This window comes from Snodgrassella sp. M0351, assembly GCF_016100575.1.
Classification (GTDB): domain Bacteria; phylum Pseudomonadota; class Gammaproteobacteria; order Burkholderiales; family Neisseriaceae; genus Snodgrassella; species Snodgrassella alvi.
On the sequence record NZ_JACFSG010000006.1, the window covers coordinates 1 to 43,269 of the forward strand.

Genomic DNA, 43,269 nt, shown 5'->3' on the forward strand with positions numbered 1-43,269 from the left:
AGGCGAACTATACGCCTCCACAAATCCCCTGTCAACTCCTGCCTGCATTTATTTTTGACTTTCTCTTCATTCAACTGTTTTTCCTAAATTTATTTTTGATCCATTATTTTTGATTACATCAAATTTGTATTCTTTAGCTGTGTATGTACTTTCTAATTTTCTTGCGAATTGATTATTTGCAAAATCTGTTGCTGTTTTTCTGCACTCAATGTGGTTAAGTGTAAGGTTTGCTCTGCCAATGCTTTATATAGTGTTTGTTCTGATTGTTTTAATGATTGCCAGTGGCGGGCAATGGTATTGCTGTCACCACGTTTAATGGGGCCGGTTAAGGCTTTGTCTGGAGACATCATCTGTAATTGATTGAGATTTTGCTGCATTAGCTGATTTACCAGAGCTTCTGCCAATTCTTGTGGCAAAGACAGGGAAGTCAATATATTTCTTGCGAATGCATTTAAGGTTACTAAAAAATTTGCACTTATGGAGAGAGCGGCGTGATAACGGCTTTTCTGAGCAGAATCAATATTAAAGCAGGATAAGTTTGCTGCCTGTGCCAATTTATATAATAAAGGTAATGCTTCTGCATCGCCTTCTATTGCACATAGATGCCCCGGTAAAGTATTGATGGCCGTTTCTATCGAAGCAAAGGCAAATACCGGATGTAATGAACCTACTAATAATTTTTGTTGATTGTGTGGTATTAATATATTGCTATTTAATGCACCACTAAAATGAAGTATCAATGTGTCAGCCTTTAGCCAGTCAATTTGATGTATTTTCCTACTAATTTCTTTAATGAACTGATCGCTAACACCTATGACTATAATATCCGCTAGTGGTAATGTTTCTAGCTGTTTGTGTACTTGGATGTGCGGTATGTAATTTTTAAGATACTCTGCAGCTGAAAAATTACGATTCCAGACTGCCTGAATATTAATCAGTTTACTTTGATGCCAGATTATGGCTAATGTTGAGGCAACCTTACCTGCACCAACAATGTTTACGCTTGGTCTGTGTGCTTTTTTCAGGCAAATGGAGCTAGTTGTCATTATTAATTTTTCTAACTAAAAGACTATTATTTTACCTGAGGCTTCGTGTTGCAATTGAAGCCTTTTAACCAAAACGGTACACTTCAATACTTACTCTATATTCTAACCATAATTTACTTGGGCAAACACGTTAATGAATGCTGCTTTTAATGTGAAATCTGCGCGTCTGGACACGCTGTCAGTACAATTACTGACAGATGATCTGACTTTGATTAACCAGGAACTAAAGCAACGGGCAGAACGTTTTGGTAATTTACGCAATATGCCTTTTACTCTGGATCTGCAAAATCTTTCCAATCAGGCAAATGTGAATTTAGCGAAGCTGATTGCGCTGTTTGCACGATATAATTTGCGCATTATTGCTATCCGCCATACCGATTTATCCTGGTCCAATCTGGCTAAACAGCATAATATTGCTTTCAGCATTCTTCCAGAGGAACAGGCCAGTGCACGCGTCAAAGCTGTAACTGAGGCGCAAATACCACAAATTACTGAAAAAGAAAAATTTACTTCATCTGTTGCTGCCTTACCAACTCTGGTAATAGATCGCACTATTCGAACCGGTCAGCAGGTTTATGCAGAAAAATCTGATTTAATTGTTCTGGGACTGGTAAGTGAAGGGGCGGAAATTATTGCGGATGGCAATATTCATATCTATGGCCCTTTACGCGGCCGGGCTTTGGCTGGTGCTGCCGGAAATAAGGATACTCGCATTTTTGCACAGTCTATGCAGGCCGAACTGGTGTCGGTAGCAGGAATTTATCGCATTTTTGATCAACAATTACCAGCACATCTGTATCGTCACCCTGTACAGATTTTCCTGCAGAATGACCGGCTGGTGCTTAGTGCGATTCAGGCACATTAATTTTATGACTGATTTTTGAATGTATTGACAGATTCATTTATATAACAAAAAGGATTTTGATTGTGGCAAAGATTATTGTGGTGACGTCAGGTAAAGGTGGTGTTGGTAAGACCACAACCAGTGCCAGTATTTCAACAGGTCTGGCTTTAGCAGGCCATAAAACTGCGGTAATTGATTTTGATGTTGGCTTACGTAATCTGGATTTAATTATGGGTTGCGAACGCCGTGTGGTTTATGATCTGATTAATGTTATTCAGGATGAAGCTACTCTGAATCAAGCATTAATTAAAGATAAACATTGTGAAAATCTTTATGTATTACCTGCCTCTCAGACCCGGGATAAAGATGCGCTTACCCGCGACGGTGTAGAAAAGGTTTTAAAAGATCTGACTGAGAAGATGGGCTTTGAATATGTAGTCTGCGATTCACCAGCTGGTATTGAACAAGGTGCATTAATGGCCTTATATTTTGCCGATGAAGCCATTGTCACTACTAATCCGGAAATTTCCAGTGTACGTGACTCTGACCGTATTCTGGGTATTTTATCCAGCAAATCTCGCCGTGCCGAAACTAATGGAATACCGGTAAAAGAGCATTTACTGATTACCCGTTATTCACCTGAACGTGTAGAAAAAGGTGAAATGCTGTCCGTACAGGATATTCAGGATATTTTGCGTATTCCATTAATTGGTGTTATTCCTGAATCACAAAATGTATTACAGGCATCTAATTCTGGTACGCCGGTTGTTTTGCAGGAAAATTCAGTTGTTGCTGAAGCTTATAAAGATGTTGTCGCTCGTTTGCTGGGTGAGGATCGTCCAATCCGTTTTCTGGATACTGAGAAAAAAGGTTTTCTCAAGCGACTGTTTGGAGGATAAGACATGTCTATAATAGATTTTCTTTTTGGTAAGAAGCAACAATCCGCAAAAACGGCTCGCGATCGTTTACAAATTATTATTGCGCAGGAGCGAGCCACTCATACACCGGATTATTTACCTACACTACAAAAAGAGTTACTGGAAGTGTTATCAAAATATGTTCATGTTTCTTTAAATGATATTCATATTTCTCAGGAAAAGAAAAACGGTATGGATGTATTGGCATTGAATATTACTTTACCTGAAACAGGAAAGAAAAAGGCCAGTTAATGACGCTGACTGAATTGCGCTATATTGTGGCTGTAGCTCAGGAAAAACATTTTGGACGTGCTGCCCAGCGATGTTTTGTAAGTCAGCCTACTTTATCCATTGCAATTAAGAAGCTGGAAGAGGAGCTTGGGCTGGCATTATTTGATCGCAGCAGTAATGAGGTAATGACAACTGATGCTGGCCAGCGAATTGTGGTACAGGCTCGCCGTGTTCTTGAAGAAGCTGATCGTATTAAGCTAATGGCAAATCAGGAACAGAGTGAGCTGGAAGGAATATTTAAACTTGGTCTGATTTTTACCATTGCACCATATCTGCTGCCAAAGCTGATTTTATCTTTGCGAGAGATGGCTCCGGAAATGCCATTACAGCTGGATGAAAACTATACGGATGTATTAAAAGAATCACTTAAGCGTGGTGATCTGGATGCTATTGTGGTAGCAGAGCCATTTGATGAAACCGGGTTGGAAACCATTCCGCTTTATGATGAGCCTTTTTTTGTTATTGTTCCAAAAGGCCATGCTTTCGAGCAATTGGACGAAGTTACACCAAAGCAACTGGGTGAAGAACGGGTATTATTGCTCACCGAAGGCAACTGTATGCGTGATAATGTACTGGCTAGCTGTCAGGAATTGGCTTCGCGTCAGAAAATTCAGGGACTGTCTAATAGTATTCAGGGAAGTTCTATCAATACGATCAGACATATGGTGGCTAGTGGTCTGGGTATTAGTGTCATGCCAGCTACAGCTTTAACAGAGAATGATCATCTGTTGTTCAGTATTATTCCTTTTACCAGCCCGACACCAGAACGGCGCGTGGTTCTGGCCTCCAGACGAAATTTTGTCCGTCCTAAAGCCTTGCGCATGATTAAGTCTGCTATTCTGGCTTCGCAGTTAACTGGGGTAAAATTTATTCATGATGCTGATTAAGTTTTAGAGCAATCAAAAAACGCCTGTACTCTATAACAGGCGTTTTTTGATGCACAAAATTTTCTGATTTAAGTTATATATGATTACAGATTATTTAATCATATGAAAATTGATTAAATAATCTGTAATCTATAAATGAATTTAAATTCAAACAGATTCGAAACAGGATTTTCTATGATTGCATTAATACAACGTGTGAAAGAAGCCAGCGTCTGTGTAAACTCTGAAATAGTCGGACAAATAGATCAGGGATTACTGGTGTTATTAGGTGTGGAAGAAGGAGATGATTTACAAAAAGCTGAACGTCTCTGTGACAAAGTACTTGGTTATCGGATTTTTAGTGATCAAGATAATAAAATGAATTTGAACGTTAAGCAGGCTAATGGTCAGTTACTGGTTGTTTCACAATTTACGCTTGCTGCTGATACTAAAAAAGGGATGCGCCCTAGTTTTACAAAAGGTGCAGCACCAGAAAAAGCCAATGATTTGTATAATTATTTTGTTGAATTATGCCAGAAACAAATTGTGACTAAAACTGGTATCTTTGCCGCAAATATGCAGGTTTCCCTGATTAATGACGGACCGGTAACATTCTGGCTGCAAGTTTGAGTACTTGTATTTATTCAATAGCAAACAAATTAATTTTTAGTATCGGCTGAGTTCCTGCTTTAATACGCGGATATTGGCTTGCCGGTCTGTTATATTTTGTTGCCAGCGCTGAATTTGTGCTGTTGCTCCTTGCTTTTGTGCCTGACGCAACTTTTGCTGGGCTATTGTCAATGCATTCTGTTCACTGACAATATCACGCTGAACCAGTTGTTTTGGTGTCAGTTTGGGTATAGTGATTATTTTAGCCGGTACTGTAGCCATATTATTTTTATTTCTAATCATAGTTACAGTTTCAGGTTTCGGGGGCTGTTGTCGCAGTGAAATACCTATTTTGGGAGAAGCCGGTGTTTTCATTAAGTCACTGTCTCGTCCAAATTCAGCGCTGTACCAAAGACGCTGCAATTGCTCCAAACCCGGAGCATTCTGATTTTCCAGAGAATATTTTTTTAGATTATCATCATCTGCGGGTGGATACTTTGCAATCTGACACTGAACATCTAAAGGTTTGGTTGTATAGCTGACATGATTATTTGCCAGCGGACAAGCATACCAGACCACAGATTTAGGCTCACTGGCTGTGGATACAGCTGCTGTTGTGTCTTCAGCCCAAACCACATTCATATCACTGAAAAACAATAAACAGATAATGAAATAAAAGCTAAATCTGAACTTGTTTTGCATAACAATTACTCGTTACGTCCACAATTAAATACATACACAATGTAGTTTTATAGCACAATTTACTGATTTGGATAATTAACCAGTGACTAAAATCTTTACAAAATATAATTGTAAGACAAATTATCTGGTGTACGTGTATTTTTTATATTATTGTAATATATATACAAAATTTACGTTATTTAATTTATTCTCCCGATGTTTCTGATAATTTCAAAGATTGTACTTAACCACATAAATAAAAATCATAAAATTAATTCATGCTTCTTAAATTTACTTTTAATTAATAATTAACATAATGATAATATACTAAATAATTAGGAAAACAAAATGTTACTTAAATCTAAAAAAGTTTTCTTCCCAGTAATTATTGTATTAATATTATTAGGATTCAGTTTTTATTATGTATATGAAGACCTCTTTGTCGATGAAAGCAAAATAGGTACGGTTGTCGATGAATTCAATGGTGTTAAGGTTTACTACAATGGAAAAATCAGCCATGTAAGTGAAAGAAATATAGCACCAGATGGCTATAATTTAGGATTAAAGTATCAATGTGTCGAATTTATTAAGCGCTACTATTATGAACGCTTTAATCATAAAATGCCTGACAGTTACGGGCATGCCAAACAATTTTTTGATGATTCGATACCAGATGGAAATCTTAATCCTAAACGTAATTTACTTCAGTTCCATAACGGCTCTTCCACAAAACCTCAAGTTGACGATATTATTGTCTTAGGCTGGTCTCAATATGGTCACGTAGCCATAATCAGCAAAGTTACTGACAATGATATTGAGATCGTTCAGCAAAATCCTGGTCCTACTGCCAGTAGTCGTGCCACTTTTCCGTTAATTTATAAAGATGGATTATGGAAAATAGATTCTTTTCGTGTTTTAGGTTATTTACGTAAACGTTAAAAGCAAATTACATGATGAATCACAGAAATAATAGTTATTTTAATGCTGGGCACAAAAACAGTTTGTTAAATGATCATTTACTAATCCCATTGATTGCATAAACGCATAGCATGTAGTCGGACCTACAAAGCTAAAACCACGCTTTTTTAAAGCTTTGGACATAGCGCGACTAATTTCTGTCTGTGTTGGCACCTCTGATAAATGTTTATAGTGATTTATAATCGGTTGATCATTAACAAATGACCAGATAAAACTGGCAAAATCTTCCCCATGTTGCTGCATGGATAGATATGCATGGGCATTATTAATAATTGCTTTGAGTTTGGCCGGATGGCGAATAAGCCCGGAATTCTGTAATAGTGGTTCAATATCGGTAATTGTAATAATTTGATGCGGATTAAAATCATAGAAACAACGCCGGTATTCATCGCGTTTTTTTAATACGGTAATCCATGATAAGCCCGCCTGCTGGCCTTCCAGACAAATCTTTTCAAACAGTTTTTGCCCGTCTCTCTGTATTTTTCCCCATTCAAAATCATGATAGTGTTCATACAATGGGTCGGCGTTGACCCATTCACACCGTTGTTTCAACTGTTTTTGCATAATATTTGAATCCGCTTAATGTTATAAATTTTGCATAGTTATCTGATAATTTTTAATATAACCATGTCTGAATCAGGGTGATAATACCTAAAAGACAGAACAGAATGCAGGCTCCTATACGGATACGGTTTAAGGGTAAACGCTGCATCAGCCAGTTTCCGAAAAATATTACCGGAACATTAGCTAATAACAAACCTACTGTACTACCCAGAACTACTGGAAACAAATCACGGTATTGAGCTGCCAGCAAAATAGTAGCAATTTGGGTTTTATCACCCACTTCTGCCAGAAAAAATAATACTGCGGTGGCCACGAACGGACCGTAACGCATAAAACGAGTATCTACGCCATCATCTTTATCCGGCTTTAACAGCCATAAACCCACTATCAGAAAACTGAAACCTACAACCCAGCCCATTAACTGCGGTGTAAAAAAACGTGCTACTTCTACGCCAAACCATGCAGAAACAATATGATTAAGTAAGGTGGCACAAAGCATACCGGCAATGATGGAATATTTGCGCGAAAATCGGGTTGCTAGAAATAAAGTCAGTAATTGAGTTTTGTCACCAATTTCAGCAAGCGCAACTGGAATGACAGAAGAAAGAAAAGCATGAATCATTTTCAGAATACCGTTGGCGGGCAAAAGACAAAAGACACAATAAAACCCCCGCCGTAATGGTTTTATGTATCTCAAGTCTCGTTAGTCTGCCAACAGGCAAGGACGTTACGACCATACAGTAAAAACTGTAAATATGTTGACCGTAACCACAGGCTTGAAGAAACCACCTGTGCAACTACTCCCTTAAGGCAGGGCATCATAACCCATTCTATACAAACGCAACAAGTGAAATTCTTTAAAAATTCATTGAATTTGATTTCAGACAACAAAACAGGCTGCCATGCTTTATGGCAGCCTGCAATAATAGATTAATCAGATTAATAAAAACCCAGAACTTTCCACCAAACACCACCGATAAACACAAATATAATCAGTTCGACTACACTCATGATGAAACCGACTTTCCACCATTCGCCTAAAGTAACATAGCCTGAACCGAATATCACAGGTGAAGTACCAGTAGCATAATGCGTTAGTGTCATCATGATGCTGGAAGCTGCAGCCATCATCAGTGCAAACAGCATCGGAGGTGCGCCAAGCGCCAGACCGGCAGAATAGAAGGCAGCAAACATGGCTGTAATGTGAGCAGTAGTACTTGCAAACATATAGTGCGCATACATATAAGCCAGTAATAATAAGGCACAGGCACCCATCCAGCCCATACCCAGTCCACCTATGCTGCTTTCCAGCACACCAGAGAACCATTTAATCAATCCGAGTTTATTCAGGAAAGTAGCCATCATGACTAATGCAGCAAACCAGGTAATGGTATCCCATGCACTTTTTTCTTTCAGAATATCATCCCAGCTTAATACACCGGTTAACAATAACATTGACAAACCAATGAATGCAGTAGTGGTCGCGTCTATAATGTATGCATCACCAAACAGCATGGCCGGCACACCTGCCCATAAAATCAGCAATACTGCAAAAATACCCAGCATGATTTTTTCATCACGGGTCATCGGCCCCTGCTCTTTCAGACGCTCTTGAGCAAAAGCAACGGCATTGGGTGTTTGCTTGATTTCAGGCGGATACAACCAGTAAATAATCAGCGGCATCAGGAACATCGCTATCAGACCCGGTATTAACATTGCCAAAGCCCATGTACCCCATGTCAGATTAATATTTTTATTGGTTACATCGGCAATTAGCCTCACAATTAACGGGTTAGGAGCGGTAGCAGTAATAAACATGATTGAGCTGATGGGATTGGCATGATAATTTACCAGAGCCAGAAATTTACCCATACGTTTTTCTGTGCCCTTTTCAGGATCAGAATCATAGCTGGATGCAATAGACTTCATGATTGGGTGAATAATGCCACCGCCACGAGCAGTATTACTCGGTGTAACCGGAGCCAGTATTAATTCCACTACGGCCAGACTATAGGCAACACCTAGCGTACGTTTACCCCATAGCCTAATGAACAGATAGCCCACACGTGCACCAAGACCGGTTTTTAATAAACCGCGCGAAATCATAATTGCCACACCAATCAGCCAGATCAGCGGATTACCAAAACTGCTTAAGGCATCACCCATAGCCTTACTGGGATCATTATTGGTTACACCGGTTAAGGCAACCAGCATAATGGCAATAATAGATAGTGCACCAATTGGCATTGCTTTGCCGATAATGGCAGCAATAACTCCGACAAACATGGCCAGTAAATGCCATGCCTGAGGTGAAACCCCCTCTGGAACCGGTATGAACCAGATAATCAGAGCGATTATCAGCGCAATAGCCGCGGGAATGGGTTTAAACCCAATTTTTACAGGCATACAACATACTCCTAAATCATAAAGATACAGACTACAGCCAGACAGAAATCACTAACCTGAATGTGATTGTATACTTTTATAGCAAAATACCGTCTGATATAAAGCAAAAAAGTATCAGACGGTATTAACGAAAGTCAGATGATTATACTGTTTAAGCCTGAATGAATATAACATACAGCTGTGTAAGTAAACGCTATTGATGTTAAAGCAGATTTTTCGGATGCGATTAAATAGATAAATTTTGCAAAACTATGCTTGAAATCGTGCCGGGCATACCCATTTACGATTCATTAGCAATAGTATGGCGGTGGTAATTAACCACCCTGTTTGCAGCCGTAATGCGGCGCAAAGTACGAAATTAAATAATTAGGAGATTATTAATTATGGCAAAAGTAATCGGTATTGACTTAGGTACCACCAACTCCTGTGTTGCCATTTCCGAAGGTGGCCAGACTAAAGTAATTGAAAATGCAGAAGGTGCACGTACTACGCCTTCAATTGTTGCTTATCTGGACGATAACGAAATTCTGGTAGGTGCACCAGCCAAACGTCAGGCTGTTACTAATCCGAAAAATACTATTTATGCTGTAAAACGTCTGATCGGTCGCAAATTTGATGATGCTGAAGTACAGCGCGATATTAAATCTATGCCTTTTCAGATTGTTAAAGCAAATAATAACGACGCATGGGTAGAAGCACATGGTGAAAAATTATCACCTCCGCAAGTATCTGCCGAAGTATTGCGTAAAATGAAAAAAGCAGCTGAAGATTATCTGGGGGAAAAAGTAACTGAAGCTGTTATTACCGTGCCGGCTTATTTTAATGACAGCCAGCGTCAGGCTACTAAAGACGCCGGTCGTATTGCCGGTCTGGATGTAAAACGTATTATCAATGAACCAACTGCCGCAGCTCTGGCTTTCGGTATGGATAAAGGCGAAAAAGGCGACCGTAAGATTGCCGTATACGATCTTGGCGGTGGTACATTTGATATTTCTATTATTGAAATCGCTGAAGTTGATGGCGACAAACAGTTTGAAGTACTGGCCACTAATGGTGATACATTCCTGGGCGGTGAAGACTTCGACCAGCGTTTGATTAACTACATCATTGATGAATTCAAAAAAGATCAGGGTATCGATCTGAAAAATGATGTAATGGCTCTGCAACGTCTGAAGGAAGCTGCTGAAAAAGCGAAAATCGAACTTTCCAGTGGCCAGCAGACAGAAATCAATCTGCCTTACATCACTATGGATGCTTCCGGCCCGAAACATCTGGCGATGAAAATTACCCGTGCCAAATTTGAAAGTCTGGTAGAAGATCTGATTACCCGCTCTATCGAACCTTGCCGCACTGCAATTAAAGATGCCGGTCTGAGCGTAAATGATATTAATGATGTTATTTTGGTAGGCGGTCAAAGCCGTATGCCAAAAGTACAGGAAGCTGTTAAAGATTTCTTCGGTAAAGAACCGCGCCGTGATGTTAATCCTGATGAAGCTGTTGCTGTAGGTGCTGCTATTCAGGGTGCCGTACTGGCCGGTGACCGTAACGATGTGCTGTTACTTGATGTAACACCTTTGTCTCTGGGTATTGAAACCATGGGCGGTGTGATGACTAAACTCATCAACAAAAACACTACCATTCCGACTAAAGCAACTCAGACATTCTCTACAGCTGAAGATAATCAAAGTGCGGTAACCATCCATGTATTACAGGGTGAACGTGAACGTGCTTCTGCTAATAAGAGTCTGGGACAATTTAATCTGGGTGATATTCCTCCTGCACCCCGTGGTGTGCCTCAGGTAGAAGTTACTTTTGATATCGACGCCAACGGTATTTTGCATGTATCTGCAAAAGACAAAGGTACCGGCAAAGAAGCTAATATCACCATTCAGGCTTCTTCCGGTCTGAGCGAAGAAGAAATCGAACGCATGGTAAAAGATGCAGAAGCTAATGCTGAGGAAGATCGCAAACTATCCGAACTGGTAAGCAGTCGCAATCAGGCTGAAGCTTTGATTCATTCAGTACAGAAATCTTTGACTGAATATGGCGACAAACTGGATGCTGCTGAAAAAGAAAAAATTGAAGCAGCCATCAAGGAAGCTGAAGAAGCTGTTAAAGGCGAAGATAAAGCTGCCATTGATGCTAAAGCCGAGGCTTTAGGTACAGCCAGCCAGAAACTGGGTGAAATGATGTATGCTCAGGCACAGGCTGAAGGTCAGCAGGCCGGTACTCAGACTGAACAGTCACAAAGCAAAGGCAGCGATGACGTTGTAGACGCTGAATTTGAAGAAGTAAAAGATAAAGAGAAAAAAGACTAATTTTTTCCTGATACTATTTAACCCCGCTTCCAAGCGGGGTTTTATTTTATCTGGCCATTGCTCTGCAGACTAAAAAATACCATTTATATCTGTTTATATCTGTCATTTCTGCCGCAAAATTTCTGATTTTATTATTATTACCAGTTTATAATCATTTATACAGATAAAAATATCAATAAGCAGAAATTGTGAATATTTAATGTCCTGTAAAAAAACAGACATATTGGCAAACTGACCGTTACAATAATCGTAGCGATTATTTACAATAAAGAAATACAACTGGAGCGAAAGATGGATTTTTATATTTTACTGATTTTACTTGGTGTCTGTTGTGCCATATTAACTGCCGGATTTTGCGGACGTTCACAACGCTGGGGACCATGGACTATGCTGGTTGGCATTAGCTGCCTGCTAATTCTGATTATGGTGATGATATATAAACTATCGCGCGTTGTCTGAATTCTGATTCCTGTCTGTCGGCTTCATTCTGATTCCGGCAGATGAATAACTATTTAAGAATCAGTTGGAAATCAATGATGGTGATTACAACCAAATAAAATTGATGTATAACATTATCTTCTCTAGCTAAGACTGTTTTCTTCAAAGAAAATTTGAAAAATAGGTATCCACATGCAAAACAAATTAAGCAAAATAACCTGTATCGAAGATTTGCGTAAAGTTGCCAAACGCAAAGTACCTAAGATGTTTTATGATTATGCTGATACTGGTTCGTGGACTGAATCTACCTATCATGCCAATAGTAATGATTTTCAGGAAATTAAATTACGCCAGCGTGTATTGACCGATATGACCGGCCGTACACTGGAAACAACAATGGCAGGTCAGACAGTAAAAATGCCGGTGGCACTGGCACCTACCGGATTAACCGGTATGCAGCATGCCGACGGAGAAATTCTGGCCGCACGTGCGGCCGAAAAATTCGGTGTGCCGTTTACGCTGTCTACTATGTCTATATGTTCTATTGAAGACGTGGCAGAAAATACCAGCGCTCCGTTCTGGTTTCAATTATATGTTATGCGTGACCGCGAATTCATGCGCGATCTGATTCGCCGTGCTCAGGAAGCCAAATGCTCAGCATTGGTGGTTACTGCTGACTTACAGGTTCTGGGACAAAGACATAAAGATATTAAAAACGGGCTGTCTACGCCGCCTAAACCCACACTGCGCAACTGGATGAATCTGGCTACTAAGCCGGAATGGTGTCTGGCTATGCTGAATACACAGCGTCGCACTTTCCGTAATATTGTCGGTCATACCAAAGGTGTTGCCGACATGACATCATTGTCTTCATGGACATCTGAACAGTTTGATCCGCGCCTCAGCTGGAAAGACATTGAAGAAATCAAGAATTTATGGGGCGGAAAATTGATTATTAAAGGCATTCTTGATGCCGAAGATGCAGAAATGGCTGTGAAATCCGGCGCAGATGCAATTATAGTGTCTAATCATGGTGGTCGCCAGCTGGATGGTGCTCCTTCGACCATCCATGCATTACCCAATATTATTTCTGCTGTAGGCAATAATATTGAAGTCTGGCTGGATAGTGGTATCCGCAGCGGACAGGATGTTCTCAAAGCTATTGCTATGGGAGCCAAGGGTACGCTAATTGGCCGCGCATTCCTGTATGGTCTGGGTGCATATGGTGAGGATGGTGTAACACGTGCGCTGGAAATTATTTATAACGAAATGGATATCAGCATGGCCTTTACCGGTCACACTGATATCAAAACCGTTAATAAAGATATTCTGATACCGGGCACTTATCCGGTAGCCGGTTAAATCTGCCTGATTCTAAGGATATTTAAAAGCTATTTGTCTCAGACAAATAGCTTTTTTATCGATACCGCTCATCTTATTCAGCATTTGGTATAACTAACTGGCTTTTTAACTGACATGAACAGGTGACAAAGCCACTTCAGCCGGCTATGCTTGCCTTTTTATTGCTTATTAGACTGTTATGAACATCACTGAGAAAATTGCTTCGGAGCTGAATGTTGCTTCCGCACGAATTCAGGCAGCGATTGACCTGCTGGATGATGGCGCTACGGTACCTTTTGTGGCACGCTACCGTAAAGAAGCCACAGGCGGACTGGATGATACTCAGCTGCGGACACTGGCTGAACGATTACAATATCTGCGTGAATTACAGGAACGCAAACAAACTGTATTATCCAGCATCGAAGAACAGGGCAAACTGACTGATGAGCTGCGCCAGAGCATAGAAGACGCTGATAATAAAACTGCACTCGAAGATATCTATCTTCCTTATAAACCCAAACGCCGTACCAAGGCACAAATTGCACGCGAGTACGGGCTGGCACCATTAGCTGAATCACTGCTTACTCAGCCAGATCTGGATCCGGAAACTGCCGCACAAAATTATCTAAACGACAATGTTGCTGACAGTAAAGCCGCTCTGGACGGAGCGCGCGCGATTCTGATGGAACAATTTGCCGAAGAAGCCGGTCTGATAGGACGTTTGCGCGAGAAATTGTGGCGTGAAGGTGAAATCCATGCCACGGTAATCGAAGGTCAGGAAAGTGCCGGTGAGAAATTCAAAGATTACTTTAATCACCGTGAACCGATTCACAGCATGCCCAGCCATCGTGCTCTGGCCATACTGCGCGGTCGTAATGAAGGTATATTGTCGCTCAGTCTGAAATACCAGCCTGATGATACACCTGCCGGCGAACAGAGTATTTATGAGCAACTGATTGCACAACAGTTTGGTATCGCAGATATCGGACGTGCTGCTGACCGCTGGTTACGTGACACAGTGCGCTTAAGCTGGCGTGCCAAAATTTTTCTTTCATTAGAACTTGAAGCCCTCAACCGACTTAAAGAAAATGCTGATCAGGCTGCCATCAGTGTATTTGCCCAAAATCTGAAAGATTTGCTGCTTGCTGCTCCGGCCGGCCGTCTTACCACTATCGGGCTGGATCCCGGTATCCGTACCGGAGTAAAAGTAGCGGTAGTGGATGATACCGGTAAGCTACTGGAAACAGCTACTATCTATCCGCACCAGCCGCGTAACGACTGGAAAGGTGCTCTGACTGCACTGATGCATCTGGTAAAACAATATAAAGTCCGGCTGATTGCTATTGGTAACGGTACGGCCAGTCGTGAAACCGACAAGCTGGCCGGTGAACTGATTCGTGCCCTGCCTGATTATCATTTGCAAAAAATCGTTGTTTCTGAAGCCGGTGCCTCTGTTTACTCCGCTTCTGCTTTAGCAGCCAAAGAATTTCCTGAGCTGGATGTCAGTCTGCGCGGTGCTGTTTCTATCGCCCGCCGCCTGCAAGACCCGCTGGCAGAACTGGTGAAAATCGACCCTAAATCAATTGGTGTTGGTCAATATCAGCATGATGTTAACCAGAGCCAGCTAGCCAAAAGTCTGGATGCAGTTGTGGAAGATTGTGTAAACGCTGTCGGAGTGGATGTGAATACCGCATCAGTCGCCCTTTTGGCGCGTATTTCCGGTCTTAATAGTACACTGGCACAGAATATTGTCAGTTATCGTGACCAGAATGGGGCTTTTGCCAATCGCAAAACTCTGCTTAAAGTACCGCGTCTGGGCAGTAAAACTTTTGAACAGGCAGCCGGCTTTCTGCGTATTCAGGGCGGTGATGAACCTCTGGATGCCAGTGCAGTCCATCCAGAAAGCTATCCTATCGTTGCCAGAATGCTCAAAACGGCTCAGCTGCGTGCTGACCAGCTGATTGGCAACCGCAGTGTGCTCAAAACACTTAAACCCGCAGATTACATCGATGCTAATGTCGGTTTACCTACGATTAACGACATTCTGGCTGAATTGGAAAAGCCCGGTCGTGACCCGCGCGGTGAATTCCAGACCGCAACATTTGCTGATGGTATCGAAGACATCAGCGACCTTAAACCCGGCATGGTTCTCGAAGGTGTAGTCAGTAATGTGGCCGCATTTGGCGCTTTTGTCGATATTGGCGTGCATCAGGACGGACTGGTACATGTTTCTGCCTTAGCTGACCGCTATATTGCTGATCCGCGTGATATTGTTAAAACCGGCGATGTAGTTAAAGTGAAGGTTATCGATGTTGATATTGCGCGCAAACGTATTGCTCTGTCCATGCGTCTGAACGACGATGCTCAGCCTGCATCCCGCCAACACGAACGACCACGCCGGCAAAATGGTAAAACACAAAATGTATCCGGCACAGATAATGCAATGGCGGCAGCATTTGCCCGGTTAAAACAGCAATAGACAAAAGACCGCTATAAAGGGGCATCTCTGCCCCTTTTTTCATTAAACAGCCTGCATATAATATTTTAGCGACAATCTTTGCCAGACAACGGCACACTTACCTGTGAATGATCCTGAAAAGTATAAACATACACAAAATTAAATCCCCCCAACAGCATACGCCGTGTCAGAGGCTGACGGCACGCCTGCTCTAAATCCTTTTTCACTGATGCCGGATTGAAATTAGCCTGATTTCGCTTACTGTCCAGCATGGTATACGAATAATAAATAGTCTGATTGTGCCGTACAGCTGCTGTAAACAGATTCTGTTTGTGTTGCTGTGGCAGTTTCTTCTGTAAAGCCAGCAATTGCTGATCTACAGACGTAGTCAATACCGGATCAATGACCAGAGGCATATGCCGAGGTTTACTGGCGGCTTCTGCAGAAGCTGCACTAGATTCATCCGGCTGCCGGTTACAGGCTGCCAATAAGCACAAACAGAATAGCGCAATTATTTTTTTCATGGCTGACACTTTCAGAGCAGATACAGACAGGAGTTATCCGGTAATACCGGAAAATTTTGTCCTCTCCCCTTAATTTACTCCAGATAATCAATAATAGTGTAACACGCGCTGATTAATTTTCTACTTGCTTAATAACTTTATTTAAATCATCCATTTTCAGATTCTTGCGTAAATATTCTTCACTTTCAGGTAAAGCAATTTGAACCGATTGCTTGCACTCATACGCCAGCTCAGCATTACTTGCAGAAAAATCAATAACATGACCACCAAGTTTACGTGTAGTATCAATAAAATGCAGATGAAAACCGGCTACAGATAATTCTTTGAAAAATTCTGGCGTCCAGAAACCGATTAATGCGCCAGTGACCTTCTCTACCGTATCTACTACTTGCTGTTCAAAAACTTTAACAACAGACGGATAAGGTTTATGCTGAGCAAACGGGCGACGAATCTTCAGCTCATCAAACTGTCCGCTGATTTTTACTGCCACAAATACATTATCCAGAGGCAGATAGTGCGCCAGATGCGCATACAGATTGCTTTTACAGACATCAGTTATATCCACGACTTTATCAGGCTGAAATGTTGTAACCTGTACGAACGGCAACAGCTCATTATCGCCCATCACCTTAACCGCCTTATCACCGTCGGCCTCCAGAAAATCATGGTCAACAATTACCTCACCGGCCAGCGCATGAGAACAGCCTAAACCAAAATCACCATATTTTTTTGCTTCTCCCACACTAAATACTCCATCAAACAACCCTGCCATCAATGCATTAATGGTTGAAAACTGGACAATTGCTTTTTTCATTTTCTGCTCCGAGAATAGATAATAAATTTTATTTACATATTAATATACTCTAAAATAAAAATTTATTGAATAAACAATGTTTATATGGTTATTGCTGGTCAATTTAATACCAATAAATAACCGGACATCAGCAGAATCAATTAATTATTTTGATAATGTATTTAAATTCAGAACAGCAAGGTTTGAATCAGGTTTTGTATTGCAGTTACACTGATAACAGCACCCAACCTTTGGCAGATATCCTGCTGAAATCAGATTGTCCGGTGCAGGTAAGACTGTTATGGTATAAGCGCTCTCTTTATTTCTGCATCTGCAAGGCAGGTGGTCACAATCAATCAGACTGATTCGAAAACTCACCATGAAATCTTTTGTTTATTATTTTCTGGCTGCTGTTGCTGAAATCAGCGGCTGTTTTTCTTTCTGGGCCTGGCAACGCATGGGCAAATCAGTACTCTGGCTATTACCCGGCACACTGTCACTGTTGTTGTTTGCATGGTTGCTGACGCTGGTGGAAAGCAATATTGCCGGACGGGCATATGCCGTTTACGGCGGTATTTATATCTGCTGTTCGTTGCTGTGGTCTTGGCTGGTAGAAGGATCTGTACCGGATAAATGGGATATCAGTGGTGCACTGGTATGCCTGCTTGGTGCTGCAATCATTTTACTTGCTCCGCGTGGCTAAACAAAATTTTTTTATATGATTATGGTATTTACCAATGCGAAAAGTGACAAGCCGGCAAGCTGCGTCTAAACTTACTATTTATCACTTAATAATAAATATTTGATTTTAAGAAATAATTTAAATCAAATAAAACTTATTATAGTAATTTTATTTTTAAAATTGATACAATTCAGTTATTATGAATCTAATTAAAGGAGATTCTCATGCTCTTTACTGTTGGATATGAAGGTTTAAATATCTCACAATTTCTTTCAATGTTGAGACATTATGGAATAAAAAAAATTATTGATATAAGAGAGTTTCCTATTTCTAGAAAACCAGGTTTTTCTAAAACTGCTTTACGTAATAAATTAAATGATTTTGATATTGGATATATTCATATAGTTAGTTTGGGTTGTCCTAAACCTATCCGAATTGCTTATAAGTCGAATTCAGATTGGAAAGAATACAGTAGAGAGTTTAAAAAATATGTGAAAACTCAAGATGAAGCATTAGCACATGTTTATAGTCTGATGACAGAATGTAAATGTGCACTTTTGTGCTTTGAGGCTAACCCACAACGCTGCCATCGTTCTTTAGTTACTGCTGAAATGATACGTCGTTATGGTATTAAATCTTTTCATGCCGATATAATAGCTGCTAAAAAAGAGAATCCTGTACTTCCTGTTCTAGAGCTTGCATAGCGCTTTGTACTGGTGGATATATTACACTGATAATTAACCATTTAGTAGGAAAACGATGAATTGTACCCATTAAAAAAAATGCATTTTTTTGAATCATATCCTTTTCAAATTTATTTCTAAATCTCTGCTCCCAATCTGGATATTTGGCACAATTCCAATATAAAGCACCAGCTTCCCAATCAGTAATTTTACTTTTTTTAATTTTTTCTTCGTTCTTATATATATAAGAATATTCATAGTAGAATTTGTACGGTAATTTTTTTAAATCACTAACAATATTCGTTTCATTTTCAAAAGTAAGATTAAACTGATATATATTCATTTGAAGCTTATTTAACTCTTCTACTGACCATTCTGGATCTGTCTCGGATTCAATAATTAATTTATTAATTTTTTTTGGTTTCAATATAGCCAGTGTTATGCCTTTTTCTCGTCTAGCCTCTTCTAACTCTTCAAATGAATCATAAGTGGGAACTTTACTTAAAAGTTCAGCTCTCTCGCCCCAATGCTTTGAATCAATAACTTTTAATAATCTGGGGCTATCATTACTAAGATATACACTATAACTTTCTTTTCTTTTATCTCTTTTAGCCTTATAAGTTCTAATATTTATCCACTCCCATTTTTTAAATCGTTTAGCAACGTCAAGCCGCCTAAATGGAACTGGAAATAAACGTATCATTTCCCCTTTATCATCAATACCAGCTACACATGAGGTTTCAATATATTTTTTTGAAGGTGAAGGATAAGTCTTGGCTAAAATTAACACTTTTTTTATTTCCATATTTATTCATTTATCTCCTTTATTTAAAAAGTATAAAATACCAGAAAAGTTAACACTCGACTACCTTATCTAGAAGTTTATTAAATATAGAATTTATTATTTATATACATAATTAATATAATTATTTTGATCTGGAATACTTTCTAATTTTATCATTTTAAATTCACTTAATGACAAGCCGGCAGGCTGAGTCTAAACTTATCGTTTATTGCTGAACAAACTATAGCTGTAGATTATTATGCTACTGAAGAGTTTACTTTCATTATCGTTAGGCACATTTGCACTGGGTATGGCAGAATTCAGCATGATGGGTATTCTGCCGGATGTAGCGGTTTCACTGAATATCAGTATCGCCCAGGCCGGACATTTTATTGCTGCTTATGCAATCGGTGTCTGCTGCGGTGCATGGCTGTTGGTATTAAGTTACCGTCTGCCACCCAAAACCATTTTATTGTCATTATCGGCATTGATTGCCATTGGTAATATACTGGCTGCATTATCTCCGGGCTATATAACCTTACTGGTAGCACGTTTTATTTCCGGCCTGCCGCATGGCGCATACTTCGGTATCGGCTCCATTGTTGCTACCAAACTTGCACCGCCGGGACGCTCTGCGCAGGCTGTAGCACTGATGATTGCCGGAATGACAGTAGCCAATCTGATTGGTGTACCAGTAGGTACATGGCTGAGTTTGCATTTAAGCTGGCGTCTGGTATTTACTCTGGTGGCTTTAGTGGCCATCATACTGGTATTCACCTTACGGCGTTTTATCCCGCAAATGGATCGTTTACCCGATACCGGTATTCTGGGACAATTCCGTTTTCTGAAATCTGCTGCACCATGGCTGATACTGGCTGCCACCATGTTTGGTAACGGCGGGATTTTCTGCTGGTTCAGCTATATTAGCCCCTTACTCACACAGGTATCCGGTTTCAGTGGTAATCAGGTCAGCTTACTGATGGTACTGGCCGGCGCCGGTATGGTCGCCGGTAACTGGTGCGGTGGACGTCTGGCCGACCGTTATACACCGGGTCAGGTTGCAGCCGGCTTACAGGGACTGGCAGCCGCAGCACTATTACTGATTTTCCTGTTTGCATCGAATAGCTGGTTATCAGCCATACTAATGTGTGTATGTACATTCTGTCTGTTTGCCGTATCCGCACCACAGCAATTATTATTACTGCGTCACTCTCCGGGCGGGGCATTGCTTGGAGCCGCCAGTGTACAGATGGCATTTAATCTGGGTAATGCCATTGGTTCTTATAATGGCGGGCTGGCCATCAGCCATCACTGGGGGTATCAATATCCGGCATTACTCGGCGTGCCACTGACATTAATTGGTTGTGCCTGCCTGTTGTGGTTTCACCGTCGTTATGAAAATCAGGGACAGGATATCTGAACTATAAGGAAATAATAATGGATGAATCTATACCACCGGAAATCAGGCAACGTCTGCAACTTGCCAAAAAAAATGGTAATAAAACCGAACAACTGCGTTTATGGCAGGAATACAGTAGTCAGCAAGGCTTTTCCAGTGAATGGGTAATGGCCGCACGGCTGGGAGAAGCAGGTTATACAGATGAACAGGCTCATATGGTAGCCTGTCTGTTTGGCCGATGCTAGTAAGTACGGGTTATATTATAAATACTTATGGCTGAAATTATTGTTGAAACACACCCGCTGAAACCTTTTTTACCTGCAAATGCGCGGCTGCTGATGCTCGGGTCATTCCCTCCGCCTGCCGGACGATGGAAAATGAATTTTTATTACCCGAATCTGCAAAATGATATGTGGCGTATTTTCGGGCTGGTATTTTTTCAGGACAAACATTACTTTTTTACTGATAACAATAAAGCATTCAACGAAAAACTCATCCGTACTTTTTTATCAGAACGCGGTATAGCCATTAATGACGCAGCCTATCAGATCAGACGTTTACAAAATAATGCAGCCGACAAATTCCTCGAAGTTGTTACGCCGGTAAACTTGTCGGCAGTACTGACTCAGATTCCGCACTGTCAGCATATTATGACTACCGGAGACAAAGCTACCAGCACATTATTACAACTATTACCAGCAGATACGCCAGTACCGACTATCGGCCATCCCAGTCACACTATACTGGATAGCCGGCATTTAACTTTATCTAGACTGCCTTCTTCATCGCGTGCTTATCCGCTTGCACTGGAACGCAAGGCAGCAATTTATCGTGATTATTTTGCTAACATTGGGTTATTGAATTAATTTTAACTATTCAGTGGGGGAATTTTTATGCATATTCTGATTTTTGGTGCCAGTGGCGGCGTTGGCAGGGCATTGGTTGAGCAGGCATTAGACAGCGGAGATGAAGTAACTGCTGCGCTTCGTTCGCCGGAAAAATTTGATTTACAGCATCCTAAATTACATATTCGCCACTGTGATGCATTTAATGCTGCTGATGTAGCGGCACTATTTACCGGTAACAGCCAGTATGATGCTGTCGCTTCTGCTCTGAATACCAATCAGGGAGTTAAACCGGGTGATGATTTGCAGCGCATGCTTGACAACATCGTTACACAATTACAGAAACATGGCATTAAACGTATTGTGTATTGCGCCTCTGCCGGCGTGGATAATGAACTTGAAGGAGAGCGCGGTCAGGCTGCAATGGAATTTTTACGTTATCCGCTGGCAGACCATCGGGCGGCAATCGGAATCATTCAGGCAGTCGGTCTGTCTGCAACCATTGTGCGCCCGCTTGGCTTAACTAATGATGCGCTTTCGGCTCATTATCTTGAAGCAGCACAGGGTGTACCAGCAGGAAGTGGTCGTATTGCCCGCGCAGATGTGGCACATTTTATGCTGAAAGCACTGCACAATGATGCTTATATCGGACAATCTGTCGCATTATCCGGCGTCTGAATAAATAATTGCTATAAGATATATCTGACCGTCTGTTTGCTGTAGCAGGCAGACGATTTATTATTTGCGGATTTTTCGATAAAACGACGCTTCACCCTCCGGACGGGTTTTAAAGCGTTTATGCAACCAGTAATATTGTGCCGGCTGTTCACGTATTCTTGCTTCAATAAAATCGTTCATGCGCTGAGTATCGGCAACCACATCTTCACTGGGGAAATGTTCCCACTGCGGATAAAAGCGCAGAGTTACTGTACCATCAGCCTCGCGGGTTGGAATAGCAGGAATCACTTTTGCCTTAGTCAGACCAGCAATCCGGCTCAGACCGGCGATTGTAGCAGTTGGAATTCCGAAAAAATTCACAAAAATTGATTCACGCCGGCCAAAATCCTGATCGGGCAGATAAAGAAACGGAGCGGTACTGGTTTTGATTTTCTTGATAATTGCACGCAGCCCTTCCGTACGCCCAATCAGAAAAACATTATGATAACGATGACGTCCTTTAAGTATCTGCTCATCCATCTGTTTGTTTTTCTGATGTGAGTAAACACTAATCAGAGGTACATCCTGGTTAAGAGCATAGACAGCTGCTTCAAAAGCCGTAAAATGCGGATAAAGTAAAATTACCTTTTCACCCGCGACGAGAGCTTCATCAAGATAATGTTTATCCTGATAACGCACCAGCTTTTTCAGCCGGCCTGCATCTCCATACCAGTACAAACCATATTCCAGTAATAACATGGCCATATGGTAGAAATGTTCACGCAGTATTTTGCGCCGCTGCTGTTCTGTCCATTCAGGAAAACAGTGACGCAAATTAATCAGACCAATACGTCGTCTTGGTGCTACCGCATAATAACTTACCCAGCCTACACAGCGTGCCAGCGCATGAATCATACATAATGGCAGTAATTGCAGCACATACAAAAAAGCAAACGCCAATTTCATCATCATTACTATTGTTACCTAACTGATTATCGCCAGCTCTATCATTAACTGCACTCTATTGTACACAAGCTGCGGTCACTTTACATTCACTGTTGTATATAACTTATTGCAATAACACCAGAGCAAGTAGTGACAGGCAAAATACTCCGGATAAAAATAAATACGGCCTGCTAAGACACAGACCGTATGAACCAGATTACAGACAAACTAATGTGCCCCGCCGCCACCGCCACTGCCAAACGGCGGTCTGGCAAACCACACCAGTACAATCAGAATCAGGAATGTCATCCCATACAGCCAGAACAGATCATTGGCACCCATAATATGAGCCTGCTGCCCTATAGTCTGCTCAATCGAACCCAGCGGCTGAGTATCACTTAAACCGAGCTGGTTCATCCCCTGAATTGATTCATTCATCGTACTGTTATAAGGATGAATGTTTTCTACCAGTTGTGTATGATGCAAAGCCTCACGTTTATCCCATAACACATTGACCATTGAAGTACCAATACCGCCGGCCAGAATACGCACAAAATTGGAAATACTTGAAGCACTGGCAATCTGTGAGCCGGACATATTAGACAAAGTAATCTGGGTTAGCGGCATAAAGAACATAGCCATACCAATCCCCTGCACAAACTGCGGCCAGAATACATCCATAAAACTCATACCGGCATTAAAATTGGTACGCCAGAAGAAACAGATGGCATATACAGTAAAGCTGATGGTTACCAGCACCCGCATATCCAGCCTGTTACCAAACTTACCAATCAATGGCGACAACAATACCGGGAAAATACCGATAGGCGCCGTTGCCAGCCCTGCCCAGGTAGCGGTATAGCCCAACTGCATCTGTAACAGCATCGGCAATAAGACAATTGCACCCATATAGGTCATATAGGCGGTACTGAGCGTAATCACACCTACCGTAAAATTACGGTCTTTAAACAGGCGTAAATCCACAATCGGATATTTTGCATACCATTCCCAGATAACAAAATAGCTCAGACATACTGTGGCAATAACCGCTAAAATAATGATTTCATTGGATGAGAACCAATCCAGCTCATGACCACGGTCAAGCATCATCTGTAAGGCACCCACACCCACAACCATCAGGGACAGCCCCATCCGGTCGATTGGCTGGTTTTCGGTTTCAGTTTCGCGTTTTTTCAGCATCTGCCATGAAATACCCGCGGCCAGCAACCCGATTGGTACATTAATAAAGAAAATCCAGCCCCAATGCCAGTTGTCACTGATAATCCCGCCAAGAATCGGGCCGAAAATCGGTGCCACAATAATCACCATTGACCACATAGCCAGCGCCATCGGGCGCTTTTCCGGCGGATAAGCTGCCATCAGCAGACTTTGTGACAGCGGAATCATCGGACCGGCTACGGCCCCCTGCAATACACGGAAAAACACCAGCAATGCCAGACTGGGGGCAATACCACATAAAAATGAGGCCAGCACAAAGGACAGTGTAGCCACGACAAATACTTTTACTTCACCAAAACGGCGTGCCAGCCAGCCAGTTAGCGGTACAGAAATAGCATTTGCCACAGCAAACGCCGTAATTACCCACGTACCCTGACTGTTGGCTGCACCCAAATTACCGGTAATAGTCGGTAATGCCACATTGGCGATAGTTGAATCCAGCACCTGCATAAAAACGGCCAGTGACAGAGCCACCGTAACCAGAGCAAGTGCCGGACCTTTTAAAGGAGAATGCGTCATTCAAGCAGCCTTATCGCAGAAATATTTTTTATCTGCAGCATATCCGGATAGCTGTACTCACAAGTACAGTCAATACTATTCACAAAGACGATACTTCCGGAATAACAAAAAAAATCAGGCAAAATCATTACCATGAATAATGGCTGCTGGCGGCAGAATATGCCCTTCTGCTTTGGCAGCCGTCGGATTATGGTTCAGTATTAACTCAATCAGGGTGCATATTGAGCAAAAATTTCCTCAATCATATTATTGATTGGAGTCCAGTCAATTGCAGCCATATTTCCATTAGTGGGAATCGCATTAGCCGCAGTTAAATCCTGACCATTCTGGTTGCGCGTATTCACTTCAACATCCATTGACAAACCTACCCGCAGCGGATGTGCAGCCAGCTCTTTCGGATCCAGAGCAATCCGCACCGGCACACGCTGTACCACCTTAATCCAGTTACCGGTTGCATTTTGTGCCGGCAACAGTGAGAACGCAGCTCCCGTACCTGCTGACAGACCGGCTACCTTACCGTGATAAGTCACCTTACTGCCATATACATCTGCACTGATTTCCACCGGCTGACCAATACGGATTTTAGCCAGCTGACTTTCCTTAAAGTTTGCATCCACCCACACATTATTCAATGGTACAACCGCCATCAGTGCAGCACCGGTGGCTACCTTCTGCCCTACCTGTACATTACGCTTGGCAACCTGTCCGTCAACCGGAGCCTTAATCTGAGTACGTTGCAAATCCAGCCATGCACTCTTCAGATGACTGACAGCAGTCATCACTGCCGGCTGCTGACGCAGCGGAACATTGTGACCCAATACTGCTTTGGCCGCGCTTTCCTGTCCCTGCATAGCTTTCAGATTAGCCTGTGCTTCCTGTACTGCATCACGCGCATGACTCAGCTCCTCAGCAGAGATGGCATCTGTACCGGCTAGACTCTGGCGGCGCTGTAAGTCAGCCTGCAAACGTTTTAACTGTGCCTGTTGCGCTGCAACCTGTGCACTGGCCTGACGTGATTGAGCAGTCTGCTGCTGATTCTGGCGAATTGCATTAATCAGCTCATCATGTGCCCGTTCAAACGCCAGCTGCATATCACTGTTATCCAGCTCTACCAGCACCTGACCGGCTTTCACAGTTTGCGTATCATCCACATTTACCTTTTGTACCGTACCGGTAATTTGCGGGGTTATCTGTACCAGATGGCCATTCACATACGCATCATCGGTAGATTCTTTATGCTGCCAAACCAGCAGATACATCAGCAGACAACCCAGTGCAATCAGCAGAAAAATCACGGTCAGCAACACGAGTTTACGTTTGCGGCCGGCCGGTACCCGTTCTGACTGCGGCTGAACCGCCGGTTGTGAGGTGGTTACCGCCTCGTTAGTTTGCTTTTGTTCACTCATACGAAAATAGCTCAATAAAATTTAAAAATAACAATAAATTAACGAGTAGCCTCAGCATCTGACATCTGGAAACCGCCGCCCAGAGAAGCATGCAGACTATTCCAGCTTTGCTGCTGCCAGGCAATGGTTTTAACTAAATCAGCCCGTGCACTCAGAGCTGCGTCTTCACGCTGTAGTCTGGTAATAGCATTGTCCAGACCGGCTGCCTGACGCTTGCTGCTGGCAGCCGCATTTTTCTGTGCCACCTGCCATGCCTGCTGCTGTAATGGCAGTGCCACAGTACTGTGCTGATAATCACTAATTGCATCAGCTGCCTGCTGCAAGGCAGTCAATACGGTTTTATCATATTGAGCTACCTGTTCATTATAAGCAGAGCGTTTACCGGATAATGCCGCCTGTAAACTGCCTGAAGTAAATAACGGCAGAGTAATGGCCGGAACAACACCCAGCATCCGTGAAGAAGAGTGCACCAGATCAAACGCATCAACATGCGCAAGACCTGCCAGACCCTTAATTTCAATATTAGGATAAAAAGCAGCCTCAGCCGCCTTTACACCAAAATAATTTGACTGTAACAACGCCCGCTGTGCAGCAATATCAGGCCGCTGCCCTAAAATATCCGCCCGCAAACCATCAATCGCAACTGCCGGCACCTTACCCAATGGCTGCGGTACTGCTTCCGGCAACTGGGTCGGTGATAATCCGACCAGTGCCGCAATACCATGACGGGTACGTTCAATATCCGCCTGTGTCTGACGTAAAGCACTTTGTAAATTCAGCACAGTCTGCGTAAAAGCATACTCATCACTTGCCGGCTGCAAACCTGCGCGAATCCGGTTTGCAACCAGCTTCTGCAACTGCTGATTCACTGCAATACGCTGTTTCAGAATATCCGACTGTTCCTGTAACTGCTGCCATTGCGTATATTGCGACACAATACTCTGACTCAGTACCAGCCGGGCCTGTTCCTGCTGATAAGAAGCTGCAAGACGGGAACCCAGCGCTGCCTTAATCAGATTACGCTGCCTGCCCCAGAAATCAAAAGTATAATTAACCGCTACCGCAGCCATTTCATTACTGAAAACATGATTCGGGTTATCCCCGTCCCGGTTTGAGTCAGGCTTCGGATTCAGATAGGCGGCCACGCCATTAGCCTGAACCCCGACCTGAACACCAGCCTCGCCTCTGGCACCACGCCATTGAGCCTCAGCTTCTGCAATACGCGCAGCTGCAATACGTAAATCCGGCGCATTGGACAAGCCGGTTTCCATTAATCTGTTTAACAATGGCTGATTCAGCCCCAGCCACCAGTTTTGTTTCACTGCTACAGTCTGCCCTGCCGGCAATTGCAGCTGACCGGCATCCTGTGGATTTTCCAACTCAGGCTGTTTGCCAAAATTGGCACAAGCAGATAACAGCAGCAAAGCAACAGGGCTAACAAGAGCCAGCTGACGTAATCGGGGCGCAGATACAGTTAATTTCATGCAAATCTCAGCAAAAAGTTAAGCAGCGGTTAATAATTTAGTTAACAGCTGCTGTAATTGTTCATATTCCGGTTCACTCAGGGCTGACCATACCCTCCGGTGAACCTCATTGGTTTCCGGACTAACCGTTTGAATCAGATCTTCACCGGCTTTAGTTAGCTTCAGCGTAATCTTGCGCCGGTCATAAGGATGAGTAGAGCGCGTAGCCCAGCCATTAAGCACCAGTTCATCCGATAAACGCGTTGCACTGGTACGAGTCAGATTCAGAATACTGCTCAGTTCTGATGGTAAAATCTCATGATTCGGGCGTGAATACACTGCCAGCAATGCATGCCACAGACTTTCTGATAAATGGTGCTTGTGTAAACGCTCATTCAGCTCACCGTGAATCGACGTATGTACCAGACGGATTAACCGGCTGAGCATCACCAACTGAACATTCATGCTTGGCATTTTCACTGCCAGCACCTCTAAAGTAGCTTCCAGTTCGGTAGCAGGAAGAGAAAAACCCATCTTAGAACACCTCAAAATCCAAAAAATAAACCATTTTAATAACCATACCACTTATTATAAATGAAGCTTATTATTTAGCTGAAAATATTCCATCCCTAAAATAGTCACTACCTTAGCAAATTTTTTGAAAAGCCCTCTTATCTATCTGTATATCTGCATATTGCCGGTAACAGTAAATACCCTATACCGTTATCGTTTTTTCCAGCCCTCATCTATCACCTGTCAAATACAATTACCGGAAACAGACTCTACAGACCAGAATAGCAAATTGCTTTAGCGCATCATCCGTCGTTGCAGAAATGAAACAACCCGGACAGCATTCAGCAATACCGGTTAACCAGTTTTCAACTCAAAAAAACCATCACTTAAACTTGTTAATAATTGGCTGCAAAGACCATAAACATAATTATTTTTCTATACAAACCATAAAGTAACAACTCAAAACCATACTTATGTGTTAAGAGCATAATTATATTTAATAACAGATTAAATATAGAGACATTTTGAATTTTTTTACGCCTTATTAACCAGATACCGGTTTTACCGGCTTCTCCACAACAACCTTTGACACCAGCCTTAAACAAAATTGCATCTTCCACTCTGTACAAAACTGCAATTTTCTTAGCAAATACATTACCAATAACGACATAAGCAGCATATTCAGCTTATTCCGCAGACAACCTACCGATACAACATCATCACAATATATACATATCCTGACTAACTCCTGCATCAGTAAAAAAACAGGCTGCTTCAAAAGCAGCCTGTTTCCACATAACCAGAATTAAATACCTGCGGCTTCACGCAACAGTTGCGCTTTATCCGTACGTTCCCAGGTAAATTCAGGCTCTTCACGCCCGAAATGACCATATGCCGCTGTTTTCGCATAAATTGGTCGCTGCAAATCCAACATTTTAATAATACCTTTCGGACGCAAATCAAAATGTTTCTGCACAATTTCAATCAGCTTGTTTTCATCGATTTTGCCGGTACCGAAAGTGTCAATCGCAATTGAAGTAGGCTGTGCAATACCGATAGCATAGGAAATCTGAATCTGACACTGACTGGCCAGACCGGCAGCAACAATATTCTTAGCCACATAGCGGCAGGCATAAGCAGCAGAGCGGTCCACCTTGGTAGGATCTTTACCGGAAAAAGCACCGCCGCCATGAGGGGCCGCCCCGCCATAAGTATCCACGATAATTTTGCGACCAGTAAGACCACAGTCGCCTTGCGGACCACCAATGACAAAACGCCCGGTCGGATTAATCAGATATTGCGTCTCTTCAGTCAGCATATCAGCAGGTAACACCGGCTTAATAATATATTCCTTAACAGCTGCAACCAGCTCATCACGCTCGATATCCGGCTCATGTTGCGTAGACAGCACCACAGTATCAATACGTTTTACCTTTCCGGTTTCACTGTCATACACACAGGTAAGCTGTGCCTTGGCATCAGGACGCAGCCACGGCAGTTCACCACTTTTACGCACTTCACTCTGACGCTGCATCAGACGGTGTGCATAATAAATTGCAAACGGCATCAGCGTAGGCGTTTCATCACAGGCATAACCGAACATCAGTCCCTGATCGCCTGCACCCATGTCCAGGTCAAGCCCTTCCCCTTCATTAACCCCCTGAGCAATATCAGGAGACTGCTCGTCATAACACACCATCACCGCACAGCCACTGGCATCAAACCCCAGTTCTGATGAGTTATAACCGATACGTTTAATTGTATCGCGTGCAACCTGTATATAATTAATATGCGCACGTGTAGAAACTTCACCGGCCAGAACACACAAACCGGTATTTACCAGAGTTTCAGCTGCAACACGTGCAGTAGGATCCTGAGTCAGGATAGCGTCTAAAATAGAATCGGAAATCTGGTCGGCAACTTTATCCGGATGACCTTCGGATACCGACTCGGAAGTAAACAGAAATTCACTCATAATTGGCGGATACTTTCTGATGCTAATCAAGCATTATGATGGGCAGTTATAAATGCTTTTGTTACAATGTCGCCCAAATTTTCGAGTTTGAGATACAGAACGGATGCAAAAGCTGGTTTATTTCATATTTTTCCTGTTGGCATTAATCCCTTTACCTGTTTTACAGGGTTTAGGTTCCGTACTGGGGCGCCTTGGCTTTTACTTCGCCACCAGTGAACGTAAACGCACAACTAAAAATCTGCATTTTAGCAAACTTGCTGCCAACGACCAAGAATCAGAAAAACTGGTTAAATCCATTTTTGCAGAAACAGCCAAAAGCGGGCTTGAGTTATCCATAGCCTGGACCCGCTCAAGCAAGCATATCGTCTCATTATTTAAAGAAGTACACGGCTGGGAACACATAGAAGCCGCTATTGAACGCAACGAAGGTTTGCTTTTAATTACACCACATCTGGGCAATTATGATCTTGCCGGCCGTTTTCTGAGCGAAAAACTGCCTTTTCCGCTTACCGCCATGTACCGCCCGCCTAAAATAAGCTGGCTGGAAAGCGTTATGAATAGCGGACGTGTACGTGATAACGGCTATACCGCTCCTGCCAATATGCTGGGGGTAAAACAAATTGTACGGGCATTAAAAAATAAGCAGGCTACCATTGTACTGCCCGATCAGGTACCCGGCGAAGGAGAAGGTGTATGGGCAACCTTTTTTGGTCAGCCTGCCTACACCATGACCCTGGCCTCTCGTTTGGCCATCATGCCTGAAGTAACCCCCCTGTTCTTTTGCGGCGAACGCCTGCCGCACGGCCGAGGCTTTGCTCTTCATATCGCACCGCTTGAAGGCACACTCAACGGCAACCGCGAACATGATGCACAGATTATTAATAATAATGTTGAAAAATGGGTAACACGTTTCCCAAACCAGTACCTGTTTGGTTATAACCGGTATAAATGGCGTAAAAACAGACCTGCTATCTAAAAACCATCGAAAAATTAGCAAACTATATCTTATACAAACAATATAGAAATCACAGAAGAATTATCCTTAAATTATAATTATTCAGAAATTACTTAATATATTTATTCAAAAAATTTTCAATTATATATGCTATATATTAAGCTTAATTATACTCTGGGTACGTAATATATCCCATAATTACGCAGATTAATCGAAAGTCACTAGCATAAAATATTTCAGGATTTTTAATATCTTGCTTACCGATAAAAAAGACTTGAGCTCTCTCTTTATTTCCTGCATTTAAGGCTTCTTGTGAATCTTTTTGTGCATTTTCGAGTTCTTTCCGAAATATAGTTTTTTTAGCTTTAGACCATTTATCCCATTCAACATATAGTTTATAAAAGCGTGAAGGTTTGCGCACTCCGTTCTCGTTTTTTTTCCACTCTCCTGAAAGTGGTATAATAATTTGCTTCTGATCAAAATTAATCTTATTCCATAACAATTGTGAATAAAAAACATGATTTTCTTGGTAGTACTGAATTGGTGTTTTGAGCTTTTTGAAAACAGTCATATAAGTATCTGCATTGATACCTGATATATCTAAGGACATATTACGATCATACGGATAACTAATAAATGCTCGGCAAATCTGTCGTATTGTATTAACCTGACGTCGAGATGATTTTTTTTGCTCATCATCTTTATCATTAATCGTTGAGGATGTAGATCTTGTTGAACTTGATCGAATTCCTTGAGCTCGGATTTCAGAGCTAACAATTGGACGCTCGTCAATTAACTTTAAACCATTTGGCATTAGTTCTGGCACAGCATCAAGTATATTTCGGATACTTTTTTTCTGTCCTTGTGCAATATATTTATTTTCAGCATCCGCATCACATCCGGGTTTATGTTCTGTACTCGGCATACGATTAAATGAAGGTCTTTTTTTGTTTTCTTTTCGCCAAGATGATGGATACACATCAATTCCACATCCCCAGCACATATAATTTTTAGTATCTATTTTATCACTGTGCTGAAGTTGATAAATATCAACAATTTCTTTTGTTTTTTTATCACGCGCTAAGTCCATAAATTTTTTCTCTCTCTTAATAGTACATTATTTATATCTTAAATAAATGTTCAATTCACTTCTATTATTTATAAATTAATAAAACTTAAAATTAATTAATTATATAATTTTGATAATATATGAATTGAAGGATTTATGTACTTAAATCATAAGGTCAGGATTCAATAACAGCGGTACAAAAGATGTTATTCAGAGCGTATTCTATAATAGATTACTTAATTAGAACCTTGATATCAATTAAATAAATGCATATGAATTATGACTGAAATCAGATTAAATAAAATTGTATAGATTACTTATCTAGCAAATATAAATTTTTAATTATTATAAATTAAACATATATAAACATCAAAAGTATAAATAAATTGTTTGGCAAAATATTAAGCAATTACCTAATTATAAATTTGTTTTATTTTTATTAAATTATATACCTTGAAATTTTTTTCTTTTATATTTGCCTGCAAAACTTTACTTATTTTCAGAATTTACAATATATCTTTATTGACCTGTTCACAAAAAAAAGAGCCCATAAAGGCTCTTTTTGAATATATAAACTGTTTTGGTAGTGGCAATACAGATTAACGTTTTGAGAACTGTTTTGCACGGCGTGCTTTGCGCAGACCGAATTTTTTACGTTCAACTTCACGTGCATCACGAGTAACCAGACCAGCAGCAGACAGAGTTGGTTTCAGAGCTGCATCGTAGTCAATCAGTGCACGGGTAATGCCATGACGAATCGCACCAGACTGACCGGTTTCACCGCCGCCTACAACATTTACTTTAATATCGAAAGCTTCCAGATTTTCAGTCAGTACCAGAGGCTGACGAACAATCATGCGGCCGGTTTCACGACCGAAAAATTCATCCAGCGGACGACCATTTACAATAATCTGACCGCTACCCTTTTGCAGGAAAACACGAGCCACTGAACTTTTGCGGCGACCCGTGCCGTAGTAATATTTACCGTTCATTGCGTGTCCTTAGATATCCAAAACTTTAGGTTGTTGAGCAGCATGGCCATGTTCTGCAGTAGCATATACTTTCAGTTTTTTAATCATGGCATAGCCCAGCGGGCCTTTAGGTAACATACCTTTAACGGCTTTTTCCAGCGCACGGCCAGGAAACAGGTTTTGCATTTCAGCAAAAGTGCGCTCATAAATACCACCAGGAAAACCTGAGTGGCGATAGTATTTTTTGTCAGTCTGTTTCTGACCAGTCACACGCAGTTTGTCAGCGTTAATTACAATAATGTAATCACCAGTATCAACATGTGGCGTGTATTCTGGCTTATGTTTGCCACGCAGACGGCGGGCGATTTCAGCAGCCAGACGACCCAGAACTTTGTCTTGAGCATCAACCACATACCAATCGCGCTTCACCTCATGGGGCTTAGCTGAAAAGGTTTTCATAAAAGCTAATCCAGATAAATATACGAAAGCTTCTAATATTAAAGATTAATCAATTGATTGTCAATTGCTGTACAGGGTTTGTATGACAATTTCCCTGTACTGAGCAGGATACAGTTGCATTGATGATTACATCTGTAGTCATATTCAGCCGATACGTCTGAAAGGCGGTAAACACGCCAGTAACTGTTTACCATATCGCGCAGTCAGAATACGATTATCCAGAATAGTAACCCGGCCGTAATCTGTTTCAGTCCGAATCAGCCGCCCTACAGCCTGAATCAGCTTGATACTGGCTTCCGGCACAGTAATCTCCATAAACGGGTTACCGCCGCGTGCCTCTATCCACTGATTGCGGGTTTTCTCAATTGGATTATCCGGCATGGCAAACGGCAACTTAGCAATAATGACCTGCACACACATCTCACCGGGTAAATCCAGACCTTCAGCGAAACTGTCTAGACCGAAAATAATACTTGGACGACCGGCAGCAATTGCCTCATGATGGCGCTCTAATAATATCTGTTTAGGTATTTCTCCCTGCACCAGCAATAAGGGTAAATGACTGTCCGGCAATTTCAGTGCAACCTCCTGCATTTGCCGCCGAGAAGAAAATAATACCAGTGTCCCAATAGGTTCGTTTTCACTAATCAGCTTCGGCAGCCATTTAACAATTTCGCTGGTATGCGCTGCCGCATCTTTCGGGCTGGCTGCTAGTGCCGGTATATACAGCTCACCCTGTTCTGCAAAATGAAACGGACTGTCCAGTGCCAGCATAGTAGTATCAGGCAGCCAGCTCAGGCCTGTTTGCTTTAACAGTAAATCAAATGTACCCAGTGAGCGCAACGTAGCCGAAGTCAGCAATGCTCCTGCTGCCCGCCGCCACAAACCACTGGCCAGCTTACTGGCACTGGTAATGGGAGAGGCATGAAAGTTGTAGTCAACCTTATCTTTAGCTATCCGAGTAATCCATTTAGCCAGTGGTGCTTCGCCTTCAACTTTTTCCGTGGACATTAAATCCCATACATCCACGACCTGTTCAGCTCGCGCCAGCAGCATGCCCAAATCCGTACTGAGTTGATCAAGCAGGCTGCTATCCTTATTCTTATCCCGTCTGGAGGCAGATAATGCCTCATTCATACCGTTTAAATGTTTCAGCAGCATTCGTGCGGCGATAGCGGTATTATTTACCAGCATATTCAAACTCGATGGTATTTCACCATCCGGCCACAGCCAGCTGCTTTCTTCGATACCGTCCTGTACTGCCAGACTGGGTTCATCAGCCAGACAAATCAGCCATTCCTGCAAACTTTCCTGCAAACCCGATGCAGCTTCAACAGCCAGCACTGCAAGTTCACTTTTATCCAGCACACCAGCTACTTTATCTACAATATTACCAATCCGGTCTAAAAACCATAATGTCTGATTCAAACTATGTTCAGCCGCAAATTGCTGTAAAGCTTTATGCGGCAAATGGTGCGCTTCATCGATACAATAAAAACTGTTGGCCGGTGCCGGCAAAATTACACCACCGCCCATGCCGATATCAGCCAGCAGTAAATCATGATTGGCTACCACAACATTCACCGTTTCCAGCGTCTCCCGCGCCAGAAAAAAAGGACACTCGGCGCGGTTCGGGCACCCGGATTTCAAACAGCCATGGCGATCATTAGTTACTTTCTGCCATAAACCGTCGTCAATTTGTTCCGGCCATGTATCCCGGTCTCCATTAAAAGTACGGGCAGCAAACTGATCTGCCATATTACGCAATACAGCCAATTCGTCCTTTTTAGGCTTCTGCTCCCAGAGTACCATTTGTGGTTCAAAACCCTGCAAACTGTCCTGTGCGTTTAATTGGGTTAATTGATACAGTTTATAGGGACATAAATAACGTCCGCGGCCTTTAGCCAGAGCAAAACTAAGACTCAGTCCGCTGTGCCTGACTACAAACGGTAAATCACGCCCGACCAGTTGTTCCTGCAAGGCGACAGTCGCACTGCTTACTACCAGTATTTTGCCGCGCGTCTGCGCCATAATACCGCCGGCAAGTAAATATGCCAGACTTTTACCTACTCCTGTCGGCCCCTCTACTACAACGATAGACTCACCATTGCGCTCCGGTGCATCCTCACCATCCTGCTGTTGCTGAGTGCGTGAAAATGCATTAGCAACGGCTGCAATCATTTCCCGCTGTGCCTGCCGGGGCCGGAAATTAGGCAAACTTCTGGCAATACTTTGGTAATGATCACGTATGGCGTTTTTTTCTAAATCAGTAAGCATAACAATTCAAACAATAGGCAAATAGCATAAACCCATATTCTTTTAAGTAGTAAAGTTATTTAAAATCAGTATATTTACAAACTAATTCCAATTATATACTTAAATTCCATATTAAATTTTTAGCAGGCACATTATGAACAAAATTATCTATTTCGTTTTATTCTGTCTCGTGACAACAGGTCTTATTGCCTGCTCTAAAACTCAGCAAGATTCCACAGCAGCCAGTACGACCAAAAAAGAGCTGGTTTTTGGTGCCTCTGCTATGCCTTACAGCACAGTATTTGAACAAGGCATTAAACCTATTCTGGAAAAACAGGGCTACACCATTAAAACCATGAATTTTTCCACGCTGGAAGTGAATAATCAATCTGTTAATAATGGTCAGGTTGATTTTAATCTGGATCAGCATACTGCCTATCTTAATGTCTTTAACCGTGAAAAAGGTACACATCTGTATCCTCTGGTGCATATCCCTACCATACCGGCTGCCATTTACTCAGACAAATACACATCCTTTCAGCAGGCGCCCAATGGCGCTACTGTGCTGATTCCCAGTGATCCGGCCAATACTTCACGTGCATTGCGCATTCTGACCGATAATCATTTCATTCAGCTCAAATCCGGTACTAACCCGATACTGGCAACATCCAGAGACATTGTCAGCAATCCAAAACAATTGAAAATTAAAGAAATGGATTCAGTCATGATTCCGCGCACACTGGGTGAAGTAGATTTCGGTTTCGCCTCCGGTGGAATTGCTTACCAGTCTAAACTTGATCCGAAAAAAGCCGTACTTCGTGAAAAAGTAATTCCGGAAATGGAAATGGTGGTTACCATTAATGAAAAAAATAAAGATACCCAGTGGGCAAAAGACTTAAAAGCAGCCTATCAATCACCAGAATTTAAACAATTTATGCAGAAATACAATCAAAATCAGATGTGGGCACTGCCACAAGGTGAATAAACCTATCTCATCCTGAAAATTGCCGGTAATACTATCACGCATTACCGGCAATTCATCTATAAATTCATCACGTAACAGTAAAAATTTAAAAACGTATAAGCAGATCACTAATTATTAATCAAAACACTGAAAATAAATCCCGCACTGTAATATTTATTAACGTGAGTTTTGCAGTATGGCTCAATAAAGCGGTACAGCAGCCTAACATGTTTAATAAAAATAACAAAACAAAATTTTTAAATACATTTTATAATATAGAAATTACATAACTTAATTTATAAAAGCATGACTCTTTACAGTATCAAACCTGCTTTTCAAAAATTATTACGCCCGCTCATGTTCTGGCTGTATCGAAAAGGCGTTACAGCAAACCACATTACCCTTTCTGCAATTGGTCTTTCTGTATTAATCGGTGTCATACTGGCTATTTTTCCGCATCCGGGATTATTCTGGCTGCTACCGATTACATTATTTATCAGAATGGCACTCAATGCACTGGATGGCATGCTCGCTCGTGAATGTAACCAGCAAAGCCGGCTTGGTGCTGTCTTAAATGAATTGGGTGATGTCTTATCTGATATTGCCTTATATGTGCCGTTCATTCTGTTACCGGGCAGTAATACAACTGTGGTACTGGTAATGCTCTTTTGTGCAGTACTTACGGAATTCTGCGGCATTCTTGCTCAAACAATTAATGGCATCCGCAGCTATGCGGGTCCCATGGGTAAAAGTGATCGTGCCTTGATTTTCGGTACATGGTCTTTATTACTGGCTATCTGGCCAGAATTAACATCATGGAACAATCTGCTGTGGTGTATATCAATTGTCTTACTGGTCTGGACTTGTGTTAACCGTTGTCGCAGTGCCCTGACCGGAGAACACTGATATGTTGTTGCAAAAATCCTTACTGGTCATTTTCAGCCTTTTATTACTGGCTACAGTTATCAATGGCTTATTAGTGTACCTGAAACCGGATAAAGACTGGCATGAACTCACACTGCGTATTCGAACGTGGTGGATTATTATTATACTGTTTTCTCTGGCATTAATCAGTCCATCCTGGTTAGGGATATGTTTTTTTGCTCTGGTCAGCTTCATGGCGTTAAAAGAATATTTAACGCTGGTACCGGCACGCCATGCAGACCGTATGCCTATCCTGTGGATGTTTATCACTATTCCGATTAATTACTGGTTTATCGGCAGTAACTGGTACGGTTTTTTTATTATATTTATTCCGGTATATATGTTCCTGTTTTTACCGGCACGAATGGTTATTGCTGGTGATACCAAACATTTTCTGCGTACAGTGTCTCAATTGCAGTGGGGCTTGATGACAACTGTATTTGCTTTCAGCCATGTTGCCAGTTTGCTGGTACTGCCGAATGATCATCAGCAAACTGGTGCACTATTGGTACTGTTCCTTGTGGGTTTAACAGAATTCAATGATATTACTCAATACTTGTGGGGTAAATCTCTGGGTAAAATCAAAATAACACCTAAAGTCAGCCCGAACAAAACTCTGGCCGGACTACTTGGCGGCATAGCCAGCACGACAATTGCTGCCATGCTGCTGGGTCCTATACTGACACCACTGAGCTGGGAAATGTCTTTAATTGCAGGTCTGATCATCAGTATAAGCGGATTCTGTGGTGATATTGTCATGTCTGCAATCAAGCGGGATATTGGTATTAAAGACAGCGGCACGATATTACCCGGCCACGGAGGTATTCTTGATCGTCTGGACTCATTGATTTTTACTGCACCGGTATTTTTTCATTTCGTTCGCTATTTTTACTACTAAATCATGCTTAAATCATTACTCAAACCCATATTTGCATTATGTATAGAATGGCCGTTTATGCGTTTCTGGCTGGGTTTGCGTATTCATCAACATCACAATCTGCCTAAACAAGGTCCGGCAATCATTGTTGCTAATCATAATAGCCACATGGATGTATTTGCACTGATGGGTCTATACTCACCTTTACAGCAAAATCAGATTCATCCGGTAGCTGCAGCAGATTACTTTCTGAGTAATAAATGGCTGGCCTGGTTTGCAATTAATATTCTCAACATTATTCCGGTTACCCGTCAGAATGGCGGTCAGAACAATCCGCTTCAGGGTTGTGAAGAAGCCTTACGTCAAAACAAAATCCTTATCCTATTTCCAGAAGGCTCTCGTGGCGAACCCGGAAAAATGCAACCGCTCAAATCAGGTATCTGGTATTTAAGCGCTGCTATGCCAACTGTACCCATCATTCCGGTATGGCTACAGGGAACTGAACAGATTATGGCTAAAGGTAATCGTATTCCGCTGCCCCTATTCATAGACATTAATATTGGCAGTGCCATGTATTACCAGCCGGATAAGGATCAGTTTAAAGCAGATTTATTAAATAATTTACTCGCATTGCGTCCGCAATATATGAAAAGAGATTCTGATGACTGAACAACGCCAAGCAAAAGAAAGTACATTTTATACCAGTGATAAACAAGAATTATTTTATCGACACTGGCCTGCAATTACCTCCGGCACGATACGTAAAGTTATTGTATTGTTTCACCGCGGACATGAACATTCTGGTCGTTTGCAGCACATTGTGGATGAGCTGAACATGCCGGATACGGATTTTTATGCATGGGATGCCCGCGGGCATGGCCATTCTCCCGGCCCTCGCGGTTACAGCCCGTCTCTGGCCCGTTCTGTACAGGATGTGGATGAATTTATGCATTTTGTTGCCGCAGACAGCCAAACTCCCCTTTCGAATATCATAGTGATTGCCCAGAGTGTGGGAGCGGTACTGGCAGCAACATGGGCACATGATTATGCCCCGAAAATTCGCGGGCTTGTATTAGCCTCTCCTGCTTTTAAAGTAAAACTGTACGTGCCGTTTGCCCGGCCATTGCTTAGTTTTGGACAATATGTGAAAGGTCTGTTCTTTGTTAATTCCTATGTCAAAGGCAAGTATCTGACCCATGATCCTGAACGTGTTAACAGTTTTAATAACGATCAGCTGATTACTCGTGCAATTGCAGTAAATATTTTACTGGATTTATACCGTACAGCCGACCGCGTCATTGAAGATGCCGCTGCTATTACTTTACCTACACAACTGCTGATATCCGGTCAGGATTATGTAGTGCACAGGCAACCACAACTGGATTTCTATCAGCGTATTCGCAATCCGCTCAAAGAAATGCACATTCTGCCCGGTTTTTATCACGACACATTGGGCGAACTTAACCGAGAAGAAGCTTTTACAAAAATTCGCAGCTTTATCGATACCTTATATCAGCAGCCAGTAGCCGCTTTTAATTATCAGCATGAAGATCGCTGGAGCCCGAGTGCAGATAACTGGCGTGAATTAAGCGGCGGACCGGTTCCGCTTTCTTTCAGTGCCTTTAGTTATCGTGCCTTACATAAAGGTATGACAACCCTTGGTAAACTTTCTAATGGCATTAAACTGGGTTGTGAAACTGGCTTTGATTCCGGCAGTACACTGGATTATGTTTATCAGAATCAACCTCAGGGTCAAAACTGGCTAGGAAAACAATTTGACAAAGCCTATCTCAATAGCATTGGCTGGCGAGGTATCCGGCAACGCAAAATTAATCTGGAATATATGATTAAACAAGCTGTATCAAAACTACAGGAAGAAAATCTTCCGGTTCGGGTTGTTGATATTGCTGCCGGTCATGGCAGGTATGTCATTGAAGCATTATCCAATATAAATGCAGTTGAAGAAATTTTATTACGCGACTACAGTGAACTTAATGTCAGCAAAGGTCAGCAGATGATTGCTGATTATGGTTTAAGCAATAAAGCGCGATTTGAAATTGGTGATGCCTTCAATCAGGAACAACTCGCAGCACTTACACCTCAGCCAACCCTGAGTATTGTTTCCGGACTGTATGAACTTTTTCCGGATAACTCTCTGTTACGCAATTCACTAAATGGTTTAGCAGCTGCTATCCCTGCCGGTGGTATCCTGATTTACACAAATCAACCTTGGCACCCGCAATTGAAAACCATTGCATGGTCTTTAACCAGCCATCGTCAGGGTCAGCCGTGGATTATGCGTAATCGTTCTCAAGGTGAAATGGATGCTCTGGTAAGTGCAGCCGGTTTTGATAAATGTGCACAAATTATTGATGAATGGGGGATTTTCAGCGTATCCATGGCAATTCGCCGTGCATCATGAAGTTGCGTAGTCAATTAAACTGTTTGGCAGTAGGCTGGTTAATCATTCTGGCGCCGTTTTTCTTGGTAACGTATGAACTGGTTAATCAGTTTACTGCCACACGAGCTGATATTAATAGTGTGGTATATAGCTGGGAACAATACATTCCGTTTATTCCGCTCACCATTATTCCTTACTGTAGTCTGGCTTTGCTCTATAGCATATCTTTATTTTTGTGTCGTTCTATATCTGAACAGACTCGTCAGGCCTGGCGGTTAGTATTAGCTTCTACAATAGCCTGTATCAGTTTTTTACTATTTCCTCTTCGTTTTAGCTTTATCCGTCCCAAAGTTGAAGGTTTTACCGCCTGGTGGTTTAATCAGCTGGAGCAGTTTAATTTATCTTATAATCAGTCTTCAATACTTTATATCATCCTAAGCTGGCTGCTGTGGCAACACTTTTTACAACATACTCCTAAACGTCTGCGCTGGCTGATTCATTGCTGGTTTCTGTTAATTGGTATTTCTGTACTGACGACATGGCAGCATCATCTTATTGATGTAATCATCGGCGTAGCTATTGGTATGTTTATTGACTGGCTAATACCGGTTAAAAAAATACCAAAAACCCATATTCATATACCGTGTACACAGTCAAAAAAGCTGACTAAGTATTATGCAACAGCAGCGCTTGTGTGCTTATGTTTTGGAATTTATTCTACTCCGTGGTTATTATGGCTGGCATTATCTTTATTTATTGTCAGTTGTTCATATCATTTTGGTGTTAATACAATATATAAATCACATCATGGCAAATATTCAGCGGCTACTTATATTCTGTTATTTCCCTGGCGATGTCTGATGACTATTTCCAGATGGCTGTATACCCGTAAAATTCCTGCTATCAGCCCAATCAATGAGCACATTTTTATGGGTAGTTATCCTTGCAGCAGTGTTAAACAAAAAGCCATTCTGGATTTAACATTCGAATTTCCACGCGCCCAATCTACATACAATCGCGTGTATACATGTATACCGATGCTGGATCTGGTTTGTCCCAGTATGTTGCAATTGCAACAAGCTGTCAGTGAATTAGAAAAATTACGTACACAGCACAATAGTGTTTTAATCCATTGCTCATTGGGACTATCACGTAGTGCCATTGTAGTAGTAGCATGGCTACTGGCTTTTGATAATTTTAAAACTGTAGAACAGGCCTGTACATTTGTGCAGCAACAACGCCCGCAAATTGTACTAGGCTCCAAACATATGGAACTTCTTGAGCAATGGCATATCAGCATAACCCAGAATCCAATGAACATGAACTTAGTAAAGTGTTAGTCAGCCACACATTAGCAAGCTGGCGCTTTTTGTTATTGATGGCATTAATACCTTTATTATGGGCAATATTTTGCGCATCTGCCGGCTTAATACGTTCACTGATCACAGCTGGTGCCGGTATAGTTATTTATCAATGCTGGCGGCTATGGCTGGATAATCATTATTTCTCTGAACTCACTCAGGAAAATAACCGGCAGGCTGGTATTATTCTTACTTCTATTTGGCAAAAACAAAAACTGCAAGATTTTACTTTGGAACAAAGATATCAGGGAGCACTGAAGCAACTCAAATATTCCTTAATAAGCTGTGCTCTGCTCTGGCTAATCTGGATTGTTACTTTATTGTTTAAATGAAATATCTGTAGATTTAATGATAAAAATAAGATTAATCTATGTTAAATTAAAATGGTATAGAAATTTTCTATATATAAACAGTTAAGCGAATAAGCGATACATCTGTTACATTCTTTATTCAAAGCTGTAGTCACTTAAATTTTCAATATAGATTATACTAATCATCTTTTTTGTATCAATAAAAAACTAATCAGATGAGTCTGCACATAGCTCTGTATCAACCCCAAATTCCTGCTAATACCGGCAATATCGCCCGTACTTGTGCCGGCACACATACCAGCCTGCATTTAATCCATCCTTTAGGTTTCTCTACCGATGACAAGATGCTTAAGCGTGCTGGCCTGGATTACTGGCCTCATGTAGATATTCATTATCATGACAGTCTGGAAGCATTCATCAGCATGACCGAAACTCAGACTAATGCACAAGTCTACCTGATAGAAACCTACGGCACACGCAACTACACTCAGTTCGACTATAGCGACCCCAATCAGCAAATCTACTTTCTCTTCGGTC

Annotated in this window: 43 protein-coding genes; 25 read left to right on the top strand and 18 right to left on the bottom strand. The window is 41.9% G+C overall.

The features are described 5' to 3' along the window. Positions 1-152 precede the first annotated feature (152 nt). Complete coding sequence (locus tag H3V01_RS10505; RefSeq protein ID WP_198186755.1) at positions 153-1,046, bottom strand: Rossmann-like and DUF2520 domain-containing protein; 894 nt, start codon at positions 1,044-1,046, stop codon at positions 153-155. Between the two features lie 133 nt (positions 1,047-1,179). Here H3V01_RS10505 and minC point away from each other — a divergent pair, with 133 nt between their 5' ends. The 5 genes from minC to dtd all read left to right on the top strand — a co-directional run bounded on the left by minC (position 1,180) and on the right by dtd (position 4,594). After that, positions 1,180-1,911, top strand: coding sequence for a septum site-determining protein MinC (minC, locus tag H3V01_RS10510; protein WP_078474460.1), 732 nt, complete (start codon positions 1,180-1,182; stop codon positions 1,909-1,911). A gap of 62 nt (positions 1,912-1,973) precedes the next feature. Next, the gene (minD, locus tag H3V01_RS10515) at positions 1,974-2,789 is read left to right on the top strand and encodes a septum site-determining protein MinD (RefSeq protein ID WP_198186756.1); all 816 of its coding nucleotides are present in this window, start codon (positions 1,974-1,976) and stop codon (positions 2,787-2,789) included. 3 nt (positions 2,790-2,792) lie between these two features. Next, positions 2,793-3,059, top strand: coding sequence for a cell division topological specificity factor MinE (gene minE / locus H3V01_RS10520; protein ID WP_025329959.1), 267 nt, complete (start codon positions 2,793-2,795; stop codon positions 3,057-3,059). Beyond that, positions 3,059-3,985: a hydrogen peroxide-inducible genes activator gene (locus tag H3V01_RS10525; protein ID WP_025329958.1), complete on the top strand. Its 927-nt coding sequence runs from the start codon at positions 3,059-3,061 to the stop codon at positions 3,983-3,985. Before minE ends, H3V01_RS10525 begins: the two co-directional genes overlap by 1 nt. A gap of 174 nt (positions 3,986-4,159) precedes the next feature. Beyond that, entirely contained in the window at positions 4,160-4,594 is a 435-nt protein-coding gene (gene dtd / locus H3V01_RS10530; protein WP_025329957.1) for a D-aminoacyl-tRNA deacylase, read from the top strand. 36 nt (positions 4,595-4,630) lie between these two features. Here the strand turns inward: dtd and H3V01_RS10535 are convergent, their stop codons facing one another. Beyond that, positions 4,631-5,209, bottom strand: coding sequence for a hypothetical protein (locus H3V01_RS10535; RefSeq protein WP_198186757.1), 579 nt, complete (start codon positions 5,207-5,209; stop codon positions 4,631-4,633). Positions 5,210-5,602: 393 nt separating this feature from the next. On the opposite strand from H3V01_RS10535, the gene H3V01_RS10540 reads away from it, so the two are divergent. Further along, entirely contained in the window at positions 5,603-6,193 is a 591-nt protein-coding gene (locus tag H3V01_RS10540) for a CHAP domain-containing protein (protein ID WP_198186758.1), read from the top strand. 39 nt (positions 6,194-6,232) lie between these two features. On the opposite strand, the gene H3V01_RS10545 is transcribed toward H3V01_RS10540, so the two are convergent. From H3V01_RS10545 to H3V01_RS10555, 3 genes are all read right to left on the bottom strand, one after another. Next, positions 6,233-6,796, bottom strand: a complete 564-nt coding sequence (locus H3V01_RS10545; RefSeq protein ID WP_084562171.1) for a DNA-3-methyladenine glycosylase I — start codon at positions 6,794-6,796, stop codon at positions 6,233-6,235. A gap of 52 nt (positions 6,797-6,848) precedes the next feature. After that, the gene (locus tag H3V01_RS10550) at positions 6,849-7,415 is read right to left on the bottom strand and encodes a TMEM165/GDT1 family protein (protein ID WP_198186777.1); all 567 of its coding nucleotides are present in this window, start codon (positions 7,413-7,415) and stop codon (positions 6,849-6,851) included. A 320-nt stretch (positions 7,416-7,735) separates the two neighbouring features. Then, on the bottom strand, positions 7,736-9,190 hold the full coding sequence (locus tag H3V01_RS10555; RefSeq protein ID WP_198186778.1) for an anion permease: 1,455 nt from the start codon (positions 9,188-9,190) through the stop codon (positions 7,736-7,738). 395 nt (positions 9,191-9,585) lie between these two features. Here H3V01_RS10555 and dnaK point away from each other — a divergent pair, with 395 nt between their 5' ends. The 4 genes from dnaK to H3V01_RS10575 all read left to right on the top strand — a co-directional run bounded on the left by dnaK (position 9,586) and on the right by H3V01_RS10575 (position 15,778). Beyond that, the gene (gene dnaK, locus H3V01_RS10560) at positions 9,586-11,520 is read left to right on the top strand and encodes a molecular chaperone DnaK (protein ID WP_198186759.1); all 1,935 of its coding nucleotides are present in this window, start codon (positions 9,586-9,588) and stop codon (positions 11,518-11,520) included. Between the two features lie 291 nt (positions 11,521-11,811). After that, the gene (locus H3V01_RS10565; RefSeq protein WP_167539456.1) at positions 11,812-11,979 is read left to right on the top strand and encodes a hypothetical protein; all 168 of its coding nucleotides are present in this window, start codon (positions 11,812-11,814) and stop codon (positions 11,977-11,979) included. A 171-nt stretch (positions 11,980-12,150) separates the two neighbouring features. Beyond that, a complete protein-coding gene (locus H3V01_RS10570) occupies positions 12,151-13,320 on the top strand; it encodes an alpha-hydroxy acid oxidase (protein WP_025329950.1) in 1,170 nt (389 codons plus the stop codon). A gap of 178 nt (positions 13,321-13,498) precedes the next feature. Further along, entirely contained in the window at positions 13,499-15,778 is a 2,280-nt protein-coding gene (locus tag H3V01_RS10575) for a Tex family protein (RefSeq protein WP_198186760.1), read from the top strand. 65 nt (positions 15,779-15,843) lie between these two features. On the opposite strand, the gene H3V01_RS10580 is transcribed toward H3V01_RS10575, so the two are convergent. Then, positions 15,844-16,281 carry a hypothetical protein gene (locus H3V01_RS10580; RefSeq protein WP_198186761.1) on the bottom strand — a complete coding sequence of 146 codons (438 nt, stop codon included), beginning with the start codon at positions 16,279-16,281 and terminating at the stop codon, positions 15,844-15,846. 112 nt (positions 16,282-16,393) lie between these two features. Next, entirely contained in the window at positions 16,394-17,095 is a 702-nt protein-coding gene (gene budA, locus H3V01_RS10585; protein WP_198186762.1) for an acetolactate decarboxylase, read from the bottom strand. Positions 17,096-17,453: 358 nt separating this feature from the next. Between budA and H3V01_RS10590 the strand changes: the two genes are divergently transcribed. Both H3V01_RS10590 and H3V01_RS10595 read left to right on the top strand, forming a co-directional pair. Further along, complete coding sequence (locus H3V01_RS10590; protein WP_198186763.1) at positions 17,454-17,777, top strand: YnfA family protein; 324 nt, start codon at positions 17,454-17,456, stop codon at positions 17,775-17,777. Between the two features lie 203 nt (positions 17,778-17,980). Beyond that, positions 17,981-18,460 carry a DUF488 domain-containing protein gene (locus H3V01_RS10595; protein WP_198186764.1) on the top strand — a complete coding sequence of 160 codons (480 nt, stop codon included), beginning with the start codon at positions 17,981-17,983 and terminating at the stop codon, positions 18,458-18,460. Here H3V01_RS10595 and H3V01_RS10600 read toward each other — a convergent pair. Then, positions 18,417-19,244: a hypothetical protein gene (locus tag H3V01_RS10600; RefSeq protein WP_198186765.1), complete on the bottom strand. Its 828-nt coding sequence runs from the start codon at positions 19,242-19,244 to the stop codon at positions 18,417-18,419. The genes H3V01_RS10595 and H3V01_RS10600 overlap by 44 nt on opposite strands. Positions 19,245-19,482: 238 nt before the next feature. Between H3V01_RS10600 and H3V01_RS10605 the strand changes: the two genes are divergently transcribed. From H3V01_RS10605 to H3V01_RS10620, 4 genes are read left to right on the top strand one after another with little or no spacing between them, the layout of a single operon-like run. Then, entirely contained in the window at positions 19,483-20,643 is a 1,161-nt protein-coding gene (locus H3V01_RS10605; RefSeq protein ID WP_198186766.1) for an MFS transporter, read from the top strand. Positions 20,644-20,660: 17 nt separating this feature from the next. After that, on the top strand, positions 20,661-20,867 hold the full coding sequence (locus H3V01_RS10610; protein WP_025329944.1) for a hypothetical protein: 207 nt from the start codon (positions 20,661-20,663) through the stop codon (positions 20,865-20,867). A gap of 27 nt (positions 20,868-20,894) precedes the next feature. After that, complete coding sequence (locus tag H3V01_RS10615; protein ID WP_198186767.1) at positions 20,895-21,488, top strand: uracil-DNA glycosylase family protein; 594 nt, start codon at positions 20,895-20,897, stop codon at positions 21,486-21,488. 27 nt (positions 21,489-21,515) lie between these two features. Then, positions 21,516-22,145: an NAD(P)-dependent oxidoreductase gene (locus H3V01_RS10620; RefSeq protein ID WP_198186768.1), complete on the top strand. Its 630-nt coding sequence runs from the start codon at positions 21,516-21,518 to the stop codon at positions 22,143-22,145. 60 nt (positions 22,146-22,205) lie between these two features. Here the strand turns inward: H3V01_RS10620 and H3V01_RS10625 are convergent, their stop codons facing one another. The 6 genes from H3V01_RS10625 to metK form a co-directional block, all read right to left on the bottom strand. Continuing rightward, positions 22,206-23,090, bottom strand: coding sequence for a lipid A biosynthesis lauroyl acyltransferase (locus H3V01_RS10625; protein ID WP_198186779.1), 885 nt, complete (start codon positions 23,088-23,090; stop codon positions 22,206-22,208). 207 nt (positions 23,091-23,297) lie between these two features. Further along, positions 23,298-24,827 carry a DHA2 family efflux MFS transporter permease subunit gene (locus H3V01_RS10630; RefSeq protein WP_198186769.1) on the bottom strand — a complete coding sequence of 510 codons (1,530 nt, stop codon included), beginning with the start codon at positions 24,825-24,827 and terminating at the stop codon, positions 23,298-23,300. A gap of 209 nt (positions 24,828-25,036) precedes the next feature. Next, positions 25,037-26,233 carry an efflux RND transporter periplasmic adaptor subunit gene (locus tag H3V01_RS10635; RefSeq protein WP_025329939.1) on the bottom strand — a complete coding sequence of 399 codons (1,197 nt, stop codon included), beginning with the start codon at positions 26,231-26,233 and terminating at the stop codon, positions 25,037-25,039. Positions 26,234-26,271: 38 nt separating this feature from the next. Further along, entirely contained in the window at positions 26,272-27,717 is a 1,446-nt protein-coding gene (locus H3V01_RS10640) for an efflux transporter outer membrane subunit (protein ID WP_198186770.1), read from the bottom strand. An 18-nt stretch (positions 27,718-27,735) separates the two neighbouring features. Next, entirely contained in the window at positions 27,736-28,230 is a 495-nt protein-coding gene (locus tag H3V01_RS10645) for a MarR family transcriptional regulator (RefSeq protein WP_037393212.1), read from the bottom strand. Positions 28,231-29,014: 784 nt separating this feature from the next. Next, positions 29,015-30,184, bottom strand: coding sequence for a methionine adenosyltransferase (gene metK, locus H3V01_RS10650; RefSeq protein WP_084562181.1), 1,170 nt, complete (start codon positions 30,182-30,184; stop codon positions 29,015-29,017). A gap of 103 nt (positions 30,185-30,287) precedes the next feature. Between metK and H3V01_RS10655 the strand changes: the two genes are divergently transcribed. Continuing rightward, positions 30,288-31,160, top strand: coding sequence for a lysophospholipid acyltransferase family protein (locus H3V01_RS10655; RefSeq protein WP_198186771.1), 873 nt, complete (start codon positions 30,288-30,290; stop codon positions 31,158-31,160). Positions 31,161-31,302: 142 nt separating this feature from the next. Here the strand turns inward: H3V01_RS10655 and H3V01_RS10660 are convergent, their stop codons facing one another. The 4 genes from H3V01_RS10660 to dinG form a co-directional block, all read right to left on the bottom strand. Further along, on the bottom strand, positions 31,303-32,229 hold the full coding sequence (locus tag H3V01_RS10660; protein ID WP_198186772.1) for a hypothetical protein: 927 nt from the start codon (positions 32,227-32,229) through the stop codon (positions 31,303-31,305). A 578-nt stretch (positions 32,230-32,807) separates the two neighbouring features. Further along, positions 32,808-33,200, bottom strand: a complete 393-nt coding sequence (rpsI, locus tag H3V01_RS10665; protein WP_025329932.1) for a 30S ribosomal protein S9 — start codon at positions 33,198-33,200, stop codon at positions 32,808-32,810. Between the two features lie 9 nt (positions 33,201-33,209). Beyond that, complete coding sequence (gene rplM, locus H3V01_RS10670) at positions 33,210-33,638, bottom strand: 50S ribosomal protein L13 (RefSeq protein WP_198186773.1); 429 nt, start codon at positions 33,636-33,638, stop codon at positions 33,210-33,212. Positions 33,639-33,782: 144 nt separating this feature from the next. Further along, complete coding sequence (gene dinG / locus H3V01_RS10675; protein WP_198186774.1) at positions 33,783-35,915, bottom strand: ATP-dependent DNA helicase DinG; 2,133 nt, start codon at positions 35,913-35,915, stop codon at positions 33,783-33,785. A gap of 133 nt (positions 35,916-36,048) precedes the next feature. On the opposite strand from dinG, the gene H3V01_RS10680 reads away from it, so the two are divergent. The 8 genes from H3V01_RS10680 to H3V01_RS10715 all read left to right on the top strand — a co-directional run. Continuing rightward, positions 36,049-36,879 carry a MetQ/NlpA family ABC transporter substrate-binding protein gene (locus H3V01_RS10680; protein ID WP_084547198.1) on the top strand — a complete coding sequence of 277 codons (831 nt, stop codon included), beginning with the start codon at positions 36,049-36,051 and terminating at the stop codon, positions 36,877-36,879. Between the two features lie 285 nt (positions 36,880-37,164). Continuing rightward, entirely contained in the window at positions 37,165-37,764 is a 600-nt protein-coding gene (locus H3V01_RS10685; protein WP_078474481.1) for a CDP-alcohol phosphatidyltransferase family protein, read from the top strand. Position 37,765: 1 nt separating this feature from the next. Beyond that, positions 37,766-38,680, top strand: a complete 915-nt coding sequence (locus tag H3V01_RS10690) for a phosphatidate cytidylyltransferase (RefSeq protein WP_078474483.1) — start codon at positions 37,766-37,768, stop codon at positions 38,678-38,680. A 3-nt stretch (positions 38,681-38,683) separates the two neighbouring features. Beyond that, complete coding sequence (locus H3V01_RS10695; RefSeq protein ID WP_174829743.1) at positions 38,684-39,328, top strand: lysophospholipid acyltransferase family protein; 645 nt, start codon at positions 38,684-38,686, stop codon at positions 39,326-39,328. After that, positions 39,321-41,081 (top strand): bifunctional alpha/beta hydrolase/class I SAM-dependent methyltransferase, encoded by a 1,761-nt coding sequence (locus H3V01_RS10700; RefSeq protein WP_084586658.1) that lies wholly within the window; start codon positions 39,321-39,323, stop codon positions 41,079-41,081. The genes H3V01_RS10695 and H3V01_RS10700 overlap by 8 nt, the downstream gene beginning before the upstream one ends. Next, positions 41,078-42,400: a phosphatase PAP2/dual specificity phosphatase family protein gene (locus H3V01_RS10705; RefSeq protein ID WP_198186775.1), complete on the top strand. Its 1,323-nt coding sequence runs from the start codon at positions 41,078-41,080 to the stop codon at positions 42,398-42,400. The genes H3V01_RS10700 and H3V01_RS10705 overlap by 4 nt, the downstream gene beginning before the upstream one ends. Further along, positions 42,346-42,753, top strand: a complete 408-nt coding sequence (locus tag H3V01_RS10710; RefSeq protein ID WP_078474486.1) for a hypothetical protein — start codon at positions 42,346-42,348, stop codon at positions 42,751-42,753. Before H3V01_RS10705 ends, H3V01_RS10710 begins: the two co-directional genes overlap by 55 nt. A 194-nt stretch (positions 42,754-42,947) precedes the next feature. Further along, positions 42,948-43,269 (top strand): tRNA (cytidine(34)-2'-O)-methyltransferase (locus H3V01_RS10715; protein ID WP_198186776.1); only part of this gene is annotated, 322 nt, incomplete at its 3' end.

What these genes read in the sequence shown, in the direction of transcription:
- H3V01_RS10575 (WP_198186760.1), top strand. Translation starts at nt 13,499, where the DNA reads ATGAACATCACTGAGAAAATTGCTTCGGAGCTGAATGTTGCTTCCGCA.
- H3V01_RS10680 (WP_084547198.1), top strand. Translation starts at nt 36,049, where the DNA reads ATGAACAAAATTATCTATTTCGTTTTATTCTGTCTCGTGACAACAGGT.
- H3V01_RS10505 (WP_198186755.1), bottom strand. Translation starts at nt 1,046, where the DNA reads ATGACAACTAGCTCCATTTGCCTGAAAAAAGCACACAGACCAAGCGTA.
- H3V01_RS10690 (WP_078474483.1), top strand. Translation starts at nt 37,766, where the DNA reads ATGTTGTTGCAAAAATCCTTACTGGTCATTTTCAGCCTTTTATTACTG.
- H3V01_RS10705 (WP_198186775.1), top strand. Translation starts at nt 41,078, where the DNA reads ATGAAGTTGCGTAGTCAATTAAACTGTTTGGCAGTAGGCTGGTTAATC.
- rpsI (WP_025329932.1), bottom strand. Translation starts at nt 33,200, where the DNA reads ATGAACGGTAAATATTACTACGGCACGGGTCGCCGCAAAAGTTCAGTG.
- H3V01_RS10685 (WP_078474481.1), top strand. Translation starts at nt 37,165, where the DNA reads ATGACTCTTTACAGTATCAAACCTGCTTTTCAAAAATTATTACGCCCG.
- H3V01_RS10565 (WP_167539456.1), top strand. Translation starts at nt 11,812, where the DNA reads ATGGATTTTTATATTTTACTGATTTTACTTGGTGTCTGTTGTGCCATA.
- H3V01_RS10620 (WP_198186768.1), top strand. Translation starts at nt 21,516, where the DNA reads ATGCATATTCTGATTTTTGGTGCCAGTGGCGGCGTTGGCAGGGCATTG.
- H3V01_RS10635 (WP_025329939.1), bottom strand. Translation starts at nt 26,233, where the DNA reads ATGAGTGAACAAAAGCAAACTAACGAGGCGGTAACCACCTCACAACCG.
- H3V01_RS10660 (WP_198186772.1), bottom strand. Translation starts at nt 32,229, where the DNA reads ATGGACTTAGCGCGTGATAAAAAAACAAAAGAAATTGTTGATATTTAT.
- H3V01_RS10625 (WP_198186779.1), bottom strand. Translation starts at nt 23,090, where the DNA reads ATGAAATTGGCGTTTGCTTTTTTGTATGTGCTGCAATTACTGCCATTA.
- H3V01_RS10545 (WP_084562171.1), bottom strand. Translation starts at nt 6,796, where the DNA reads ATGCAAAAACAGTTGAAACAACGGTGTGAATGGGTCAACGCCGACCCA.
- H3V01_RS10630 (WP_198186769.1), bottom strand. Translation starts at nt 24,827, where the DNA reads ATGACGCATTCTCCTTTAAAAGGTCCGGCACTTGCTCTGGTTACGGTG.
- H3V01_RS10600 (WP_198186765.1), bottom strand. Translation starts at nt 19,244, where the DNA reads ATGGAAATAAAAAAAGTGTTAATTTTAGCCAAGACTTATCCTTCACCT.
- H3V01_RS10595 (WP_198186764.1), top strand. Translation starts at nt 17,981, where the DNA reads ATGCTCTTTACTGTTGGATATGAAGGTTTAAATATCTCACAATTTCTT.
- H3V01_RS10590 (WP_198186763.1), top strand. Translation starts at nt 17,454, where the DNA reads ATGAAATCTTTTGTTTATTATTTTCTGGCTGCTGTTGCTGAAATCAGC.
- H3V01_RS10580 (WP_198186761.1), bottom strand. Translation starts at nt 16,281, where the DNA reads ATGAAAAAAATAATTGCGCTATTCTGTTTGTGCTTATTGGCAGCCTGT.
- metK (WP_084562181.1), bottom strand. Translation starts at nt 30,184, where the DNA reads ATGAGTGAATTTCTGTTTACTTCCGAGTCGGTATCCGAAGGTCATCCG.
- H3V01_RS10645 (WP_037393212.1), bottom strand. Translation starts at nt 28,230, where the DNA reads ATGGGTTTTTCTCTTCCTGCTACCGAACTGGAAGCTACTTTAGAGGTG.
- H3V01_RS10655 (WP_198186771.1), top strand. Translation starts at nt 30,288, where the DNA reads ATGCAAAAGCTGGTTTATTTCATATTTTTCCTGTTGGCATTAATCCCT.
- dinG (WP_198186774.1), bottom strand. Translation starts at nt 35,915, where the DNA reads ATGCTTACTGATTTAGAAAAAAACGCCATACGTGATCATTACCAAAGT.
- H3V01_RS10615 (WP_198186767.1), top strand. Translation starts at nt 20,895, where the DNA reads ATGGCTGAAATTATTGTTGAAACACACCCGCTGAAACCTTTTTTACCT.
- minC (WP_078474460.1), top strand. Translation starts at nt 1,180, where the DNA reads ATGAATGCTGCTTTTAATGTGAAATCTGCGCGTCTGGACACGCTGTCA.
- minE (WP_025329959.1), top strand. Translation starts at nt 2,793, where the DNA reads ATGTCTATAATAGATTTTCTTTTTGGTAAGAAGCAACAATCCGCAAAA.
- H3V01_RS10640 (WP_198186770.1), bottom strand. Translation starts at nt 27,717, where the DNA reads ATGAAATTAACTGTATCTGCGCCCCGATTACGTCAGCTGGCTCTTGTT.
- H3V01_RS10605 (WP_198186766.1), top strand. Translation starts at nt 19,483, where the DNA reads ATGCTACTGAAGAGTTTACTTTCATTATCGTTAGGCACATTTGCACTG.
- H3V01_RS10525 (WP_025329958.1), top strand. Translation starts at nt 3,059, where the DNA reads ATGACGCTGACTGAATTGCGCTATATTGTGGCTGTAGCTCAGGAAAAA.
- H3V01_RS10710 (WP_078474486.1), top strand. Translation starts at nt 42,346, where the DNA reads ATGGCATATCAGCATAACCCAGAATCCAATGAACATGAACTTAGTAAA.
- dtd (WP_025329957.1), top strand. Translation starts at nt 4,160, where the DNA reads ATGATTGCATTAATACAACGTGTGAAAGAAGCCAGCGTCTGTGTAAAC.
- rplM (WP_198186773.1), bottom strand. Translation starts at nt 33,638, where the DNA reads ATGAAAACCTTTTCAGCTAAGCCCCATGAGGTGAAGCGCGATTGGTAT.
- budA (WP_198186762.1), bottom strand. Translation starts at nt 17,095, where the DNA reads ATGAAAAAAGCAATTGTCCAGTTTTCAACCATTAATGCATTGATGGCA.
- H3V01_RS10700 (WP_084586658.1), top strand. Translation starts at nt 39,321, where the DNA reads ATGACTGAACAACGCCAAGCAAAAGAAAGTACATTTTATACCAGTGAT.
- dnaK (WP_198186759.1), top strand. Translation starts at nt 9,586, where the DNA reads ATGGCAAAAGTAATCGGTATTGACTTAGGTACCACCAACTCCTGTGTT.
- H3V01_RS10540 (WP_198186758.1), top strand. Translation starts at nt 5,603, where the DNA reads ATGTTACTTAAATCTAAAAAAGTTTTCTTCCCAGTAATTATTGTATTA.
- H3V01_RS10695 (WP_174829743.1), top strand. Translation starts at nt 38,684, where the DNA reads ATGCTTAAATCATTACTCAAACCCATATTTGCATTATGTATAGAATGG.
- H3V01_RS10610 (WP_025329944.1), top strand. Translation starts at nt 20,661, where the DNA reads ATGGATGAATCTATACCACCGGAAATCAGGCAACGTCTGCAACTTGCC.
- H3V01_RS10570 (WP_025329950.1), top strand. Translation starts at nt 12,151, where the DNA reads ATGCAAAACAAATTAAGCAAAATAACCTGTATCGAAGATTTGCGTAAA.